Genomic DNA, 56,334 nt, shown 5'->3' with positions numbered 1-56,334 from the left:
GGAGGCAACGTTGAAATACCACCCTGAACGTTCTGATATTCTAACTCGGTTCTGTTATCCAGAACGAAGACAGTGTCTGGCGGGTAGTTTGACTGGGGCGGTCGCCTCCCAAAAGGTAACGGAGGCGTTCAAAGGTTCCCTCAGGCTGGTCGGTAATCAGCCGTCGAGTGCAAAGGCATAAGGGAGCTTGACTGCGAGAGTGACAGCTCGAGCAGAGACGAAAGTCGGACTTAGTGATCCGGTGGTTCTGCGTGGAAGGGCCATCGCTCAACGGATAAAAGGTACGCCGGGGATAACAGGCTGATCTCCCCCAAGAGTTCACATCGACGGGGAGGTTTGGCACCTCGATGTCGACTCATCGCATCCTGGGGCTGAAGCTGGTCCCAAGGGTTAGGCTGTTCGCCTATTAAAGCGGTACGAGAGTTGGGTTCAGAACGTCGTGAGACAGTTCGGTCCCTATCTGTTGTGGGCGGAGGAGAATTGAGAGGGGCTTTCACTAGTACGAGAGGACTGTGAAGGACGGACCTCTAGTGTGCCGGTTGTCGCGCCAGCGGCAGCGCCGGGTAGCTATGTCCGGTGTCGATAATCGCTGAAAGCATCTAAGCGAGAAGCGTGCCTCAAGATGAGTTCTCCCGTAGCAATATGCTACCTAAAGACCACTTGTAGACTACGAGTTTGATAGGCTGGGTGTGGAAGGCCAGTGATGGCTGTAGCTAACCAGTACTAATCGGTCGTGCGGTTTAACATCCTTTGCTCCTGATAGACATGGTCTTCGCGCATCGCACAGTGCGCATCGTGAAACGAACGTGTGAGATGTGAATAGATATCATCTGTTCATCTTTTACGCCGAGTAAATCGCGAGACATATCAAGACGTATTCAATATTCCCGGTGGCCTTGCCGGAGGGGCCACACCCGTTCCCATACCGAACACGGAAGTTAAGCCCTCCAAGGCCGATGATACTGCTGCCGTGAGGCAGTGGGAAAGTAGGACGCTGCCGGGTTTCAAAAGAGCCTGCTAGAGCAATCTAGCAGGCTTTTTTATTTTGTGGTGATTGGTGCAGCGACTAGGAATAAATTCGTGGGGAGATCATCTAGCATCCACGATTGTCCGGCCAGCACGCAAGCTTACCGTGCTGGAAGATGTTCCAGACAATCGCATTCTTGAATGTGCGGTGACCGTTGATGCGGATCTGCTCGTCACGGGCGATCAGCATCTTCTTAAGCTGAAGAAGTTTGAAGCGGTCCCCATTGTGCGCTTTGCTGATTTTCTCCGGTCGGTGCCATCTGAAGAGGGGGCTGAATAACACTCGGTTCTTGTCATGGTGAGAAGTTATTTCCCGTAGAACGCCATTATCCATGATGGCGATGGCGGACAGACCATTGAGGATCTACGCGGGGCTCTGAAGGGTGGCCGGATTCAGCGGAATACGCTTCGCCATTCATTGATACTCAAGCCGGGCCACCTGATGAATCTTTTCCCTCGTCCCCAAACACATCATGCGGAGCCAAAGATTTGCTTATCCAGCCCTCCCGAATTCGGGTTGGTGAGCCTATCGGGATATTCTTGTCTAACAAGCTTGTGGTTATTTGCTCCCTCTGTACCAGTGCGTCTATCAACCTTTCTCTTCTCCGCCTGCTTGCTTGTGCTTGTTGTTCTGTCCGAATTTCATGGAGCAAAGAAACAATTTCGACCAGGGTAGCATCAACAGGCTTCGTGCTACTTCGTAGCGCACTGAGATCAAGGGCGATTGAAACAGGGCTATCCACCTGGGTTGGGTCTTTCTCGACATTCAGAATCTGTTTGGACAACTCTACCTTCGCCACCGCCACACTATCTAAGTCTTTGTGGTCCACCTGAATGGTCCTCTGTGCTGCGACATCAAAGGGAAGCCCTTCACCCTGTTGAATAAGTTGCACAACGGGTTTTCTAACGACGTGTCTGATCGCAAGTTCATACAACACATTTGCGTTGTGTCCAGTGAGGTCCGCCACAACTAGTGGAGCCGAGAGTATTTGGTCAACGATTTGGGTTGTAATTGAACCGGGTTGTGACATGTGATCGGCTCTTATTGCCTTGTAGCCACATTCCTTAGCCACTGGCTCAATGACATGCTTGAATATTTGGTCGGAGCGCTTACGTATGTCGGAATCGTCAAGTCCGATAGGGGCAATTACAAAACACACCTTATTTTCAGACATGTTCTCTGCCTCTTGTGAATATTATGTCATCTTGAACATTTGAAAGAGTAAAGAGTATGCAAGACAAAGGCAACCAGTCGAGTATAAAAGGCGCGGAGGTTTGATGACTAGGCAGTTGTTCTGTGTGCGCAGCGCATTCTCGGCCCCCAGCAGAAACTTCTCCCGCCAGTCCTCCACCTCCGCGACAGTCAGCCCATGGGTCCGAGCAGCTTCGGCGACGGACGCCTCGCCCTTCAAGGTACTGACCACCAACGCCATGCGCCGCTTGGCCGTCCACCGCTCAATCGGTTCGATTGCTTCTGCTGCCATCTCCCCACCTCCTCGGTCCGCTCAGGACCATGTCTTGAAGGTGGTCTCAATTTCAAGGGGAGCAGGATACACCTTCATTAAGAATCAACAGGATCTGCCTTTTGATGAACTCCGACTGACGCGTGGGAGCATTCTGGCTAGGTTGGTTATTGAATCGAAAGGTTTTCCTTTCGTACCGTCTCAGATTGGGGGGAGCTTACGAATGAATCGATCTGGAAAAACCTACTTCTCTCGGTTGAGCGGTGCTAGGCCTAGGGGAGGTTCCTGGTATGCGTGCAGCCATTGTCCGTTGCCATGATCCAAAGCGAAAGAATTCAGCAATATGATCCGCGGCAAGAGCTGTTGGTTCACTCTGTGAGTGCCCCCAATAATCACCATGTCCCGCGTCTTCGATATTGACCGGGTCGACTCGACCGGCAACATCTGGCGGTGGGCGATACAGCCCCAGCGCGTTCGGAAAAAAACCTTCGTCGCCAGAAGCCAGAGTTTGCCCCGGGGGAAATGCATATTTGAGGACTGCATCATCGTCAGAATGAAGAATGCGCACTTCTCTGGCATGTTCCATGGCCCCGGCAAGTTCTCCGCCGAACCGAACTTTAAACACCGGAACTGCTGCTGCCATCAGGCAGACTTTCCCCACGACTGGCCCGCCATTTCGCTGGAGATCGTCAATTGTTTCTAGTACGATCCGGCACCCGAGCGAATGCCCTATGAAGTGAGTAATCCGCAGGACTGGCATGGAACGGAGATATCGGGCTAAACGCGGGGCTGCCTCTTTCGCCGTACCGACGGCGGTTGGATAGACGAGAAAATCCATCAGGTCGAAGAGGCCCCATGCCGCATCGCCTGGCCAGAACAGATCGGCAAGGATTTCCTCTAATCTAGGAGGTATCATCCGGGGAGTTACACGCTGGTACTGGCGAAGACGGAAACCTTGGTAGGCGACTCCAGCCTCTCCGTAGTGGTTGTTGAAACCATGAATGAGAATGATCGCTTCACTGCGAGCGAAGGGGGCTGGTAGGGGTATCTGGCGGACATCGGGCAGCAGGTCTCCGCCCTCCAGCCGCTCACGCAGTTGGAGAATAAGACCCGGTTTGTAGTCCTGAGGGGGATCGAAGTACTTAGCCACCGCTCCTCATCCGTTTAAGAGCAACCACCAAATCTTTGGCCACTGGCGCCATAATCCCTCCGATCAATGACACTAAAACGAGACCAATCCAACTCAGCAGGTCTTGAGGGGGTGTGTTGCGGGCGCTGAACACAAGGCTGGCGAACAGCAGTGCAGCACCCAACGCCACAGAAGTAACTTGGTTGCCCGTTTGCCATCGGTAGCCCGCTGTGAGCTGGAACGCATCGAGCCGACGGCGAATAAATTGGCGCAAGCGCGCGTATGTATCCGCTTGTCTCTTCGCGAGCGAAGCATCTTCCGTCGTCCGAGCCGGCGGTTGTTGCGCCCACTCGAACCAGTTGGCGATGTCTTTGGGATCGGAGCCTGAACTCAAAAATAGATACAGCTCGGGATAGACATGGGGGTTGCCCAGTACCGTGTCGGCCGCATCTTGAATCTGGCCCATCATCTTCTCCAGCTCAAGAGCGAACAGTGCATTGCTGGGGGAAATATCCCAGGGTGTCCATTCAATAGGCTCCGTCATGGCTGATGGGCTAATCGACTCTCCCGTCGTAAGTCGAATTAGTTGAGCGTAGAGTTTCTTGTGAAATTCTTCCCTGGAGATTCTGATGCCGCCCAGAACTTGCTCGGGGGGGCGCACATTCTGCACCCAATCGAGGATCAGTCGTTTATGGAACCGATCGCGCCAGCTGAGCAGCCCCTTGAACATCTCGATCAGAGCCATCGAGAGCGTGCCGATCGCCGCCAATGTTCCTGCATAGCGCGCGATAAAACTCGCGATTTGACTAATTGCATCAGAGACATTTTCTGGACTCATTTGCACGCTCTCCTCTATGCCTACCTTGTTTGCGTCAAGTTGGAAGGGCTATTAATCTAAATGTCTGCAAAGTAAGCAGATAATGGAGCTAGTTTAAAATGAGAATGAAGATAAAATTAAGATTCCATACTGTGCAGTATCTCGATAGCGAATTTGTGTTTCCCCAGATGGTAGTGCCTGATTTTTTGTGATTCCCTCTCCTAATACTTGAACCTTCGGATCCACCACAAAACCAACTCCTAAATTGAAACTGCTGTTTTTTGTTATGTCACTTGAATCGCCATCGGCTCTCCGAAATCCGATCATCCACCCGATTGCTACAGCTTCCACAATATTCTGCGATCCTGGCTGGAGCGCCACGAAAGGGCCATGTCCCCATTCTTTTGCTTTTACCCCCCAGAATAGGTCTGCTTCTGGCTTAAAGAAATAATGAGTTTCCAGCATAATTCGAGGGAGGGCATTGCCATCCTCTGTCACGCGAACAACGCCATTAACAACCTGTGCATTCTTTACGCGGTCATGTCTCCCAAGGTCTTGCGTATAGGTCAATGCCACTCCAAACCCATAATTTCTCCAGTCTGTGGGCGGGGCTGCTGGGGGCTGGGCTGCTGCCCCTCCCCCTCCCCCTCCAGCGGCTCCTACTTCTGCGTTGGAAGAATCGTTGATGAAAACTGTAGTTCCTAAAAAAAAGACTGTAATTAGCAAACGCATTGTTATTGTCATTACGAAATCCTCCTTAGTTATAAAGTGGTCTATAATGTTTGTGCCTTATTGATGTGCTCTTATTGTTAAAGGGCTTAAAAAGGTGGGAAGGCTTTTGCGGGAGCCCTATGGAAATCTCCCAAATAAGGCCAAGCGCCTTAGGTGTGAATTCTCTCCTCATTGTAGAGTAGACGCAACGTTGTTTAAGGTCTGTCATTTGCCTATATGTATTTATGTCTGCTCCGTAGTTGGCGAGAAATTACCACGTCAGTCAATTATGTCATCCCCCTCTTTGGTGTTATGTAAATGGATGCAATTGAAGTAGTGTTACGTATATGTCCAAATGGCCATGGCCTTGTGTCTCTATGGTGTAATGGTTGTAATATGTGCGGTGTGTGAGCGGTGGGCGTCTGGCGGCGTGGTGTTTATTGGGAGGCTTTCCGCTGCTTGACTCTGGCCATCGGCCGGCGTAGGCTAAATCATCATTCTTAACCGCCTCATTCTGTAGGTGGTGTCATGGTCCTCCGTGGAGTTCAGATTCAACGGAACGGACCTGCCGGGTGTGTTTCTCACATCAGACGGGCTCAATTTTCTAGTACTGCGATTCTTTCCTCATTAAGCGCTACATCGAGCCTTGTGCTCTGTGCTGCAACCGACTTCATTCCAATCTGACTGGGAGGTATCGAACATGGCCATTGTTGCGTCTCACTCACGCGTTGCTCTGACTTGTGCGCCCGATCGCCTGGCGGCGTTGCCGCGGGCCGGGTTGCCCGATTCGGAAAGGAGGTTGTTATGTCCTATCGATACAACAGCATCGACATTGTGGTGGGCGTCGGGATGTGTGCCATCGTCTTCGGAGCGATCCTCCTTGTGTTCGCCACCAGTGGGACGTTCCTAGTCGCTTCTCCTCAGCCTCTTGCCGTCGAACAATCCTCAGTCATGACCGCCGGCATGACCTGGCTGCAGCCAGCTTTAGGCCAGGCCATCGTAGACCGAACCCTGCTCCAGCATCAGAGCGATCGCATGACCGCATCGGCCTTGTCGGAATGGAATCAGGCCATGCTGGCGCATCGCAGTTTGCAATCCACTGCAGGCGGGCCGTTCGGGTTCATCATGCAGCGCGCTGCGACCGTTCCCGCTGATCACGCGGCGCGTGTTCAGGCCGTGATGGGCCGGTCCATCGTGAATTTCACCAAGCGTGGCGTGCGCAGCGGCATCTTGTCGGCCGATCTGTACCTGTCGGATTACAACCGCGACATGATCGGGATCGCCGAAAGAACGGGGCAGCGGCTCGATCGCGATTTCACTGCGACGTGGCAGGCCACCCTCGGCCGATGGATTGTTGACGCCAGCCGCGACTATGCCGCGCGGTCTGCCCTGGTTCAGGAGCGGCTCGGTGCGTCCGTTGTGCATCTGGCGCAGGCCAAGACCGGATTGGAAGAGGCCTGGGCTGCGAACCAATATCAATTGGCCAGCCTGATCGCTGCAGTCGATCGCACTACTGCGACAACGGATCGGTTCACGCAGCTGGCGGCAGCGGATCGCGCACTGTCGGGAGCGCCATCTGTCGCCACAGCCAGGACCGTGACGTGGCCGGAGATTCCCATGGGCTTCATGATTGCTGCGGCCATGGTGTTAATGGCCGTGTTCTTCGGAGGGCTCATCGCCTCCGCGGCGAGGCGGGAAGCGAGAGCGATGGCCGAGCGGAATCGCGATGCGGCCCGGTGGGTCTATCGCACGGCGGCCTAACTGTGCCGAATAAGCCGTGTGCAACAGGGACTCGTGTCATCCGATACGAGCAGGTGATGTATGTCATGGGGATATTGGGGCATCGTGACAGGTCTCGTGGTACTCGTGGCCAATTTCTTCCTCTGTCTGAGCCTGGTGTCCGGCGGGTCCAAGGAGACCCGCCAGGCATCGAGTCGGATGCTCGAGCATCCAGGCAAAGCGGAGAAGCCGATGCCGGCCACGACTCGACGAGCCGCATAGGGACAGAGACGCGCGGGTGGAACCTCACCGATTGAGAATTGCGAGGTGCCGTATGGTCGAGATCATTGGGCTTATCACCATCAGTTCGTTGGTCTGGCTCCTGGCCTGGTTCATGGCGGGAGAGAGTGATGCGGAGCGGAGAAAATCATTGAAAGGGTACGAGCATCCGCTTGCGCTCATGGATCGTGAAGGCCGGAAGGAGAAGCCCTTCAAGCTCGCCGCGTGATGTGGGGGGGGGGGAGGGAAAGGCCGTAGGCCTCGTGCGGAGGTGTTGAGCAGGGTCAGGCGATGGCAACGGTGCCTTCAATGCTGAACCCTGTGTTCGAGACCGTCACCGGCGAGGCGCCGGCTTCCTTCAGCTTGTCTCCCAGGCCGGAGTCGAGGAGCGTTTGTTGAAGGCTTTCGGCTGTTTGGCTCAGGAGGAAATCGAGGCCGAGGACGGCGTAATGCAGCGGACGCCCTTGCGGCGCATCCACCCGGAAGACCTGTGCGCGGCTGGTGCCTTCCTGAAAATCGGCAATGTGATGCTTGGGAAACTGCTGCCGCAGATAGAGGCGGATCACGTCAAATTTGGCTGCATTGCTCACGGGTGTTCTTCTGCCTTTCGCGAGAGATCTGTTCCTGCCGGGCCAGCAAGGCTGTTTCCCGTGGGACCATCAGGAGAGGACAGTATACGCCCTTGAACGGTCCAAAGTCAGGGTGGGGAAATGCCGTGGCCTGGGTGGTCTTCTCTGTTTCAAGGAGGGTATCTCGTCTCCCAATTCCCTGCTTGACCTTCGTTTCTGCCGGCTTCTATAATCACCGATCGGCGCAGTCGTAACCAGCTGATTCATCGAGGAAAATGGCTGACTTCACCCATTTTAACGAGTCGGGCCGCGCGCGGATGGTCGATGTCAGCGCGAAGCATTCGACCGAGCGTGTTGCGACGGCGCAGGCGACGGTCTTCATGCTGCCGCTCACGCTGGAGAAGATTCAGCAGGGCAAGATCGCCAAGGGCGATGTGCTCGCCGTGGCGCAGGTCGCCGGGGTGATGGGGGCGAAAAAGACCCCGGACCTCATTCCCATGTGCCACCCCCTCCTCATTACCAGCGTCGATATTTCCTTCAAAGAAGAAGCCCAACCGAACCGTGACGGGCAATGTGCCGTCCATATTTTTGCGACCGCGAAGACGACCGGCCAGACCGGCGTCGAGATGGAGGCGATGACGGCGGCGACGGTCGCGGCGCTCACCATCTATGACATGTGCAAGGCCATCGACAAGGGCATGAGCTTCAGCAATGTCTGGTTGCTCTCGAAGTCTGGCGGCAAGTCTGGGACCTATACGAGGTAGGATGCTGAAACAGGCCCCCAACTTTGTTCTCGGTCACTCGGACCCCTCAACGTACTCACACGGTACGCCTCGGGGTCCTCGTTCCGCTGCGGCCTCGTTGGGATGCCTGTTTGAGCATCCTCAGGGATGGTGTTCGTGATGGTCACGATCAAGCTGTTCGGCATGACCAAGTCGCTGGCTGGGAATCAGGGCTCCCTCTCTCTGGCATTGGCGAATGGCCGGCGAGTGAAAGATTTGGTTGAGCTTCTCAATGCCCAATATCCGATGATCGGGGAGCTGATTGAGAAGAAGAAAGTGCTCGTGTCGGTCAATCATGAGATTGCCCACGAAGAAACGGACATCAAAGACGGCGACGAGATCGCCTTGCTTCCTCCTTTTGCAGGTGGTTCAGGTATGGAACAGATCGATGACAGCCAGTTCGTCCGGGTGCAGCGTGAGAATTTCTCCATCGATCAGGAGTTGGATCGGGTTAAGAGCCGGTCAAAACGGATCGGCGGGATTGCGACGTTTCTGGGCATTGCCCGGGATCGCTCCAAGGGGCGTGACGTCGATAGCATCACCTTTGAATATTACGAAGGGATGGCGCAAAAGAAGCTGCGCGAAATCCGCGAGCGGGCGCTGAAGGATTTCGACATTCTTGAATTGCTGATCATCCATCGCTACGGCGAAATCACGATCGGCGAAAATATCGTCCTCATCATCGCGGGCGCCGAGCATCGCGCGGAGGCGTTTCGCGCCTGCAAGTGGGCGATCGATGAATTGAAGCAGATCACCCCGATCTGGAAGTTGGAGCACACGACAGAAGGGGAAGTGTGGGTCGAAGAACATCCGTGATGAGCGTGAGGCGTGAAACGTAAGGCGTCAAACGTGAAGCGTCTGGAAGATCGCCGGAAACTATCATGAGCGAATCAACGGTGAGCACGGCTATTCCTGTGGTGGTTGATACGCATCATCGTCCCCTGCGGAGTTTGCGGCTGTCTGTGACGGATCGCTGCAATCTGCGCTGCCAGTACTGCATGCCGGAGGAAGAGTACGTCTGGCTGCCGCGGGAAGACGTGCTCAGTTTCGAGGAGATGCAGCAGCTGGCCGGCTACTTTGCGGACCTGGGCGTGGACAAAGTGCGGCTGACGGGCGGGGAGCCCTTGTTGCGGCGGGATCTGTCCCGGCTGGTGCGCTTGCTGCTGCAAGACCGGCGCATTACGGAAATTGCACTGACGACCAACGGGATTCTGCTTGCCGATCACATTCACGATCTGTACGAAGCCGGACTGCACCGGGTGACCGTGAGTCTGGATACGCTGCGGCCTGAGCGGTTTCGCCAGCTGACCCGCCGCGATGAGTTTGCCCGTGTCATTGAAGGGATTGAATCGGTCGGGAAAACCGGGTTCACGGGGTTGAAGCTCGATACGGTCGCGATTCGCGGATTCAACGACGATGAGTTGGTCGGGCTGATCGAATTTGCCAAGCACTATCGGGCCGAGGTGCGGTTCATCGAATATATGGATGTCGGCGGGGCCAACGATTGGTCGATGGCCAAGGTGCTCTCCAGGGCGGCGATTCTGGAGCAGCTCACGCAGCATTATGGGCCGATCGCCGCCTTGCCGGCGCGCGATGCCGCTCCGGCCCAGCGTTTTCAACTGCCGGATGGCACGACCTTCGGCATTATTCCCTCCACGACGACGCCGTTCTGTTCGACCTGCGACCGCAGCCGGGTGACGGCCGATGGCATGTGGTACTTGTGCCTGTATGCCTCACAGGGGCAAGATCTGCGTCAGCCGTTGCGCGCCGGCGCCAGTCCCGATCACATGCGTGGGCTCATTCGCGCAGGGTGGCAGGCGCGGCGGGATCGCGGTGCCGAGGAGCGCAAAGCGTTGGAGCGGACGGGGCTGCGTACCGGCAAACTCATCGGCATCGATCAACTGCGCGAAGATCCGCACCTGGAAATGCATGCCCGTGGCGGGTGAGCAGGCTGTTGCCCTCGGAGATGCGCAGAGGTGTTTCTCCGTTCGCCAAGATCATTACGATGGGCGAACGGATCGCACGAAGTGCGGTGTGTACCTCATCGCCTCTTCTCTTGCTGCGGCCTTGCTGGCCGGCCTTTCTGAACAGCCTCCGGCGATGTCTTTTCTTTTCTGTGGCGGCTCTCATGCTTGAGACAAATCTCCTGACATTTCTCGGCGTCGGCTTTGTGCTCGGGCTGCGGCACGCCCTGGACGCGGACCATCTGGCCGCGGTCTCGACGGTGCTGGCGGAACGGCCGTCGGTGCGGGCGTCCGGGCTGGTGGGTTTGTGGTGGGGGCTGGGTCATACGCTCACCCTCATGCTGGTCGGGGCGGCGGTGCTGGTGTCGGGCGTGCAGGTGCCAGAGCCCTTGGCGGTCTTGGCTGAGTGTGGTGTCGGTGTCTTGCTGGTGTTTCTGGGCGGGGCACTGGCGCTCAAGCTCTATCGGGAACGCTGGCATGTGCATAGCCATCTCCATGATGGCGAGCCGCATGTGCATTTGCACAGCCATCAGCGGCAGGACGATCATGGGCATGCGCATTGGAGCGCCCGCTCGCTCAGGCCGCTGTTGATCGGCATGGCCCATGGCATCGCGGGATCGGCGGCCTTGATGCTGGTGATTCTCTCGAATACCAGCGGGATCGGGCAGGGGCTGCTCTACATCGCCGTGTTTGGAATCGGATCCATTCTCGGCATGGTCGCGATCGGCGTGACGCTGAGTCTCCCGGTGCTGTGGTCGCTGGCGGCGGGGCGGCGGGCGTTTGTGGCCGTGCAAGGTTTGGCGAGTCTCGGGAGCGTGGGGCTCGGATTGTGGATGTTGTATACGCTGGTTCTTTCCCCCGGTCATTTGTAACAGAATCCTTGCCGGTATGCGGATAGCGCGTGCGTCATTCTGACGGCTGTGTTATTCTCCGTTGGTGTCATCCGATGTCCGTTGTGTGAGATAGAAATTTGATCTAGAGGATACGAGTATGGCCTGGTTCAAGAAGCAGAAACCGACCGGTTCCGAGGTGCCCCCCCGTTCGAAATCCTCCGAAGGGATGTGGCTCAAGTGCAACCATTGCCGGGAGATCGTCTATCGCAAAGAGGTGGACCGGAACAATAAGGTCTGCCCGAAGTGCGATTATCATTTTCCGATTTCCGTGATGGAGCGGATCGCGCTGCTCGTGGATCTCGGGACATTTAAGGAATGGGACACGGAGCTGTCGGCGCAGGACCCGCTGAATTTTCACGATACCAAGTCGTACAAGGACCGTGTGAAGGCGCAGCAGGACAAGACCGGGCGGAAGGACGCGCTCGTCATCGGCGAGGGGCTGCTGGACGGCCGCCGCGTGGTTTTTTGCGTCTTCGATTTCAGCTTTATGGGCGGGAGCATGGGCTCGGTGGTCGGAGAGAAGTTCTGCCGCGCGGTCGATCGTGCGCTGGAGAGCAAGTTGCCGGTGGTCTTGGTCACGGCGTCCGGCGGCGCGCGCATGCAGGAAGGCATTCTCTCGCTGATGCAGATGGCTAAGACCTCGACCGCGGTCGCCAAGCTGGGGGAGGCCAAGCTGCCGTTCATTTCGATTCTGGCGGATCCGACGTTCGGCGGGGTGACGGCCAGTATTGCGATGCTCGGTGATGTGATTATCGCGGAGCCCAAGGCGCTCATCGGGTTTGCCGGCCCCCGCGTCATCGAACAGACGATTAAGCAGCAGTTGCCCGATCAGTTTCAGCGGGCGGAGTTCCTGTTGGAGCACGGCATGATCGATATGATCGTCGAACGGAAGCAACTGAAGGATACGCTCAGCACGCTCGTCAACCACTTCTAGTTCGGCACGTCCTGCCTGGTTCAGCGCATGACCTATTCGGCTGCCATTGCCTACCTCTACAGTCTCCAGAAACATGGGATCAAGCTGGGGCTCGACAACATGCGGGCGCTCATGGAGCGGTTGGGGCATCCGGAGCGCAAGGTGCGGAGTCTGCACATCGGCGGGACGAACGGCAAGGGCTCGACGGCGGCCATGACGGCGGCGATGCTGCAAGCGGCAGGCTATCGTACCGGCCTCTACACCTCGCCGCATCTCGTGGATTTTCGAGAGCGCATCCGCATCAATGGGGCCATGATTCCGGAGCAGCAGGTGGCTGATTTGACTGCACGCCTGCAGGCCGTTCTGTCCCCCGATCTGGTTCCCACTTTCTTTGAGTTGACCACCGCCATGGCCTTCCTCTACTTTGCGGAGGCGGCGGTCGATGTGGCCGTGCTGGAAGTCGGACTCGGGGGGCGCTTCGATGCCACGAATGTGGTCGAGCCGATGGCCTGCGCCATCACCACGATCGCCTTGGATCATCAGGAGTATCTCGGCGGAACCGAGCGCTCGATTGGCTTTGAAAAGGCCGGCATCATCAAACCGGGTGTGCCGGTGGTGCTTGGACGGGTGGCGGGGGAGGCGTTGACGGTGATTCGAGAGATCGCGCAGGAACGCGCCGCGCCCATGATGGAATTGGACCGGGATTTTTCCGCCGTCGGGCCTGGGCCGGAGCAGTTTGCGTATCGGGGGCGAGCCCGTGCGGTGCACAACCTGGCTTGCGCGCTGGCCGGGCGGCATCAATTGGACAATGCGGCCTGTGCCCTTGCGCTGATCGAGGCGGCTGAGGGGCAGGGGATCACGGTTAGCGATGCGGCGGCGCGGCAAGGCTTGCAAGAGGTCTTGTGGGAGGGCCGATTGGAATGGGCGGAGCGTCATCCTGCTCTGCTCCTCGACGGGGCGCATAATCCCGCCGCGGCGCAGGAGCTGGCGCGGTATCTCGGCGGCTGGTTGGCCTCGCGGCCGGAGTCGCGGCTGATCCTGGTCTGGGGCATGATGCGCGACAAGGAGCACCGCGGGTTTTTTGAGCCGCTGCAGCCGCTTATCTCCGAGCTGGTCTTGACGCAGGCGGATATGGCCCGTTCTGCAACGGTGCGGGAACTGCGGGCCGCCGCCGGCGACCGTCTGCCGCGCTGTCATGACTCGCCGGTTGCCGCCGATGCCTTGGCGCTGGCCAAAGCCCAGGCTTCCAAGCACGATCTCATTTGTGTGACCGGCTCGCTCATGCTCGTGGGCGAGGTGAAGGCCCTTCTGCGTGGCTGTGGGCTCTCACCGCTCAGGGGCTAGCATGGTGGATGGTCTGTCGCGGATATCTCAGGGCATTCTTCTGCTGTTGACGGCAGTCCTGTTGCTGCTCCCTTTCCCCGCTTGGGGCAAGGGCAAGCCGGGCAGCCAAGGCGGAGCCTCGTCCGGCTCGCTCCCGCTCAATGTGAATGCTGACCGGATCGATTATCTCCAAGATCAGGATGTGTACGAGGCCGATGGATCGGTCGTCATCCAGCAGGGGACGATGCGTCTCACGGCGGACCATGTGACGATCGCGGCTCTGCCCGGCATCGTGACGGCGACGGGGCATGTGCGTCTCATCGACCCGCAGGCGGATGTCACGACCGAGCGGCTGGAGTTCAACGTCAATACGGAGGCCGGTGTGGTGACGCATGGCCGGTTGTATGTGCCGCAGACGAATTCGCTCGTTTCCGGACGGCAGATGCAGCGTTTCTCCGAGTACCACTACCGGGTCAAAGAGGGCGAGTTTACCAATTGCGATGCGCAAGATGGCGAGGTGCCGGCCTGGCGGATTCGGTTCGAGGATCTCGATCTGAATGTCGGGGACAGCATTGCCTTTAAGGGGGCCTGGCTGTGTGTGGCCGATGTTCCTGTGGTGCCCTTGCCGACGCTCACCTATCCGCTCTCCAACCGGCGGAGCGGGTTTTTGGTGCCGTTCGTGGGCTATGACAACCGGTTTGGGATGCACGCGCAGACCAGTTATTACTGGGCGATCAATCCCAGCCAAGATCTCACGATCTCGCCGTCGTACTACAGCAAATTAGGGTATGGCAGCGATTTGGACTACCGATACGTGCTGGACCGAAAATCACGCGGCCAGTGGTATCTCAGCTATCTTCAGCAAACGCAATTGCCGAATGTGACGGGGGTGGATCAGTCCAGCTCGGATGTCAAACGGGCGCGGGCGCTGATTGCCGGGACGCATACCCAGCAGTTTACCGACACGCTCCTGCTTCGTGCGAATGCGAGCTTTGTCACGGATCCCAACTATCTCCAGCAATTAAGCAATTCGGGTACGCAACGCGCGCTGCCCAGCAATGAGTCCAATCTCTTGCTGAACCAGCAGCTGGCCTATGGCAATCTCTATTTCCTCGGGCAATATCTGCAGCCGTTGCAGGCCGGCGGAACGGATACGTTCCAGCGGCTGCCCGAAGTGGGCTATACGCTGCCGAATACGCCTCTTTTTGCATCGCCGTTGCTGTTCGGCATGGAAGGGGACGCGGTCAATTTTTATCGCGAGCAGGGGTTCACGCTGAATCGCATGAATATCGTGCCGGGGATTTCCACGGATGTCATCGATTTGGGCCACATGGTCGGCATTACCCCGCAAGCGAAGTTCCGCGAGGTGTATTACACGCGCGGGGTGCAGTCGAGTACGGCGATCAACCGTGAAACCTTTTGGGCCGGGGTCGATGCCACCTCCAAGCTGTCCCGCCGGTTCGGATTAGACGGGGGCGGCACCTTGCTGCACACCATCGAACCGACGGTGATGTATGAGTATGTACCGGGGACCGATCAGAGCCAGATTGCGCAGATCGATCAGGTGGATGATTTGCCCAAGAAGAATCTCCTGACCTATGCCTTGCGCAGCCGTGTGCTGGAGAATGACGGCAAGACGATCTTCAATTGGCTGGATCTCACGCTGGCTCAGAGCTACCATGCCGGCGCTGTTCAGACCAGGGCCCGCGATTTCGGCCCCGGGGTCACTCCGGTGCTGGGCTCGATCACACAGCCCTTGCAGCCGGCGACAGTGGCCATCGACGGGCGAAAATTCTCCGATGTCTGGATGCGGGCGGTCATCGGCAATACGGCGCCTCAGGTCACGCAGGCGCAGATGAGTACACCGGCTTTTGGCCGCGGGGCCGGCAGTGCCGGGTCTCAGCGCCCGGCCATCAATCAATATCTGACGTTGGATGCTTTCTTCGATCCCTACCGCGGCGAATTGAGTCAGTGGAATACGGACCTGCGGGTTCAAGAAGAGAGCAATTGGTATCTCGAAGTGGGACAGCGGTATTCCCGCGAGGGCAATCGTGTGCGGCGGGGTGATCTGTGGAATCCGATTTCGTTCAATGAGGTCTATGCGCCTACGCCGGAAATCCAATTTGTGACCGCCGGCGGCGGATTCCGGACGCCCTGGGGCTGGACGGTCGGGGCGAAGGGCTACTATGACGTGAAGAACGGGAAGAGTCCCGAATATGATGTGGTGGCGCTGTATCAGAATCCGTGCAAATGCTGGTCGTTGGGCCTCTTCTATCTCCAGTTCCCGGATCGGGCGCAATACAACTTCATGCTGAACTTGACCGGCATTGGATGGACGGAAAATCTTGGCACGCAGGTGATGCGGTCGATTCTGAGTCCGTTGTTGTGGGGGGAGCGGGGATTGCCGTGGGCCTCGCCAACTGGGCCTTACGGGCGATCGCAAGCGGGTGCATCTACCGGTGGGATCGGGGGCATGTAGGATTCTCCTGCATAATAAACCCAGGGAGGCTCTTATTTGACACCCTAAATGAGGGTGGGGTACGATACTTCTCTCATGGGCGAGTCGGTTTTGTGGTTTTTCTGAAGGAGGTTCCTGACGTGGCTGGTGATGCGTTGAAGGTGGAAGATTCTTCTTGGGATACAGAAGTGATGAAGGCGTCCGAGTTGGTCATGGTCGATTTCTGGGCCGTCTGGTGCGGCCCGTGCCAAATGGTGGCCCCGATCATCGATGAGCTCGCCAAAGAATATGCCGGGAAGGTGAAGGTCCGGAAGCTGAATACGGACGAAAATCCTGAAGTGGCCGGCCGGTACCAGGTCATGAGCATTCCCACGATTCTCTTTTTCAAGAACGGGCAGCTGGTTGAAAAGTTGGTCGGGGCCAGGCCGAAGCGGCAGTTTAAGGAAATGATCGATTCCCTGCTGGCCCAGCACGCCGGGACTGCCTAGGGTCTCCAATTCCGCAGCCATGCTCACTGAGCTGCGCATTCTCAACTTTGCCATTCTCGAAGAACTCAGCCTCCAGTTCGAGGCTGGGTTCACGATCCTGACCGGCGAGACCGGCGCGGGCAAGTCGTTGCTGATCGATGCGATCGCACTGCTTGTCGGCGGCCGTGCCTCCGCCGAACACATTCGCCACGGACAAGACGAAGCCTCTCTTGAAGCGGCGTTTCAGATTCACGACCGCCATCCCCTTCTGAGCCGCCTCCGCGGCCAGGGCGTTCTCGGAGCCGCCGATTCCCAGCTCATTGTCCGGCGAGTCATTTCCCGATCGGGACGGAACCGGGTCTATCTGAACGGGTCGATGTGTTCCTTGCATGCGCTGGAAGAGCTCGGAGGGACGCTGGTCGACATCCATGGGCAGCACGATCAGCAGTCGCTGCTCTCTCCCTCGACGCAGCTGGAGGTTGTCGATGCGTTTGGCGGTCTCCAGGAGCTTCGAGGCCGGTATCGCCAGGCCTACGATGCGTGGAAATCGCTCTGTGAGGAACGGGATGGCGTGTCGGCCCTGATGCAGGAGCGCGCCGGCCGCGAGGAGTTTCTCCGGTTTCAACATGCGGAGCTGGAAGAGGCGGCGTTGCAGGCGGGGGAAGATGAGGCGCTTCAGCAGGAACGCCGCCGGTTGGGCGCGTCACAGCGCATCGGCGCGCTCACGGCCGAGGTGCTCGATCGGCTGCATGCCGATGGCCAGGGGGTCCTGGTGAATCTGGGGCTGATGGAGCGGGCGCTGGGCGAATTGACGGAGATCGATGCGGAGATGGGCGATGCCAGCCGATTGGCCATTGAAGCCCGAGTGATTCTGAAAGAGGTGGCCGGGCAGGTGCGCGATTACGCCGAGCGGCTCGATGCGGATCCTGCGCGCCTGGCGGCCATCGAAGATCGCCTCAGCCTCATTCAAAAGCTCAAAAAGAAATATGGCGGAACGATCGAGGCGGCGTTGGAGCTGCACCAGCGGATCAAGCGCGAGCTGGAGGGGCTGGAAGGTTCGGACGCGCGATTGGAGCAGCTTGGCCGGCGAATCGAGCAGCAGAACGCCGAACTGCGCATGCTGGCGGAACAGTTGTCGCAGAAGCGGACCGACGTAGCCAAGCGAATGACCAAGGTCGTCCGTCATGAGCTGGGAGAATTGCGGATGGGGCAGACGGTCTTCGAGGTTCAGGTGCATTCGGAGGACGGCCAAGGGAGCCTCGGGCCCGATGGCATCGATCAGGTGGAGTTTCTGTTGTCTGCGAATGCCGGGGAGCCGCCCAAGGCGTTATCGAAAGTGGCCTCGGGGGGAGAGCTGTCGCGCGTGATGCTGGCCCTCAAGACCGTATTGGCTGAGCGCGATCATGTGCCCGTCTTGATCTTTGATGAAATCGACACGGGGGTGGGCGGGGCTGTGGCCGCGGCCATCGGGAAACGATTGCGGGGATTGGGCCGGTATCACCAGGTGTTTTGTATCACGCATTTGCCGCAGGTGGCGTCGGCGGCCCATCACCATCTCTGCGTCGAGAAGGCGCCGCGCGCAGGGCGGACGGTGACGACGGTGAGGGCGCTAGAGGGAAGTGACCGGGAGCATGAAATCGCCCGCATGTTGGGGGGCGCCACGATTACGAAGAAAGTTCGCGAGACGGCGGCTGAACTGATCGCCGGCGCGCGTGACGAAGCCTGACGCCATGGCGAACGGAGGGCGGGCAGGGGGCCGAAAAGGGCTGAGTTTCCTGTTTTCTGCTAATGGGTGTTGCTGGGGGTGGTAGCCATGGCAGGGAGGGCAGTCTTGCATTCGCTGACCACGCGGGCGAAGAGTTCGGCCAGTTGCGGGTCGAAGTGGGTGTTGGCGTGGAGTGTGATCTGCCGGATGGCCTGATCGACTGAAAGCGGACTGCGCGCGGGGCCTTCCGCCGTCAAGTGGTCGAACATCTGGGCGATGCTGACGATTCTGGCCAAGCGTGGAATGCCTTCCCCTTGAAGCCCATGCGGGTATCCTGTTCCGTCCCAATGCTCATGATGGTAGGAAATGATTTGGCCCACCTCTGCGGGAAAACCCAAGGGAAGAATCATCCGCGCGCCGATTTCCGCATGGTCTTTGGAGTAGGGATTCTCGATAGCGGGCAGGCCGCCATTGTTGGCCGCAGGGGCCGGTGCGGGGCCTATTTCGCCGATGTCGTGGAGAAACGCGCCCAGCGCGAGAGATCGTTGTTCGGCCCCTGTCAGGTTCAAGCGATTCGCCAGCAGGGTGGCGTAGAAGCTGACGCGGCTTGAGTGGTTCAGCAGTTGGCGGTCCTTGGCTTCCAGGAGATCGGACAAGAGGGGAAGCAAATCCTGGGGAGCCGTGCCTCCGTGCGCCGATTCCTGCTCTTTATTCCCGATCGCGAAGTACGCAGTCTTGAGAAATCCCCAAGCTCTGGCGCAATCCTGCTCGGATCCCCACAAGGGTGATGAGGGGTCATGAAGGATAGTTCGGATGAGGTCCAGGCGCTGTTTCTTTTCGATCGTCTGGCTGATGAGAGAAATCAGTTCGGTGACGTTAAACGGTTTCAGCAGGTATCCCGCAGCCCCGTATCGCAGGCCGTCCATCGCCGACTTCAAGCTTCCATAGCCGGTGATGATGATGATTTCGATTTCGGCGTGCGTCTGTTTGATTTCCTGGAGGAGATCGATGCCGTGGCGATCAGGCAGTTTTTGGTCGAGGGTGATCAGATCGATTGGTTCTTCTTTGAGAATCGTGAGCGCCGTGTGAGCATTCTCGGCTAGGCGGATATTGAAGAAGGGGCGGAGAATGACTTTGAGCGCATCGCGAGGGCCGGCTTCGTCGTCGACAACGAGGACGGTGGGCTTCGTGTGGGTTGAATTGTAGGATGCCGATAAACTCATCAGAGGCTATCTTCCCCAGATCATTGAATTTATAAGCAAATCCCGTTCCTTTCTACGTACGTATTGTCTTGGTGACAACGGGAAGTAGTGAGGCTACGTAATGTGTCCATATGTAGTTGTCTTGGTCGTCGTATGTGTCACTGTTCAGGCAATGGTGTCAAAAATGTGTCTCGAAAATCGCTCAATTGAAAGAATCAGTGTGTTATTCCTGCACGGCTGCCCCTGATTCTTGAGGCTCCGCCTGATCCGCCCGGCCAATTCCAAGCGTGTCCATGCGGTATTTCAACATGCGCCGGCTGATACCCAGCAGGTTGGCGGCATGGGTTTGCACGTAATTTGTGCGTTTGAGCGCGTCGAGAATAATTTCCCGTTCAAATTCCATGACCGCTTTTTCGAGGGACATGCGTCCTGCCAGGGTGTCGTCGCGCAACGAGGAGGACCGTGAATCGCTCTTGAGGATCGTCGGCAGGTGCTCAGGCGTAATCTGGGGCGAGTTCTGCGACCAGATGAAGGCCTGCTCCACGATATTTTCCATTTCTCGCACATTGCCCGGCCAGGGGTAGCGGGTCAATAATTCCAGGGCGTCCTTGCCGAACTCGATGGGCTGGCGCTTTTCTTCCTCCATCCGCTTGGCGAGGAAGTGTTTGGCCAGCAACGGAATATCTTCTCCCCGCTCGCGCAATGGCGGGAGATAGAGCGAGATGACATTGATGCGGTAATACAGGTCTTCACGGAATTGGCCTTTGCGGACCATGTCTTCGAGGTTTCTGTTTGTCGCGGCTACGATTCTGACGTCAACCTTGATCGGCTGCACCCCGCCGATTCTGGTGAATTCCCGTTCCTGCAGCACTCTGAGGAGTTTTGCCTGCGTCATGGCGCTGAGATCGCCGATTTCGTCAAGGAACAGCGTTCCGGTATTCGCGAGCTCGAATTGTCCGACCCGCCTGGCCGTCGCATCGGTAAAGGATCCCTTTTCATGGCCGAACAACTCGCTCTCAATCAATGTTTCCGGGAGCGCGGCGCAATTCAGCGCAATGAACGGGCGGTCTCGCCGCCCGCTATTGTAATGGAGGGCCTTGGCGACCAGCTCTTTTCCGGTGCCGCTTTCTCCGGTGATGAGGACTGTGGTGCGGCTGTCGGCGACTTGCTCGATTTTGGCGTAGATTTCCTGCATCCCCGGGCTTTTCCCGATCAGGTTGTGAAACGCATAGCGTTGCACCACCTGGGCCCGCAGGTGTTTGACTTCGCGTTCGAGTTCCTGGGAATTGATGGCGCGGTCTAGGACGATGCGGAGTTCCTCCACATCGAAGGGCTTCGAGAGATAGTCGGCGGCTCCCAGTTTCATGGCATCGACGGCGGTTTTGACCGATTTGGTCCCGGTCAGCATGATCACCGGGGTCATGCGGTTCTCGGTCCGCAGCGTTTGCAGGACGGCCAGTCCATCAGTGCCGGGAAGGATCACATCGAGCAACACGAGATCGGGGCCTTCCTTGCGAAAGGCGTCGATTCCCTCCTGTGCGTCCGCCGCCTGAAAGATTTCATAATTGGGCTCCAGCACCATCTTCAGGGAGGTGCGGACGCGTGCTTCGTCGTCGATCAAGAGGACGCGTTTTTTTATCGTTGAATGTTCCACAGGGCTCCTACTCTGCCGGGATCGCGGGCAAATTCACGAAAAACGTGGTGCCGACGCCCTCGGTGCTTTCCACCTGAATGTGGCCGTCATGTTCCTGCACGATCTGATGCACGATCGTCAGCCCCAGGCCCGTGCCGGCATGTTCTCCACTCGTGTGTTTCGTGGTGAAGAACGGGTCAAAGATGTGAGCCAGATGGTCCGGTGAAATCCCCACGCCGGTATCTCGAATTTCAATCTGTGCCCACATCTGATTCCCCGGTTTTGTCAGCCGGTGCGTGCGAACCGTCAGCTGGCCGTCCTGGGTGCCCATGGCATCGATCGCGTTCAGCAAGAGGTTCAGCAGCACCTGTTGCACCTGTTGACGATCCAGCATGACATGAGGCAGGTCAGGTGCCAACTCTTTTTCAATCTTGATCCGCTTGCTGGCGGCTTTCACTTCGACGAAATACAGACAGGACGAGATGACCTCGTTCAGGTCTTCGTCCGTCAACGTCGGTTCCATGTATCGGGCGTAATCCAGAATTTCTTGAATCAGGCGTTCGATCCGATACACGTCTTCCAGGACGATACGGCTGAAATCTCTAATGAATTCTGAATCTTCCCTGCGCTCCGGGGCCAGTTGGATAAAGGTTTTGATCGAAGTCAGCGGGTTCCTGATTTCGTGGGCAAAGCCACCGGCAATAATTTCAAGGGATCGGAGCCGGTCGGTCCGCCGCATCAGGGTGTGCGATTGGCGGAGGTCGTCATGGACCAGTATGGAGTCGAGGGCGTTGGCGGCTATTTGCGCCAGGGCGGTGAGCAGGTCCCTTGCCCCGGGAGAAAGCGGCCGGGAAGGCAGGGATGGGTCGAGGAGTGCCAACGCCAGCAGCCGCCCTTTGTTCAACAGGGGGATGGCGACCGTCATCTGGGGCGCGTCCCAGGCTGTGGCGGCTGTATCTTCATCGGCCGGGATCAGGGAGGATGGATCAGTCAGCGCCAAGACCGTCGCCCGGTGCGACAAGCCGGTCACGAGAGGATGGGTCGATGGCAAACTCGCGACGCTGGCCGAAGGGCCTTCTGCGCCGAATGCCGCCAGGCGGCTATATCGCTGCCGCTCATGGTTCAACAAATAGAGGCTGCCGTGTGGACGGGCGGTGACCTCGCAGAGTTCTGTCAAAATGCGCCGGGCGATGAGGGTGCGGTCAGTGTGCGCGCCCAAGTCCTGTGCAAAACGGGCCAGCCGTTGCAGGGCGGTGAGGGGCGGTTGAGGTATGTGGGAAGACTGGGGCGAGCCGTCTGTCATGTGAATCTCGATGCGGTTGCGCTTCTCCGGCCGCAGAGATTGCGGCCGATCCATTGGGAACGCAGTGAGCAAACATAGGTGGTTCTATGGGGTGAGTATACACGCGGAAGAGGGGGTCAGCCAGATGATTTCCCTTTGCGGGCAGTGGCCAGCAGCAATTGGCCGTTGAGGATCGGTGCGATATGCACCGGCTGGGCTCCGGCATGGCGGAGGAGCGCGGCCAATTGTTCGCGCTCGAAGGTGTGGAGGAGTCCGTGGCGCAGGGCTTCGTGCAGGCGTCCAAGATAGTGGAGCAGGATGAGATCGGAAGGATCGGTTTCCGGCTGACCGGCGGTGACGATGTGTTCACGATAGAGCCTGGTGAGGTCGGAGTGCGGTTGGAAGCACATGAGGATCAGCAGGCCGTTCGGGCGCAAGGCGGCGATGGCTTGCTGTAAGGATGCTTGCGGGGATGCGACGAATGAGAGCGACAGATTATAGACGAGCCGGTCGACTGACTGGTCGGTGAAGGGAATTCCGCTTTGCCAATCGGCAAGAATCCAGCCGGCGGTCATGGCGGCCTCTGCTGCGGAAAGCGGAGAAGCCGTGCGGTGCAGATCCTGCCGGAAGGCGGCAAAGGAACGTTCGGCGGACGACACGGCACTGGTGAAACGCTCGATGCCGATATAGCGCAGAGGAGTGTGGGGATGGCCCGGCCTGTGCGCCAGCCGGTACATATGATTGATCCAGGTGATACGGGCCAGGTCGCTGGATCCGCATCCGACTTCGAGAATCGTTGTGCCGGGTGGCAGGGGAAGGCATTGTTGATAGAGTTCCTGCAACAGCCAGGAATAGGGGTGAAGCTGGTTGAGCTGAGGCACCTGTGCCATGTGGGCAATCCAAAGGGCCTCCCGCGTCGCGTGCGACACATGCGCGTGAATGCGGAGGCGCTCTTCTTCCAGGCGGCGCTGGCGTTCAATGTGGCGTTTCGTTGGCGGAAGAATTTCCACGCGCGTCTCCCGCGGGAAGAGCGCCAGGGCAATTTGCTGAAGGATTGTGGCGTGGGCGGCCTGATGCCGGTCATCTAACGCCAGGGAGGGGATGGCGAGCGGCGCGGGAAGCGGCACGACGGTGGGTGGCGTGCCGAATGCGCGGAGCGAGGGGGCGAGGGGGGGGAACCGGTGCGCCGGTGTCCGGTCTGTCTCGGGTGTGGTCAGCATTACGACCGGGGTGCTGAGCGCGGCGATATCGGCGATCGCCGTGGACAGCGTGTCGTACTGTCCCGCGATGAGGTCGCCGAGCAGTTGATCGACATGAAGGTTGAGGCCCCAGACGTTGGCGGTCCCTTTCCGGAGCCCTTGCTGGTAGTCCGTGACCAGGTCGCGGTGGTGTTCCGCCGACAGGGCCGCCTGGACATCGAGGACCGGATCGACGAGCAGCAGCAGTTTCGCACCTGGGACTTGCGCGCAGGCTTTCAGCGCGACCCGCGCGGCCAGATCTTCGGCCAGGAGGGCAATGGGCGCGGTGGGCCAGGTGGCTTGGGCAAACTCAAGGACGGCCTGAAGGTCGGCTTGCATGCTGCGCAGCGTGAGCTGGAGAAGATGGCCGTCGCTCTGTCCCACGTGATTGCTGTGGTCATACCGCAGCACGCGCAGGCGATTGAGGGCGAGAAACTCGGCGAGACCGACATAGTCTGTCTGGGTGCATCCGAACCCCGGCGAGAGAATGACGATCGGGGTGGTGGGAGAAAGTTGCCGCCGGGCATGATCGTCCCTGATGGCGATGAGCTGGCCGCGCAGGTTGCGGCATTCCCGCGGGGTGCTGACGACGGGAGACGGTTCCGTAATGCCATCCAGATCCATCGGTGAGTGGAGATGCTGCGCCACGACGCGATTGATCTCACGCTCTGTAAAGGGCATCAGGTGGACGAAGCAGACGCCGACCCGCGATCCCGGCTCTGCCTGGCCCGGCCGGTTCGCCGATGGCGGGGTGGTGGCTGCCGTGATCCAGACAATGCGGGCGGGAAGCACGGCTTCGGGGGCGGCCGGTTCATGCGTGCGTGGTTGTCCCAGGATTCCGGTTTGCGGGAAATGCAGCAGGATCGTCTCTCCGATCCGGCCTGGAGCCTGTTTCATCTGCAGGCAGGCTCCTCCGCGGCTGAAGTTCACTGCGGATCCGAACCCTCTGGCCTTGGACGCTCCGTCCAATTCAGCCTCAATGTGCACGGGCAGTGCGACACGAACGCGGAGCGCTTCACGGTGATTGCTCTCGTAATAAGGGGGACCAGCTGAGGGCGGAGATTGTTCGTCGACATCTTCCGGAATCACGACCAACGCTTCAAAGGTAAAGGGGAGGGCGCGTTCATGGGCTGCTTCGACAAAGGAGACCAAGATTTTACGTTCGGTCTCGCTGGCAGGGGAAAAGTGAAAGGCGAGCAACGAGTGGCCCAGCCGGACGGGCATCTGGCTTGAGGCGGCTCCCCGAGTGCGGACCGTGGCGTGAAGCTCTAGGATGCCCACGTCGGTCTTGAAGATCAGATAGGCTGGTTGATGGTCCAGATGCGGGAATAGGCCGTCGATTTCCACGGCGGCTCCTGTTGCACTGAGCGTCGAGACCGTGCCCCCACGGGTCGTATTGCCGACGGTGACCTCCGCAGGAAGATGGACGGCCGCTCGCACGGCTGTCCGGCGATCGGGGAGCGCAGGGATCGCGGGCGTGAACGGCTGTGGCTGCGGGACTGGCAGTGGAACAATCAAAGGAGCCGGTGATGTCGGCGGCGTGGATGGCGCAGGAGCGGCGGTGGCTATCGGCGCCGGTTCCGGCGCGATCTGCAGGGCGAGCGGCAACCGGAGACGAATGGACAGCGCGCCTTCCGCGGGGGCCAGAAAATCAAGACGGGCTTCCAGGGGCCGGAGGAGGTCGTAGACGCGCACGAGATCGGGGGAAATAGCCAAGCTGTCGATATTGAGGGCCGCTTGGCGAGATGTTTCCTGTATCAGAATTTCCACGGAGGTTGTCGCCGGATCGACGGATGGCAAAGGGGCCGGTTCGATGCGGGCTCCGGTGCGATCGAGGGCGGCGGTGCTGAGGTGCAGGCCATGGATGGTCCCAGCGGATGCCATGTGGCGCAGGGCCTGGGCGAGCAGGAGTTGGACGGCGTGCACACAAGTCTCGCGCGGGCCTGAAAACGGGGGCAAGTTCGGGGCGTATTGCCGCTCGATGAGGCCGGTGTCGAGCAGGGGGGGCGTGAAGGTGGCAAGTGCGTCGTCGAGGACCGTATTCACGGTGGCTCTGCGCCATGCGGCCTGTTGCACCGTCTGGGCGATGGCTTCTCCCTGTTGCGCGGCTTCAGTGGCATGGAGCGCCAGGGTTTCGATCCGGGTATCGAGTTGCGCGTCGCGGATCGTCTGTAAGAGCTGTTGCGATTGCGTCAGAATCGCGGTGAGCGGGGTCTGGATGTCATGGGAGAGGCCGGTCAAATGATTGGCCATGTCCAGCAGCTGCCCGGTTTCACGGAGTGCGGCTTCAAGCGACTGAATCTTTTTGGCTTGCGTGGCCTGCCCGGAGACATTGCGCAGGAGGCCCAGAGATCCGACGAAGCGCCGCTGGGCGTCGTAGAGGCCGGTGGCGCTGATTTCCGTCAGGACTCGCGCGCCCGGTGGCACGCCCGGCTGCGGCTTGGGCAGCAATTCGAGCAGCACCCGGCGGGCTGCCCGCGCTCCGGAACGGCGGTCGTTGATGCGATATTGGGCGCGGTCGAGTTGATCGGGCGGGATCAGTGTGGTGCAGAGTGTGCCGGTCAGCTCCTCCGGTCGATGGCCTAAGAGCTCGGTAACCGACGGGCTGAGGTAGACGAATCGTCCTTCCGCATCCAATTCGTAGACGACATCGGTGAGCGTCTCCATGAGCCGGTTATGCCGTTCTTGTATCCGTTCCAAGGCGGTCCGCAGGGCGCGTTTTTCGACGGCATCTTTCGTGTACAGCACGAGTTCCGTGAGAAAGGCGGGAGAGTGCGTGTGCAGCAGAAAGTCGGCGCCGGATTGGAGGGCATTCACGGCTGCGGTTGAATCGCTTGTTCCTGTTTGGAGGACGAAGGCTGTGGAGGGGAGCCGGTGTTTCAATTCCGCGACGAGCGTGGGATGGCCGTGCAGGCCCAGGCGTTCGTCGATCAGCATCAGGTGCCAGTCGGCGCGGCCGGCCCATTGCCGGGCTTCGTCGGCGGAATAGACCGAATCGACACGGCAATCGGGGAAAAACCCGCGCAGGCTCATCGTGACGAGTTTGATGTCGTCCGCCTGCTCACTGACGATCAGGATGGTGACGGGCTCGCTTTTCGGCATGTACCAATTCCGTGTTTCTGGGCAAGCCGAGTCAGCCGAGTCCCAGAGACATGCTGTGTGCTCCGACTCCATTATGCACGGGTGCCGTCGCTGCGTGTTCGCATGCGCATGATCGGCGGCGCACCCTGGTTCCGTGCCGGCTCCGCGTCTTGAATACCATATCGCCGCATCAGAATCACAGCGTCAACACAGGGGAATCAGCGCTTCTTTCGTAGGGGGGACGGGGCGGCTGTACGTTCTTGAACGGACAAATTTGGACGATGTGTGAATGCGAATGTCTGGAATCCAGCGGCCAGCACCCATGATCGGGCGCTGGCCGCCGGGGAATCATTCGTTACTGGGGAGCCATGGCGGTCTTCGGGGCCTGGCAGGCCCCCGGCGTCATGTAGAGCAGATAGTTGCCCATGCCGTGCTGGAGTTCCGCTTTGTGCAAGGGGTGATGGTGCACCATCACCATTTCATAGTCGTTCGACTGCAAGACGGTAAACCCGCCGCCGTTTTTGTAGACTTGGTGCGCCTGGAACTCACGGAAGGTGCCGTCGAGATCCACGTCTGGCACCGTCCGCAATAACGTCCGTTTGTTCGTGTTGTCTTCGAGCGAAATCATCAAGAGTTCGTCATGGCCGTGAGGATAGGCAAACTTGACGCAGCCGTCCATGAGGAACTTGAGCGGCGCACGGTGCACCTGAACGCCCGGCTTGATTTCGATGCCTTCATCGGTTTGGTCGGCGCCGCGCTGGTTGAATTTGCTGTAGCAGACGACATTGACGCCGACTTGGTAGACATCCAATTCCTTCACCGGCTTATCGGCCGGCGCCATATACATGGTGAAGGTGGCCATCACATCCTTGGTCGGCGGCGCTTTGTGGTAAAAGGCCACGATCGACATCAGGTGTTCGCCCTTCGCGAGTTTGACCCCGTAGCCGTCGGGGAAATGGGTCTCCGTCATTTCCAGTCCCGCGCCGGCGAAGAAGAGTGGCTCGCCCGGGCAAGAGACGCTGGGCTTGTCGTTGTTCATCATCAGGATGTGGTGGAGATAATTTCTCGGCAATTCCTGGCCGGCCTTGGTAAACACGGCGGATTTGTAGCCGACCATGTACATATCCTTCGGCAGTTGAAAGTGATGTTTCGGCATGGAGGCCGCCAATTCGCCATCGTGGCTGGTTGGGAGGTCGATCGGGCCGAAGGTCAGCGTGATCATGTTGTCGGTGATGGTGACGCTTGTCATTGTTTGGTTTTTGAGCGTGGGGACGGCATGATGTTGGTGACCGCCATCGGCCAGCGCCGCTGAGCCCCATCCGAGCGAAAGCAAACAGGTGAGAATCCAGAACATAGTGCCTCCAAGGTCAAGGTAAGGTGAAGTGTCGATGCGGGAGTAGCGGGAATGCGCAGGGACGGTCGAGTCGAAAGGATGGAGTCTGGGGGTCATTGAGCCTGCGGCACGGGAGTCAGGCGTTTCCATTGGTACGAGCCGCCATGCTCACGCGGAGGAATGTTTTTGTGGGTACCCACGCGCGTGTACCACCACACGCCTTTGGCCTGGGTTCCGTCTTCGGACAGCAACAATTCAAACCCGCCTTCACGGTCATTGCCGGGCTGTTGCCAGGTGCCTTGCCAGAGGCGATCCGCAAAGGACGTCGTTGTAAAGCGACCGCCATGCTGGGTGTAGGGGCCATTGCCAGATTTATCGAGCGTGGTTTTGTAGCGTTTATCGTCTTCGACTTCCAGAACTTCCCATTCTCCGCTCAGATTGGGCGCCGGTATTATCGATGGAGCAGTCATGGGCGGACGGGCTGATGGCGGCGATTGCGCGGGTGCGGGTGAAGGTGTGACGACGGCGAGCCCACAGCTCAAGAGACTTGCCCCTATCACGATGGGCCATGGCCTGTCTGGCATGAAAGTCCTTCTTTTGATGAATGACCGGGCACACCTGCTCCGTGAGCACCTTTGGCAGGCTACACGCGCTCTTGAATGTTGTCAACGGTGTGTATTCTGAGATTGGGCAATGACAACGACCGTCACATTGTCGAGGCCGCCGCGCGCGAGGGCTGCCTCGATCAGTGTATCGCCGGCACGAACCGGATCCTTGCCGGAGTGTTTCATGATCAGCGCAATATCCTGGTCTTCCAGCATTTTGGTGAGCCCGTCGGAGCAGAGGAGAATCAGGTCGTCCGGTTGCAGCGGATGTGAGGCGATATCCGGTGTGGCCGTGGCCGAAATCCCGACGGCTTTCGTCAAAACATGCCGGTCCGGGTGAGTCTTGGCCGATTCCGGCGTGAGGATGCCGTGCGCCAAGTACTTCTCGATCATCGTGTGATCGCGGGTGAGCGGAGTCAGGGTGCCGCCCCGGTAGAGATAGGCCCGGCTGTCTCCCAGATGGGCGATGTGAGCGACCGCCGTCGGTTGGGGCGTCAGCAACAGGGCGACGAGCGTGGTCCCCATATGGCTGAGCGCCGGGTCACGCTTGGCGCGGTCGCGTACGGTCTGGTGAGCCGCCGTCATCAGCGTCTGGAGGATGTCGTGAGGGGAATCGAGCCCGTGGCCAACCGTCTGTTCGATGTGCGCGCTGGCCACCGCCATCGCGGTGTGTGCCGCCACGTCGCCTCCGGCATGTCCGCCCATGCCATCGGCGACGGCCCAGAAGCCGAGCTGATCGAGGGCCAGGAAGCAGTCCTGATTCATCGCACGCACGAGGCCGATATCGGTCCGCCCTATGCCGGTCCAGGCGGTCATAGCGGGGCCCCCTGCTCGCGGGCGGTGGCTGGCCCGAGTCCGCCGGCGGAGGGCGGGCCAAATCGTGTGAGCAGCTCGTCATACAGCAGGCGGGCCAGCGGGGCGAGATTGGCCGTGTCGGCGGCATTGTAGTCCCGGAGCAACTCAAGGGCCGCGGCATCTCCGGCACACCAGTCGGTCCACAAGCGCACGGCGTCCCAGCCGTCGAGTCCCTGCAGTGCCGAGGCCCGCTCGATCCCGATGTCGTGTTCGATCTGTTTTAACCCGCCCCGGCGGCCGACGCGGCGGGCGGCGAAACAGAGATCGAAATGGGGCATGGAGAACGTGAGGCGGGGGAATTTCGCCCGCAGGTAGGGGACGTCGAATGTCGAGCCGAAGAATGTCACGAGCAGATCGCATTGATCCAGCTCGGCTTGGAGCCGGTCGGAGGTGAGGTTTTCGCCCCGGATCAGGCTGAGCGTTTCGCCGTTGCGATGCAGGCCGACGAGCGTGACCTCGCCCTCATGCGGCGCCGTGCCGGTGGTTTCAATGTCGAGATAGAGTGTCCGTGACGGATTGACCGGGAAAAACCGCCAGTGTTCCCGGCTGGGAAGGCGGGAGGCAAAATAGGGCAGGTGGCCGGCGTCAAATTGGGCCTGTGCCAGAGCGAGTTCTCCGTCGTACCATTGTTTCCGATGGGGTGAGAGGCCGGAGATCCGTGGTTGCTTGAGGAAGTGCTCCCAGGTAAGGAGGCCCTCTTGCCAAAAGCGGCGTTCGGTCGCCGGGCCGACACCTGAGAGGAGCACAAAGGTAGAGGTCAACATCTGGTCTCGATTCTAGCAGGATGCCGAATCCCGCTGCCACCCCGTTGCCTTGATTTCAGAAGAGGAGACCGGTTAGAGTCCGCAGTCACCGGCGGTTTCCACCGCGATTGCCTTACTTTCCATGGGGATCAGCGCACGTCATGACAGAACCAGCCAAGCGGATTCGCATCACGGTCGGGGGGATTCAACTCGAAGCGGAGCTCAAGCCGTCGAAAACGGCCGGCGAGGTCTACGCCGCGCTGCCGATCGACGCGCCGATCAATACGTGGGGGGAGGAGTTCTATTTCAAGCTGCCCGGCGTGAAGGATTATCGCGAGACGGCGACGAATCAGGTCAAGGTCGGCGATGTGGCTTTTTGGGGAGCCGGACAAGTGCTGGCTATTTTCTTCGGCCGGACGCCCATGAGCATGGGGCCTGATCCTGTGCCCGCCGATCGCGTCAATGTGATCGGCAAGATCGTCGGCGATGCGTCGCAATTGCGCCGGGTCATGGAAGCGCCGACCATTCGCGTGGAGCGCGTGTAACCCGATGCGGCTGTCGAAAGAACGTGTCCGGCACATGGCCGAATCGCTCGCCACCCGCTTGCAACAGGATGGGCATCTGGAGATCACGGGAGATCGCAAGGCCTTTGTCGAGGCGATTGATCAGGCGATCACCGGTGAGCTGTCGATCGAAGACAAGCTGAATGCGGAAGTGCGGCAGATGCTCAAGGCCTACGAAAAGCAAATCGAACAGGGCCAGGTCGATTACCAGAAGATGTTCACGATGGTGAAGACGAAGCTGGTGCGCGAGCGGGGGATCATCCTGTAATGCGTGAAATGTGAAAGGTAAAACGTGAAACGCGGCATGATTGAGCGTGTTCTTGAAGCTCCTTTCACCTTTTACGTCTCACGTTTCACGGATTTGATATGTTGAGTGAAGATAAAGTCAGCCATCTCTCCCACATCATCCTGCAGGCGGTGAAGAAGAGCCCGCTGGTCAAGATGACGGGCGAGGACGGGCCGGTGCTGAAGGATATTAAGAAGGTCCTGGCGGCGGAGCTGGCGCAGGAAGAAGACATCGACCGGAAGGTCAGAGCCAAGCTCTCCTCCTATTCGCGGGGGATTGTCGAAGGCAGCTCCGAGTGGGAGGTGCTGTATCGGAAGACCTTTGAGGAAGAGCTTCGCAGGCATAGCAGAGGGTGATGGCATGATGCATCGGCGGGTGACAACTGCTCTGGCGCTGCTGGGCGTTGTGCTGTTGCTGGTCAGCGCGGCGGCCTGTTCCAAAAACAAGGCCAAGCCGTTGGTGCCGCTGGCCTTGGAGGCCGGAGCCTCCCCGCTGGCCTTGAGCCTGAATGAGCAGGGGACGCAAGCTTACCGGGCACGGGATTTTGACGCGGCGAAGGGGTATTTCTCCCAGACAGTAACGGCGGCGCCCCAGTCGGGTCCGGCCCATTACAATTATGCCTTGGCCCTCAATGCGCTGGGCGAGACGGAGGCGGCGCGGAAGCAGTTTATCGAGGCGGCCAATTTTGCGCCGGGGGATAAAATTATTTGGGATTCACCGGCGCTGTCGCCCTACGGCAATCCTGAGACGGAAGAAAAGAAAGTCGCCGCGCCGCAGAATCCCAATCGGCGGAGTGGCATGGGTGGGCGATAGCCAGCGGGGTGTGGGGGCGGATCGTCGAGATTGGGAGCGCGAAGCGGAGCAGAGGAGCGGAGCATGAGCAAGGAATTGGCCATCGGAGAGAAGGCGCCGGAATTGGGGCTGCCGGATCAGGACGGCAATAGGGTGTCCTTGAAGGATTTCAAGGGGAAGCAGGTGGTGGTGTATTTCTATCCGAAGGACGATACGCCGGGGTGCACGCAGGAGTCCTGCGATTTTCGCGATTCGATGGCGCCGATCAAGAAAGCCGGGGCCGTGGTCGTGGGCGTGAGTTTCGACGGGCAGGCCTCCCATCAGAAGTTCATCAAGAAGTTCAGTTTGCCGTTTACGCTGCTCAGTGACACAGAGAAGACAGCCGCCAATGCCTATGGGGTCTATAAAGAGAAGAGCATGTACGGCAAGAAGTATTGGGGCATCGAGCGCAGCACGTTTGTCATCGATCAACAAGGCCTGCTCAAGGCGATCTTCCGCAAGGTCAAGGTGACGGGGCATGTCGAGGAAGTCCTCGAGGCATTGAAAGCCTGATTCGTTCTGTTTCTCTCCACCGTGATGTCTATGGTGATGCGGCCCATGATGTTTTTCTTCCGCGGGGCCTGCCTTCTCTCGTGCCTTGCGCTCTCATTCTCTACGCACAATAGCCTGGCGGCCGACAAGGCCGCCGCGATTCTGTGGGTGAAGGACGGTCTGACCTCGCCCAATCAGCCCGTGACCATCGAAGCCAAGCTGGTGTCAAAAGGGCTTGTGGCGAACGCAGGGCTGGGGGGGGAACCGCTTGAGCTGGTCGTCAACGGCCAGGTGGTTGGCACGGCGATGACCGGAGGAGATGGACGGGCCTTTCTCTCCTATACTCCGAAGGCGCAGGGCGTTTTACCGGTGCAGGTTCGAGTCGGCGACAGTCCGCGAGTCGGCCCGGCAGAAGGCCAGGCCAACCTGGTGGTCTGGGAACGGCGCAATCCGATCGTCGTGATCGAGTGGCCGGCGCTGGTGGATGACTCGCAGGTGAATAATCCATTGCCCGGCCTCGGCCTCCAGCTGGAATTTGACCGGACGCCGATGCCCGATGCGGCGGATGAACTCGCCAAGCTGACGCAGTTCTACTATCGCGTGATCTATGTGGTTCCTTCGGCGACTGGGGAGGATGGGTTTCACAAACAGGCCATGGTCAGGGCATGGCTGAAGGCGCACACGTTTCCGCCCGGCTATGTCGCATTGCTTCCTCCCGGCGAGCAGGCATTGGGGGCGCAAATCGATGCGTGGCATGAAGCCGGGTGGAGAACGGTCAAGACTGGGATCGGCCGCACCAAAGCATTTGCCGAGGCCTTCTTGCAGCGGCGGCTTGAGGCGGTCATGGTGCCTGAGCCGGCCAAAGGCGAAGCCCCGCGCAAAGCGAAAATCGCCAAAGAGTGGAAAGAGATCCGGAAGAAGCTGTAGCCGATCCCGTGGTCGCTGTTTCTTTGCCCTCTTCTTTCGATTAGTATGAAGCCTGTTCCTTCTCTGTTGTGAGGCTCTTCCGATGAAAGCCAAAACCAGTTTTTCCTGCCAGGCCTGCGGCCATCAATCGCCTCGCTGGATCGGCCGGTGCCCGGATTGCGGCGGCTGGAACACGATGAAGGAAGAGCGGCAGGCGCCGACCGGCAAGGGGCGTCCGGCGGCCATGAAAACCGCGCAGGCGAAGGCGACTCCCATTGCGGAGATTGAAGTGGTCGGAGAAGACCGGCGGCTGACCGGCATCGGGGAGTTCGACCGGGTGCTGGGCGGAGGGGTGATTCCCGGCGCCGTGATTCTGATCGGCGGAGATCCCGGCATCGGCAAGACCACGCTGCTCTTGCAGGCCTTGCCTCGCCTGGCCTCGAAGGAGGCGCCGGTGCTCTATGTGTCCGGGGAAGAATCCCCTCGCCAGATCAAGATGCGCGGGCAGCGGTTGGGCATCGAACATCCGAATCTCTTGATCCTGGCCGAGACCTCCCTCGAACAAATGCTAAAAGCGATTCAAGAGATCCAGCCGGCGGCGATTGTCGTCGATTCGATCCAGACCGTGTATACCGAACAGATTACGTCGGCGCCCGGCAGCATCAGCCAGGTGCAGGAAGTGGCCGGACAGTTGATGTGGTTTGCCAAGCGGGCGGGCGTCCCGGTGTTCATCATCGGCCACGTCACGAAGGAAGGCGCGATTGCGGGCCCGCGCTTGCTGGAACATATCGTGGATACCGTCTTGTATTTTGAAGGTGACAAGGGACACAGCTATCGCATTCTGCGGGCGGTGAAAAACCGGTTTGGCTCCACGAACGAAATCGGTGTGTTCGAGATGAAGGATGGCGGACTGGAAGAGGTCAGCAATCCCTCCGAATTGTTCTTGGCCGAGCGGCCGCAACGGAGCACCGGCTCGGTGGTGGTGTCGAGCCTCGAAGGGAGCCGGCCGATTCTCGTGGAATTACAGGCGCTGGTGTCTTCGACCAGCTACGCGATGCCCAAGCGGATGGCGAATGGCGTGGAATTGAACCGGGTCTCGCTGTTGCTGGCGGTCATGGAGAAGCGGCTGGGCATGCATCTCTCCGGGCAGGATGTCTATGTCAACGTGGTCGGCGGGATGCATATCGATGAGCCGGCCATCGATCTGGGGATCGTCGCTGCGGTCACATCGAGTTTGCGCGAAGTGCCGATTGAGCCCGGTTTGCTCGTCCTGGGCGAAGTGGGATTGGGAGGAGAAGTGCGCGCGGTGAGCCAGGCGGAGCTGCGCATCCGCGAAGCGGCGAAGATGGGATTCAAACGGTGCCTGTTGCCGGAGCGGAACATCGCCAAGATCGAGCCGGTGGACGGCATAGAGTTGATCGGAATTACGGAAGTGGGAGAGGCGCTCGATGTGGTCCTGGCTTAAAAAGGGCGTACGGTTCACGCTTCACGTGTCACGTTTCACAGTATTCTGTCTGCTCGTGGCCGGCTGTGCGACGGCGCCTGTTCGTGAAGAACCGGCGCTCAAGCAGGCGACGGCCGAAGAATTGACCACGCTCTTGCGCCAGCGCGAGTCCGCGATTCAGACGATGAAGGGGCTCTTCAGTGCCAAGGTGCGAGGCGGCCTCATTCCGATTACGACCAGGGTCGAGGGGGCCGTCTATTATCGGCGGCCCAACAGCATGCGGTTGCGCGGCTTTACTCCGGTCGGAGGAGAGCTGTTTGAATTCGTGCAGGCGGAGGATCTGTACATGCTGCGGCTGCCGACGATGGGACGGGTCTTGACCGGCCGCCAGTCGGAGATGAACGAGATGGGCAAGATGGCTCGGCCGTTTCAGCTCAGCGTCTGGGCGATGGCTGGCGTGCTGGGTACGAGCGCGATTGGAAAAGACGAGTCTATAAAACTGGCCGAAGACGGCGACCGGTACCGGCTGGATGTGTACGGCGTACGGCAGGATGCTGTGCAGGCCGGGCCGCAGCTACTTCGGCGCATGTGGTTCGACCGGCGGACGTTGTTGGTTGTGCAGGAAGACCGGCTGAATGGAAATGGCGAGGTCGATGCGTCGATTCGGTACGAGGACTTCCGGCCCATCGGCGAGGCGGTGCTGCCGGTCAATGGCAAGGCCGATACACGCTTGCTTCGTCCGTTCAAAGTGTCTCTGGAAGATGGCCGGGGTCAGGGGAGCGTGCAGGTGCTGTTTCATGAAATCCTGCCCAATCAGGAACTCAAGAGCGGAGATCTCGGTCAGGTATCCTCCAGCCCTGTTTCCACTGGATCAGTTTCATGAACGTGTTGGCGGTTGATACAGCCACCTCCTGGCAGAGCGTGGCGCTCCTTGATGGCGCGGCTGTGGTGGCGCGGCAGGATCAAGAGGCGGCCGGTTCTCATGGGGCGTTGCTGTTGCCGGCGATCGAGCGAGTATTGGCCGAGGCGGGGATGACGCTGGCGCAGCTGGATGGGCTGGCCTGCTCCATCGGCCCCGGGTCCTTTACCGGCCTGCGGGTCGGCGCGGCGACGCTGCTCGGCTTGCGGGCGGCCACCGATTTGCCGCTGGCCCTCGTTCCGACGCTTGAGGCCATGGCGTGGAATCTACAAGGCCACGAGTCTCCATTGTGCCCCGTCCTCACGAGCCGCAAGGGGGAGCTGTATTGGGCGGTATTTCAGTGGCGCAACGGCACGACGCTCGACCGGATTCTCCCTGAGCAGGTGGGCGCACCTCAGGCCTGCGCCCAGAGTCTCACCGGCGCCACCGTCCTTTTCGGAGAGGGCTGGACGTCGATGGAGGCGGAGATTCGTGCCGCGCTGCGTCCGGCGGCATCCGTTATCACGGTGCCGTCCGGCCTCTCCAAACCCTCGGCGGTCAGTGTCGGGTTGGCGGGGATCGAACGATTGCGCCGCGGGGAAATAGCCGGCGAGGAGGTGGCGCCGGTCTATGTCCAGCGGGCCGAGGCGGAAGTGAAATTTGAACAATCGGGCGGGCTCTCGCCGGTCGCCCGCCGGCAGGCCCGTGTGGCCATCAAAACCACAGCCCGCGCGGGTCGCCAGCGTCCGCCGGCCAGGAAGTCGCATGGCTAGCCCCATCCAGATCGTTCCCGCCACGCTTGACGACCTGCCGGATTTGGTGCGGCTGGAAGAAGCTTGCTTCTCGGCCCCCTGGACGCGCAAAATGTTGACTGCCGAATTGACGGGGAATCAGTTCGCCCATTTTCTGGTTGCCCGTGACGCCGGGGGCATTCTTGGCTATCTCTGCTATTGGATCGTGTTTGAAGAAGTACGATTGATGAATCTGGCCGTGGTCGACAGCATGCGCCGCCGGGGGATTGCCGCCAGGCTTGTCGAAGAGGCGTTGCGAACCGGCCTTGCCCAGGCCGCCACCCGCGCGGTGCTGGAAGTTCGTGCGTCGAATCAGGCCGCGCTGGCGCTGTATCGGCGGTTCGGGTTTGTGGAGGTTTCGACGCGCCGCCAGTATTACACCAATCCCATTGAAGATGCCGTGCTCATGGAGCTGGAACCGATTGTTTCCAGGACCGGTGCAGGGCACGGCCGTGCGTCAGCCATCGAAGGAGGATCCATTTCCGCTCACTAATCTGACCAGGAGGTGTGGCATGCAGACGGAGCAGGGAATCGCCGAGCAACTTCGCCGGTCGAGCCATGAATTCCGGACCATCGAAGAAACCCACCATCGGCTGGACGGCGAATTGACGGAATTGCAGAAACGGCATGTGCTGACGCCGCAGGAAGAACTCGCGAAGAAGCAGTTGCAGAAAGAAAAGCTGGCGATGAAGGACAAGATGGCGGAATTGATCCGCCTGTTTCAGACAAAGCGGTAACCCGCCGCTGATGAAGGAATCACCCCGGGCCGCCGGTTCAGCCGCCGGCCCGGTCTACGCACCATGGCCCAACTCATCAATCCGCTGGCCGCCCATATTCAGACCGTCAAGCGGCGATTGATCGTCATCGGGGCCACGATCCTGACCGCGCTGATTGTCACCTTTTCGTTTTCCGCCGAGATGGTCGCGTGGCTCAACCGGCCGTTTCCCAATCAGCTGGTGTTCTACGGACCGACCGAGGCGCTGTTTGCATCCATCAAAGTGTCGTTTCTCTCGGCCATCATTCTGAGCCTGCCGGTGATCTTCTATCAGTGCTGGAAGTTCGTCGAGCCGGCCTTGCTGCCGAAGGAACAGCGGTGGGCCATTCCGTTGTTCATGCTGGCGGGGGGGCTATTCGGGCTGGGGCTCGTGTTCTGTAATCTCGTGATTCTGCCGCTGGTCATCGACTTTTTTGTGAGCTTCGGCATGGACCGGGATATCACCCCGCAGCTGAGCGTCGGCACCTATATCGATTTCAATGTGAAGTTTTTGCTCATCTTCGGCTGTGCCTTCGAGCTGCCGCTGGCGATGACGCTGCTGGCGCGCGCGGGCGTGGTCACGGGCAAGGTCTTCGCCCAGTATCGCAGGCATGCGATCCTGACCACGCTGATCATTTCCGCGATCGTCACGCCGGACGCGACGCTCTTCACGATGCTCCTGATGGCGGTGCCGATGATGGTGCTGTATGAGATCGGCATTCTGGGCGCCAGACTGTTCGGCAAGGGGCAGGACAGCGGAGGGGTGGATCTGCCGTTGGATCCGGATTTGCCGATTGGCACGGCGGGAACCAGGGTGCGATAAGGATGGGACGGCGATGAACGCGCTTATTCGGTTTATTCTGGCCGGCTCCGTGCTGTGCGCCCAGCTAGACGGCATGGCGTGGGCGGAGCCTTCTGCGCCACAATCGGGCGTGCCGTCCCCTCATGGCGACGTGCCGGCGGCCGGAGCGTTTGGCCCAGACGGGCCATTCGGCCAGACCATTGCGAGTGTGCAGGCCCTGACCCTCTCCGGCAAAGAGATCGTCTATGCCGGATCATTTGGCAACGGGATTTTTCGCAGCGGCGATCGGGGCGGCACCTGGGCGCCGGTCGGCGCCGGCGTCACCGATCCCTTTATCCTGAGCCTGGCGACCGGACGGGATGGCGTGGTCTACGCCGGCACGTTTCGCGGCGGGGTGTTCCGATCGAAGGACGAGGGCAAGACCTGGCAAGCCATCAATGCCGGATTCAAGCGGCTGGAGATCAAGGCCCTGCTCGTTACGCACGAGGGCGTGTATGCGGGCACGAGCGACGGGGTCTACGGGCTGAATCAAGCCGGCGACCGCTGGACTATCGTGACGGCGGGACTCACCGATATTCTCGTCCATGCGCTGGCCCGTTCGGCTGACGGCACGCTCTATGCCGGCACTTCGGGCAAGGGGGTGCTCCGGTTCAAACAGAACGCCAGCGGATGGGACCGGGTGCGGCATGGCCTCAAAGATCATGAGGGCATGATCGAAAACTATATCCGGGTGCTGGCCATCGATCGGGATCAGGGTATTTTAGCCGGCACGTTCGACGGCGGGGTGTTCCGCAGCGCCGACGGCGGCACGACCTGGCGCTCGATCAGCCGCGCCTTGCCCAACGATTCCATTCGCGGTCTCGTGATCCTCGACGAGGGCCTGGTCGTGGCGACGGGGAACGGGATCTTTAAGACGATCGACAAGGGGCGTCAGTGGATCCCGGTGAATAAGGGCCTCACCAACCTCTCCATCCAGGCGATGGTCGGCGGGAGTGACGGCGCCTTGTATGCCGGGACGAGTTCAGGCGTGTTTCGCAGCGACGATCATGCCACGTGGGTGGCGATCAACCAAGGCATGGAGGCAGGGCTCGTCCCGCCGCCGTTCCGCTTCCGATAACTCATGGAAAGGATCTAGGAATATGGCTGATGCAAGCGCGAAGACCAGGGCCACGATTGCGGTGGCGAGCAAGGGGCAGCCGTTGGGCGAGATCGTGCTGCAGTTTTTTCCCGATGTCGCCCCCGGGCATGTGGAAAACTTCACGAAGCTGGCGAGAGAGGGCTTCTACAACGGGACGACGTTTCATCGCGTCATTCCCGGCTTCATGATCCAGGGCGGCGATCCCAACAGCAAGAACCCGGATCGTTCCATGCACGGCATGGGTGGGCCCGGCTACAAGATCAAGGCCGAGTTCAACAGCAAGCCGCACAAGCGGGGCATCGTCTCCATGGCGCGCTCCAACGATCCGAACAGCGCGGGCTCGCAGTTCTTCATCTGCGTGGCGGATGCCAACTTTCTCGACTGGCAATACACCGTGTTTGCCGAAGTTGTGAGCGGGATGGACGTGGCCGACAAAGTGGTGGCCATGAAGCGCGACGGCAACGACAATCCCCTCGAGCGTGTCGAGATGACGGTCACGATCAGCGAGTAACGTGAAACGTGAAAGGTGAAACGTAACAGGTGAGTGCCACGATCCGGACCGTCTCACGTCTCACGTCTTACGTTTTACGAGGCGCACTCGTGTGCGCCGTCCTCGCCGGCTGCCCCATTCCCCAGGTGCCCTCGCGGACGATCTACGAAGATCCCGTGAACTATGTGCGGCTGGAGCAGGAGGAGCATTTTCTGCCGGAGTGGCCGCCGAGCCAGCACAGCCATCCGGCGATCATTGGGCCAGAGACGCTGCGCGGGATTTTTCAGGGGCTGATGATCCAGGAGCGCCGGATCTGGCTGCAGAACTGGCTGCAAGGGGAGGCCCCCTTTACGCCGGCGTTTCAGGAGGAGGAGCTGGCCATCTTGTCGGTCCATGTGGCCGACGCGCTGGCCAAAGCCCAGCCCAATGAGCGGGTGACCTTCTATCTCAGCCTGCCGCAGACCTCCACAAAACGGGTGATTACCTCCGGCGGGCTCTACGTCAAGGACGATGAGCTGCATCTGATCTTGGGGAATTGGCAGATTGTGTACGGCATTCCCACGTACGGGATGATCTATGACCGCCGGTATCCCATGCGGCCCACCGCCGCCAAGGGATTCGATCTCTTCTTCCAGCCGCATGAAGCGATGCGGCGCACCGAGAGTAGCTGGATCGACGGTGTGCTGGCCAACGGGGCGGACGAGGTGGTCATCAACCTTGCGAAGCTGGCCGCGCTGAAGGCCGAGACTCCCACGAAGCCTACCGACTAGCCGGATCGATCTCCAGCTGGGCCTGCCCTCCCGAGGCATAGGCCAGCGTGACCTCGGCAATCTTGTAATCGTACTGGGCTTCAGCCAATTTCGTCTGGGCCGCCGTGAGGCCCACTTCCGATTGGGTCACCTCCACGATCGAGCCGAGGCCGAGTTTGTAGCGCTGCTTGGCCAGGCTTAAGGCCTCCTGTGCCGTTTTGACCAGTTCTTCCGCCAGCTTGATCTGTTGGGTGAACGTCACCGTGTCGAGGTAGGCGTTTGTCACCTGCTGCGTGAGCGCCTGTTCGATATTGTTGCTCTGGGCCAGCGCGGCAGCCTCCTGAGCGCTCGCTTCCTTCACCTGATTTTCGATCAGCCCGCCCGTAAACAGCGGCATGGAGACCATCCCGCCCGCCGCCCACCAGCCGCCCGTCGCCACGTTGCGGTTGGGATCGAACGTGTCGTAGTAGCCGCCGCTTGCAATCGCGGAGACAGTCGGCAGGTACTGGCTTTTCATGGCCCGCTTCTTCGCTTCGGCCGAAGCCGTCTGTTCTTTGGCCCGTTTGAGTTCCGGATGCGCCAGGCTATCCGCGATCAGGTCGCTCAGCGCGCGCGGAATTTTCACGTCGGTGGTGACGTCTTCCAGCGTATAGTCGTCCGACCCGGCGATGCCCATGGTGCGGTTGAGGTCGGCGAAACTGGCCTTAAGGTCGTTGCGGCTGCGGACCAGCAGCGATTCCGCGTTCACCAGCTCCACCTTGACCAGATCCAGATCCAGTTTGGACTTGAGCTGCTGCCGGTAGAGCGTCTCGATCTGTCCGGTGATGATGCCGCGCTCCCGCACGGTTTCTTCCGCGATGCGCACGAGCCGTTGCCGCTTCAGGCTGTTCAGATAGCTGCGTTGAATGGAAACGATCACCAGCGCGCGCCGGGCGTGGACGTCCTGCTCCTGGGCCCGCTCGCCGTACTGGGATGACTCCACCAGATTCTTGGTGAAGCCGAAATCGTAGATCCGCTGGCTGGCCAGGACGCCGGCGGTATAGGTGCTCAAGTTGGGCTGGAGCAAGCCGCCGCCGACAAGGAAGCGGGGATTCAGGCGGCCGGACCCGGCTGTGCCGTCGGCGTTCGCAAATACTTGAGGATAATAGAGCGATTTGGTTTGATCCGTCCTGGCGCTGGAGGCGGCGAGGCCGGCGTTGGCCTCCTGCACGATCGGATGGTTCTGCAGGCCGGTTTCAATCGCCTGCTGCAATCCGAGAAAGCGCCCTTTGGCCGCCGAGTCGGCCGGACCGGATGGCTGCGCCTGGGTGGGTGCTGCCATCGGCAGTGCGAGCACGAGCATCAAGAAAAACAGGGTCGGCATCATGGTTTGGCTCCTTGCGTCGTGGGAGGGGGGCTCTGAGGCTGAGGCGGCACTCCCGCCGACTTCCGCTCAAACTTTTGTTGCGAGGGTTTTGCCTCTGGCAGTTTGAAGGGCGAGACCTGGACAGGGCTGCCTTCCAGCAGCTTTCTCTTGCCGACCACGACGACCTCTTCATCGCCGCTGAGGCCGGTCGTGACCTCCATCCACTTGCCGTCCGTGATGCCGGTTTGCACCGGGACCGACTTCGCCTTGCCCTGCTCGACAATAAAGACCGATTTTCCCTTCGTGCCGCTGATGATGGCCTGTGGCGGGAGCACCAGCGCATTCGGGATCTCGCGCAGGCCCAGCGACACTTCGGCAAAGGTGCCGGGGCGCAGCGCGTGGCCGGGATTGGGCAAGTCGATTTCCACCAGCAGGCTGCGCGTGGAGGGGTCGAGCGCCAGCGTGGACCGGGTGACGGTGCCTGTAAAGGCCCGATCCGGCAGTTCCTTCACTTTCACGGTGGCGTTGGTCTTGCCAGGGACAATCCAGGGAGAATCGTCCTGCGGCACGTTCGTGTACACGCGCACAGTGTCCAAATCCATGATGGTGAAGAGAGGAATCGCATTCGTGGCGGAGGAGGTCGCCACTTGGATCAAGGCGCCGGGATCGGCGAACCGCGCCGTCACGATGCCGTCGTAGGGGGCGCGCACCTTCGTGTATTCGCGCATGGCGGCCCGCTGCTGCATGAGATTCTTGGCCCCATGGTAGGTGGCTTCGGCCACGTCCACGTCCTGCTTCGCGATCACGTCCGGCGATTCCTTCCAGACCTTGTCGAGCCGCTCGAACGTGATCTTCTTGATTTTGTAGTCGGCGACGGCCTGCTGATACTGCTCTTCGACTTCAGGGGCGTCGATGATGGCGACGACTTCGTCCTTCTTCACATGGTCGCCTTTGTCCGGGCCGATCCATTTCAAATAGCCGGAGACCTTCGCATAGAGCGTGGTCTGGTAGCGCGGCGAGACATTAGCCGGGAGCGCGATGGTATAGACCAGCGGTTGCCGCGCCGGCTTTGTGACCTGTACATCGACGGGGTGAGTGGGATCGATCTCCACGGGCGCGCCGTTGGCGGAGCCGTTCTCAGCCGGGGCCGGCTTGGGGGGGCTGTCCTGTTTCGCCTGCGGCGGAGGCTGCTCCCGTTGACAGCCAGCGGCGGCTAGCAGAAGAGCGAGCAGGATGGTGAGAGACGAGTGCATCATAGTATTAGAGATCCTCTCCGGTCGCTGACGGGGTCACTGGTTCAATGATAGGCACCCGGCGTCCCAGTACGAGAGCATGCATCACAGGCACGACCAGCAGGGTCATCATCGTGGACACTGCAAGTCCGCCGACGACCGCGCGGGCGAGGGGCACCATGGTTTCATTGCCTTCGCCGAATCCCAAGGCGAGCGGCAAGAGCCCGAGGATCGTGGCCAGGGCGGTCATGAGGATGGGCCGGATGCGGCGCTTGCCCGCTTCCAACACCGCCTGTTCCGCCGACGCGCCGGCGTCCACCATCCGGTTGGCAAAGTCCACGAGCAAGATGCTGTTCGACACCACGATGCCCATCATCATGAGGGTGCCGATCATCGACTCCACGTTCACCGACGTATTCGTGAAATGGAGCATGAGCACGGTGCCGATCCAGCCGAGCGGCACCGCGACCAGAATGATCAACGGATCGATGAAGGAGCGGAACAGCCCGACCATCACGAGATAGATCAGCAGCACGGCCAGCGGCAGGGCCAGGGCGAAATTGCTGAAGGCGGAACGCATGTTGGCCACTTCGCCTTTGAGCTGGATCGTCACGTCTTTCGGCAGGGGCACGGTGGCGAGCGCCTGTTCGATGTCTTTGGCGACGTGGCCCAGATCGTTGCCGACCGGCGTCACCAGCACATCGATGAGCCGGGAGAGGTCGTAGTGATCGACCGAGTCCGGCCCGGTTTTCATGTTCAGGGAGGCCACATCACGCAGCAGCACGGGCGGGCCGCGCCGTTCGTCGCCGGAGGCGTAGAAGCCGTTGGAGAGGTCGAGATTGCGTCCCGCGAAGGGTGTGTTCTGAAGCGCGATGGTCGAGCCGGTCGTGCCACCCGTGGTGAGGGACGAAGTTGGTCCCAGCGCCGTGCGCGCCCCGATGATCGGGATGTTCAGCAGGTCTTCCGTCTTCGTCAGGGACTGTTCAGGAAATTGGGCCAGCAGGAAATAGCCGTTGGCGGTTTTGGGATCGAGCCAAAAGTTCGGGCTCAAGGCGATGTTCGAGCTGATGCCGGTGATCACGTCCACGATCACGCGATCCTGGGTGATGCCGTAGTAGGCGGCTTTCGTCCGGTCCACGTCGATGTGCAGTTCGGGATAGCTCTTGCCCTGCTTGATGCGCACATCCACCGTGTTCGGCACCTGGGCGACTTTCTGCTGGATAGCTTCCGCCACCGGGCGAATGAGATCCAGCGACGGGCCCTTCACCTGAATATCGATCGGCGCGCGCAGGCCGAAGTTCAGCACGTCGCTGATGATGCCGCCGGTTTGAAAGGAGACTTCTACACCGGGGAGGGACTCGCGCAACTTGGTTCGCAGGGTTGAGACATAGTCGTCGGTCTTTCCTTCGTGGCCGGTGACGAGATTCACCAGCACGAAGGCGGTGTGGTTGCCGGTGTTGGGGGCGAATCTGGCCGCGTCGCCGAAATAGAGGCCGGTGTTGGAGATCACCTCTTCCAGGTCCTGCTTCGGGATCGTCTCCTGCACCAGCTTTTCGATGTCGGCCACAATCGCCGTCGTCTTTTCGATGCGCGAGCCTTCCGGCGCGCTCACAAGCATGGTGAAGTTGCCGGCATCGACCTTGGGGAAGAACTCGCTGTGGAGGCGCGGCAGCAGCAAGGCGCCGGTCCCAATGAGGGCGAGCAGGGCCAAGCCGATCACGACCGGCTTGAAGCGCACGCCCGCCCTGAGCACCGGTTCGTAGATGGCCAGCACGAAGCGGAACCAATCTTTGTCCTCGTGCCCCTTGCCGCCCGCCTCGCCGCCATGTCCTCCGTGATAGAGCCGCGACAAGACCACCGGCGTCACCGTCATCGAGACGGCATAGTCCGCCAGCATGGCGAAGGCCACGGTCATGGCTAGTGGGACGAAGAGGTACTTAATGATGCCGGAGAAGAACATGATCGGCAGGTAGACGATCAAAATGCAGATCGTCGCCACGAGGATGGGCAACGTCAGTTCGACGGCACTGTCCTCCGCCGCCGTGCGGCCGTCCTTTCCCATTTCCAGATGACGGTGCAGGTTCTCCTGCACGACGATGTTGTTATCCAGCAGGGTGCCGATCACCAGGGCCAAGCCGCCCAACGTCATGATGTTCACCGACTGGCCGGTCAGGTAGAGCGCGACCAGCGCGGCGGTGAGCGAGAGGGGAATGGCCAGGCCGACGACGAGCGCCGCCTTGATGCTCCGCAGGAACAGGAAGATCATCAATCCCGCGAGCCCTGCGCCCAGCAACCCTTCCTTTTGGAGGTTGGTGATGGCCTGCCGGATATAGAGCGACTGGTCGTAGAGAAACTTCACCGTGGCGCCGGCGGGAATCTCGGTCAGCTTCGGCAGTTTCGCGCGAATCCCATCCGTGACTTCCAGCGTATTGGCGCCTTCCTGCCGGGTGATGGGGATGTACGTCGCCTCACGGCCGTTCACCCGTACGATGGACGTCTGAATCGCCGCACTGTCCGCCGCCGTGCCGATATCGCGCACCAGGATCGGCGTGCCGTTCACCACTTTGATGGGAATGTCGTTGATCTTGTCCACCGCGTCGATGAGGCTGTTGGAATAGACGTAGTAGTCCAGATCGCCGATCTTGATATCGCCCGCCGGGATGATCGCGCTCTGCGAGTTGATCGCCTTCACGACGTCCGAGGGGGAGATGCCGCGCGCGAGCATGCGCGATTGGTCCATGAACACGGTGATCTGCCGGACTTTGCCGCCCAGCGGAGGGCCGAACGAAATGCCGGGGATTGTGGCGATCTGCTGGCGCACGGTGAAATAGGCCAGGTCGCGGATGTCCTTCGGTCCGAGCGTTTCGCTGCTCACGGAGAGCAGCCCCACCGGCAGGCTCGATACGCCGAACTTATAGACGGAAGGCGGATAGACGCCCGGCGGCAGGAGCCGGATGATGCTGTAGGCCAGGCTGGTCAGCTCCGACTGGGCCGAATCGATGCTGTATTCCGGCTGGAAGAAGACTTTGATGTAGCTCATCCCGGCGAGCGACTGCGACTCGATGTGCTCCACGTAGCTGGCTTCGACGAAGCGCTGCTCCATCTTGAGCGTGATGGCCCCTTCCATCTCGCTGGGACTCATGCCGCGGTAGAAGGTGGTGACAAGGATCGTGGGGATTTTGATTTCCGGGAAGATGTCCACCCGCATCTTCTGGTACGACACGCCGCCCAGCACCAGCGCGATCATGCAGATGGCAAAGACAGCGTAGGGATTTTTCAGCGCCGCTTTGGTCAGCATGGGGTTCCAATCATTGACGGTACTCTGTTTCGATCCAGCCAAAAGCGGCAGAGATCGCCGCTGCATTGAATGAGTTCCGCAAAGGTGCCGGGTTTTACGACATAGCCATTGGCTCCGCCGGCATAACAGCGAGCGACATCCTGCTGGTCATCCGACGTGGTGAAGATGACGATGGGGATCGCGGCAAACCGCGCATCAGACCTGAGCCGTTTCAACAACTCGCAGCCGTCCTCACCGCGAAGGTGGAGGTCCAACAGAATGAGGGAAGGGAGGGAGTGCGAGACGGCTGGCATGGTCTCTGTGCTCGCGGAACGCGCGGTCGAAGACTCCCCTCGTTCGACGCGCGCAGTGGAGACCACGCCAGCCGTCTCGCTAGAGGAGTATTGGATAGGTGATTGGTGATAACGGTCCTCAAGAAAATGAAACGCCGCCTCGGCATCCTGCTCGGTAAAGAGGGCGACATCGAGCCCGGTCTGCTTCAGCGCCAGGCGAAACAGTTCGCACTCGCCGGGGCTGTCGTCGATCAAGAGTATGGAAGAATGAGTCGGCATCGGTGAAATGTATCAGCAGGGACCGTGCCGAGGACGATAGGGGATGGAGTGATGGCGGAATGCTGCGGAATAACAGTGAGTTAATCGGTAAAAGTCATGCGAACGACGAACGACGAGATACGAGAAACGATCTAAGAGTTGGGGAGAAATTCCAGAGGGGGATGGAGAAATTCCAGAGGGAGGATTGCCTGGAGGAAAATGCGGGGTTAGAAGAAGAGGCTAGCTGGCCTTCTTCATCTCTCCCGCCAACAGGTCGTTGATGAGTGATTGGTAGGGAACTTCCCGCTCGGCTGCGAGGGATTTCAGCCAGCGGAGCACATTAGAATCTAGCCGGATGGCAATGAGTTGCCGCCGCTCCTCGCCCAAAGGAGGTCGTCCTATTCGACGCATAGAGGCAAGTTGCCGGTCGGAGAGTGGAGGGATGTCCGAATAATCAATCTTTCGCTTCTTGGTAGCGCTTTTTTTCTTTCCGGTTCGCCCGTCGCGCACTGATGACTCTGATAGTTTTTTCATGGCCGTGGCTCCTGAGCGTATACGCGATGACGAGAATGTGACCGGCTGCCGATTGTGCCAGCCGGAATCGTCTCGTTTCCGTGGTCGAGTGGGCGACGTCCTCACCGTCAAGGCCGGCTGAGTCAAAGAAGGCCGTACCGGCTTCTTCAAAGGAGACCCCATGCTTGGTCTTGTTGCTGGTGGCCTTCCTGGGGTCCCATTCGAACACCAGTTATGTATATACGAAACTGGTGCTGTAGGCAACACTGGCGGACTTCCGGCATCGCGAATCCTGCTGCCACGATCTCGCAAGTCTTTAGGCGAGAGACAAGAAGGTCATCGCTGCGTGCTTGTTCGATTTGTAGCGTATATGCTATGTTTCCGAAAGAGGGAGAATGCACGTCTATCGAGCAAGGTGCCGGTACGCCGCCTGGTCCATGACGGCGCGGTGTTTCGGATCGAGTTCTACATCGCTCCGGGCGGGGCTGCTCCGGCAGAAGCCTGCAAGAAAGACTGTGAGGGGAGAGGGAAACATGAAAGCTAAAGCAGCAAGAACGGGCAAGGGGTGGCTGGATAGAAAACTGGCAGATTCGAAGTTTCGCAAAGGGTTCGAGGCGGAAATGCAGAAGCTAGCCATTGGTGAGCAGCTTTCCCGGCTGCGTCAAGAGGCCGGACTGACTCAGGCGCAAGTGGCGCAGCGAGCGAAAACCACGGCCTCGGCCATCAGCCGGTACGAAAACGCGGAGTACGATCGCTATGAACTTCGCACGCTGCAGAGGATTGTCCTGGCCTGCGGCGGGCGGCTCGATATTACGCTGGTGCCTGGGCCTCACACCCACCGGGCCGCGTAAGCGTGGCCATCGCGCACAGTGAGACGGGGATGGCCTGGACTGCATCGCGTCGCGCAGTCGGAAAAAGGCTCACGACCACGTTGGTTTCTCCCGAATGCGTGATTGCAAGACCTGACCCTCGTTCTTTGACAGATAAGGAGGAAATATGGCTGAGAATACCTATGTGATAGTGGCCGTGGTTCTAGTGTGCACATTGGGCACCTGGATGGCATACAACGCCCATCTTATTATTCAGAGGCTTGCGGCTATCGAAGTCCTGCTAGGTAGAATTATTGAGCTTTTAGATCGGACGGAACGGAGGCTCTAGCCAATGACTGGTGATGGAGTTGTAACCAACGGTGATGACGTTGGTGGAGTGAAGCGCATCGCTCTTGATACGGATGCTATCAATTCGCTCGTGAGCACAAAATTGTTGGATGAAATCAGTGCAGCCGCCAAGCAACGTGGCATCGTTTTCGTACTCATCCACGTAGTCAGGGATCAGCTTGCCCAGACGAGTGATGCGGGGCGCCGCGCACAGCTTCTGGAGGTATATGATGTGCTCCCGATCATTGAACTCCCTACTTCCGGCTTCGTGCTTGGGATCTCTAGGTTGGGCCACGCCGAGATAAAGGATTCCGCCGCTGAGCTAGAAGTGTTCACCACTAGTGGGCGCGGCAAAATGCAGGATGCGCTAATCGGTGCCACTGCTGCAGCCAAGGCTGACGTGTTGGTCACTGATGATCGTACACTCACGAAGCGAGTCATGGCTCATACCATGCGATGCGAGATCTGGACATTTGAACGACTCGTCCGTTTCCTGCTCGAAAAGGAGGAATGAAATATGAAGTTAGCAATGATCGTTGTCCTCACGGCCTTAATAACCGCTACGTCTACGATCGTCCTTGCCGACTGTGCTTGGATTCTCTGGCATGACTTGCAAGTAATTTTACCAGGGGATAGTAGTTCAAAAGAATGGACCGTAGTCGGAACTGCGAAGACTTTTGAAGAGTGTGTAGAACTACAAGAGAAGGCACTCGCAGACCACTTCACGAGGCTTAAGAATAAGAATGATAATATTTCAGGCGCCGAGGAAACCATTTTACGAGGTGGTCCCAGGATTGTCACCTCTAATAAGAATGGGAAGATTGAAATCAGATACTCCTGTTGGCCTGAAAGTCGTGATCCGCGACACTAAAGAAGTGCCTCGCCGGACGAATAAGCGGGTCGGAAACAAAGGGGTCGGGAATCTTTTTCTGAATGTCCAGCTCCGCCATCCGAGTTCGGCGTTACCGTGTTTCGTAATAATCGATCAGCCGCTCTTGCAGCATCTGGCTTGGCGCTGATTCGGTAGCTGATGGAGTACTCGGTTCCTGCCGCGTGAGTTCTTTAATCCAGTTGCCTGCGCCGTCGTATTCATAGGTGGTGATCCATCGGCTCGTCCCACCGTGCTGAAGGGTCTCGGTCGTCGTCCGGATCCGTTTCCCCACCTCGTCGTACTCGTGCGTAACTCTTCCTGCGACTACTCCACCGGGGCTGTAACTGGTCACCGCGATCAATCTGCCTTGGCTGTCATAGGTGCGGCCTGACTCGCCCAGCAATTGCCCTTCTCTGTATTGCCCTGAATAGAGGAGGCGTCCGAGGACATCGAACAGATTTCGGCTCGTCCCTGCTCTGTCGGCACGGATCGTTTCGGACAGGGTTCCGTGCCGGTCGTAGCGTGAAAATTCCACATGGTGAAACTCGCCTTCTTGCGAGGCGGCGGCCACGGCTGTTTCCAGGCCGTCTGGGTCGTGCGCGTAGGCGAAGAGTTTGCGGTAGCTGAGCGTCCCGTCGGTCTCATAGGCGTTCTCTTCTTGCAGCTCGCCTCGCTGGCCATAGGTAAAGACATACCGGACTGAGGTGTGTTCGTCCCGTTGATAGATGAGTGCCTCGGTCAGATTGCCCGCGCGATCATAGGTGTCAGCGAAGGACGAGTCTGGTGTCATGGTGACGACGGATCGAACCGGACCGATCAGATCATTCTTTTCTCTGGCCGTCTTGCCTGAGGCGGCGGAAGCAGATGCGAAAAGGAATGAGGCCAGCAGCCCTATGGCGGCACATCGGAGTCGCACGTTGTCCCTCCCTATATAAAAGTATTCTAGGCCTGCGGAAGGACAAGAAGAAAGAAGGCGCGGTTCTTTTAATGGCACATCTGGGTCTGTGCGTCCGGCCTGGCTGCTCCTCCCGCATGGACAGGCTGCTGTTTCACGATTGCCGCGAGCCGGTTCATTGAGCCGGCAAATACGAGGAATTCGTCGCGGTCGAAATGGAGCGTGACGGCGCCGCAGGTCACGTGCAGCCGTCCGCATTCGCACAGCACCAACTTCGTCGGTCCAAGGATCTGTAAATTCTTCTCCCTCACGGCAGTCTCCTTTCGGCTTGGCAGGCAATGGGTACTGGACAGTGGTCAGATAAAGTCATGGTTCACGCGCAACCGCAGGATGCCCATCCGGTCGATTACGAATGTGTGGCATCGCTGGGCCTCCTCCGCGACGGCGACGCCGAATGACCGGCGGATGCGCCCGCAAAGATCGGCCAAGACCGGTGTGGCGAGGGTATTCCTTTGGTCCGCCCACAAGCGACGCAAGGGGTAGGCGCTGGAGCAGACGATCAGCAGGGCTGCGCCAAGCTCCTGCAGCCGGTGTGCTTGCCAATCGATCTTTTCCGCCGAAATCAGCCTGGCATCAGGCGGAAAGCACAGCGCGACAACCGTATCGGCATATTGTGCACCACGCAGATAGGTGAGACGGTCTCCAATGAGTGCCGGCCCCTGAAAATCCAACGCATACGTTCCGGTTTGTTTCACGGCGCTTCTCCTATTGTGTGAGCCGATTGCGTGAAGACCCGCGGCCTATCGATCTTCCTGCCGGGGTGAACCAGGGCTGGAGATCCCGGCGAAACCATCCGCAGTTGACGCATTTCACCCCCGCCATTGGTCCGTAGTAGTCCAGCACTCTGTCAACGACTAACAATCCACCGCATTTCTGGCATGCTCCGGTCATCGCTTCTCCTTTCGTGTAGGCAGTCATTCCTGATTGCCGACTGTGTGTAGCGTCGTGCTGATAATAAAAAAGCCCAAGGCATCGGCTGATGCCTTGGGCTCCGGTCTTTACGACCTCTGGCCTCGCGAAGACTCGTGTTGGAAGGGCAAATCGGAAAGGACGTCGCCGATTCGCTCATGATATCTATTCTCATTATCAATATATGGCGTGGTTGTCAACTGCTTTCCTGGAAAATATTTTCTGTGCGGGGACTCGTTGGCATTTTCTTGGCAAGACTCTGAAATGGTTTTCCGCCTGCCTCCGTCCACCGTCCCTCCGTATCAGGAAATCAAGAGCCAAGGGTCTTGTGAATCATGTCATGACTGCCGTGCCCCCTCCCAAGGTGGGATAGCGTTCGTTTAGTTTATCCGGGTACAATCCGCCCTTAAGAGGTCATGGAGGTGTGATGGTGCCTTCTCACTATGCTCGGACCTATCCTCGGTTTCCGCTCCACTGTCCCGTCATTATTGGCGGGACGTCATTTGTCGGCGAAGGGGTTCTGACCAACCTGTCGCTGAAGGGCTGTTCGGTCATGTGTGACCGGGAGCTGCTCCGTGGCAGCGATGTCCGCGTGAGTGTTCTGCTGCCCGATCAACCATCGGCCCTGCCGATCGACCTGGGCACGGTCAAATGGGTGGAGGGGCATCAGTTCGGAGTGGAGTTTCTTCGTCTGCCATTTGAGGCCCGGCAACGGCTCAATGGCGCATTGCGTCTAGAGCTCATTCGCACGCTGAAGTCCCGGGCGGATGAACAGAAGGGCCTGAGCGTATTTTCAGAATATCCCAGTTCTGCTGCTGCCAGTCCTCCTCGTTCCTGACTCGTCGATTGCCCCGTACAACCTGCCAGGTTTGGGTGAAGGACTTTCCTCGCTAGTGAATGGTATTGGCTACAATTTCTATAGTCTCTGTAAAATCATATACATAAAGCATTGGTCGGTGGATGGAGTGACCTCTATTCCCTTCACCTAAGTTAGCCTTTGGTAGATAGAATCCGGTGGCAGATGCCAAAATAGCCAATAATGAATGTATTGGTTCTCATGGTCACACGGTACGGTGTTTGCTCTCACCACAAGGCATGGTAGGGCGGTATCTCACCCGGTGATTGTGGAGGCCTGATCATGGAACTGCGCTCGCTTGAGGACGTGTTCTCCCAATATGCGTCGGTTGCACTGCAGGATCAGACTGGAGGAGAGACGGAGGGCGCGGCTGCGATCTCCGCAGAGAGCAGCCCTTTGTGGCGCCGTGCCGAAGCGCGTACGGCCTATCGGCAACAGTGCTCGTATGAGGTGCTTGAGGCTGCTGAAGCTGAGTCGCTTGTCATTGAGCAGGGCGAGGGCTATACGCTCAACCGGAGTGCGGACGGGATCCTGCTGTTCATGGGACGCTCCATTCAGGAAAAACAGTTAATCGAAGTGCATACGTCCCGCTCCAGATGGGGCCGGACCGCGAATGTCTATGAAGTGCGATGGAGCAAGCCGGTTCAGATGGAGTCCGGGGAGACGTTGTATTTACTGGGAGGCCGGCGGATATTCGGTCCCTGCGACTACCTGTCGTTTTAATCGGTGTGATCGTATCGGTTCCGTGAATCGGCGTTACTCGACCCGGTAGCCCTTCGCAGCCAGGCAGGTATCTCGCATCGCATTGATGGTCGAGAGTCCGTGCAGCGCGCGGGCATGGTCGGCGGGACTTTGCTGCCCAGGACCGAAGGGATAGGGCGAACGCTGGTTGTAGAATGAGTCTTGATTCGCCATTCTAGCTTTGTAGTCACATTCCATATAATCCCGCTCTACTTGGGCCTGGCTGTAGCCGGCTGGATGCCCGCCTCGTGCGTAGGGGCCTGACGCGCAGCCGTTGAGCCCCATGATGAGCATGCCAAGCAGCAAGACGGCATGTCGATATCCCCACATGAAGGTATTCCTACCATCGGGACGGATGCCGGTCAACCGACCGCCCCGGTAATGATCTCGGCGCAGCGGTGCGCGCTGACGACGGCGCTTTCGATGTGATCCGGCCAGCCGGTGTCCGTCCATCCTCCGGCGACCAGCAGATTATGCATAGGGCTGCGCTGAATCGGCCGCGACAACGCGGTGCCCGGTGTGAGTGAGAGCATGGCCTGGTCCCTTCGCTGGACGGAGATGGGGAAAAGGGCTGTGTCTGGGATGGCCGGCATGATGCTGCGCAGATCTTTCCTGGCGAGCCCAAACAGGACTTCGTCTGTTGGCGGGGCGCTGGTGTCATCAACGGTCAGCGTCAATCTGAAGGTGGAGGATTCCGATTCCGCCGCAGTGACGGTGAGCCGTTCGAATGAGGTTCCGGAGAGCAGCAGGAGCCGGGGGGCCCGCTCGTGCCGCGGCCCTCGGATCTCCACCGTCAATTCGTGGCGGTTTCGGAGTTCGCCGACCTGTGAAAAGTAGGCATAGCGGGTGAGCAGCCGATCGGGAAGGAGCGCCAGCAGGTGGCGGTGAGGGAGCGCGGAGAGGTACCACGTGGCTTGCAGGGCGGTGCCGTCGCACAGCCGCACATGAGCGATGGCGTTGCGCTCGAAGTGAAGATAGGGCAGGTCCCGCTGCGGCAGGACGGTGACGCCGCTGTGCGCCAGGGCGGCTGCGAGTGGTGCCATGATCCGGTCGTCGAGGGAGCCTTCGAGCAGCGTGAGCTGTGTGGCGCTGGATTCGCTGAGGAATGGTTGTGCGACGGCCTGAGCGAATGTGGCGGCGGAAAGCGTGGCCAGCCGGTTGCCGGTGAGGAATCGCACGAGCGGATCCCACACGGCGTCACATGCGGCTTGGCTTTGCCCGATGGCGGTCAGCCAGGCGGCGGCGGTGCGTTGTTCCAGCGAGGTCGGGACGGCCGCCTCCTGTTCCCAGACCCGTTCCAGATAGGAGAGCAACTGCCAGCGATCCTGCCAGGATAAGCCACGAAACCGGACGAGGCCGGCGATCCAATGGAGCGATCCCGGCAAGGAGGTGGACCGATATGAGACGATGCGCCCGTCAGGGAGCCGGAATTCCAGCGGGAGCGCGTGATCACGGTATGCCGATCCCTGGGGGTGAAGCGAGTGGAGGAGTGCCCATGTCCGCCGATGGCAGCCGAGCAGATAGGCGGGGGAGGGCGAGTCCGAGGTCCAGCGTGGATGTTCGACGAGGGTGACCGGATAGCCTTGCCGGGCTAAATCGGCGGCGGCGATCAAGCCCGGCAAGGTGCGGCCGAGAATGATCACGGACTCTGTGTGCGGTGTGGTCACGAGAATCGAGCGCGCACCCATATGCCTGCGGCGATGGCCAGCCGGTGGCCGGTCGAGAGACGGATACGGGGGCCAAACACCTGAAAGCCGCTGTCTTCGAGCTTCTTGAGAATCCGGGCGTACACACCGCGCATGATTTCGGCCACGGTGAGCGCGCGCCGTTCCTGTTTGGAGAGCCCGCTATAGGCGGCGCGGGCTTTGTCGTAATACTGGTGCGCGCGGGCCGCTTCGAATTCCATCAGCCGCGTGAATTCCGGCGAGTAGGTCCGGCGCCGCAGCGCTTTTTCCGAGTGCTGGCAGGCTTTCAGATCTTCCAGCGGCAGGTAGATGCGATTCTGCTCGGCGTCGGTCCCGACGTCGCGCAAGATATTGGTCAATTGAAACGCCATGCCCAGCGCCACCGCATAGTCTTGCGCGCGGGGCGAGGTGGCGCCGAAGATGTGGAGGCAAATCAAGCCGACGATGGAGGCGACGCGGTAGCAGTACAGCGACAGCTCGTCGAAGGTGAGATAGCGGTTGTTCTGCAGGTCCATTTCCACGCCCTTGATCAGCTCCTCGAAGTAGACCTTGGGAATGCCCAGCGCTTTGACATGGCGGGCCAGGCTGATCGTGATCGGCCAGGTCGGCGTGCCGTGATACGCGGCGTCCAGTTCTGCGCGCCAGCGGGCGAGCTCTTCCTGGGGCTGGCTCCCCGGCGGCGGTTCGTCCACGGCGCTATCGACGGCTTTGCAGAAGGCATAGACCGTGTACATGGCCTGGCGCCTGGCCTTGGGCAGGAACAGGAAGGAGTAGTAGAAGTTGCTGCCGCTCTGTTTCGTGAGCGCGGTGCAATAGGCTTGGGCTTCATCGGCGGTCATCATGATGGAGTCTCTGTCCTTATACCGGCGGCCATAGGCGGGTTTCGAGCTCGGCGAGCTGGATCTCGGCGAGGCTGTGGGCGATGGCGTGGGCTTCATGCAGGTCCTGGGCGGTATGGGTGTTGGCGACGGCCAGCACTCTCATGCCGGCCGATTTTGCCGCGCGGATGCCCGGAAGCGAGTCTTCGATCACGAGGCAGGAGCCGGCTTGCAACGCCAGCGCAGGGCGCTGTTGCGACAGGCCTGCCAGCGCATAATGAAACGGTTGCGGATCGGGTTTGCCTCGGCTGACATCCTCTGCGCTGGTAATGTGCAGGAAGGCGTTTCGGATGCCGGCTTGTTCGAGGATCAATTCGATCTCCGGGCGCAGCGCGCCGGAGGCGATGGCCAGCGGATAGCGGGCCGCAGCGGCGCGGACGAACTCGCGCACGCCGGGGAAAATCACCAGATGATCGTTGATCGAGTCGAGATAGGCGGCGGCTTTTTTTTGCATCAGATCGCGGACGATTTCCGGCGTGACCGGACGTCCATTGGCCTGGAGTGCCGCGAGAAAACAGCCGCGGTCGTCGAAGCCCAGATAATTAGTGTAGTAATCAGGCTCGGTGAGCGTGATGCCGATGTCCTTGAGCGTCCGGCTGAGCCCGGCATAATGGAGGGGTTCGGTGTCGGCGATGACCCCGTCGAAGTCGAAAATGATGGCGCGCAAGGTATTCATGTGTGGTCTCGATGCCATGGGTTCAACGTCTATGAGATTAACGGGGGCGCATTATAGCACAGCGGGCGGCGACACAAGGTTGTATCGCCGCCCGCCGGTGTGAAACCAGATTCGTATTGACGCTAGGGTTTGAGGCGCAAACGCTTTTCAGCCACCCACCCTTTCGCGCCGTCGTCGCTGCGGACGGAGTAGACCCAGCCGGTTGGCTGGAGATCCCCGTCAAGAATCGTGAGGAGGGTTCCGGGACGAACTGTAAATCCTGGCTTGGTTCCTGCCGCGTCTTGTGAAAACGTGAGGGTGTCGCCCGCCGTGGCTGGATCGAGGACCACCGTCACCCGTTGTCCTTCGCCAAAC

At 59.6% G+C, this 56,334-nt stretch carries 59 protein-coding genes and 2 rRNA genes (2 of these 61 only partly in view); 34 read left to right on the top strand and 27 right to left on the bottom strand.

Features of this window, described 5'->3' with window-relative positions:
* From RI101_08610 to RI101_08600, 3 genes are all read left to right on the top strand, one after another.
* Positions 1-748, top strand: a 23S ribosomal RNA gene (locus RI101_08610); it begins 2,259 nt to the left of the window's first position.
* A 138-nt stretch (positions 749-886) separates the two neighbouring features.
* Positions 887-1,003 (top strand): 5S ribosomal RNA (gene rrf, locus RI101_08605).
* A gap of 129 nt (positions 1,004-1,132) precedes the next feature.
* Complete coding sequence (locus RI101_08600) at positions 1,133-1,306, top strand: hypothetical protein (GenBank protein MEC4890108.1); 174 nt, start codon at positions 1,133-1,135, stop codon at positions 1,304-1,306.
* A gap of 145 nt (positions 1,307-1,451) precedes the next feature.
* Here the strand turns inward: RI101_08600 and RI101_08595 are convergent, their stop codons facing one another.
* From RI101_08595 to RI101_08575, 5 genes are all read right to left on the bottom strand, one after another.
* Complete coding sequence (locus tag RI101_08595; protein MEC4890107.1) at positions 1,452-2,201, bottom strand: hypothetical protein; 750 nt, start codon at positions 2,199-2,201, stop codon at positions 1,452-1,454.
* 21 nt (positions 2,202-2,222) lie between these two features.
* Positions 2,223-2,510, bottom strand: coding sequence for a transposase (locus RI101_08590; GenBank protein MEC4890106.1), 288 nt, complete (start codon positions 2,508-2,510; stop codon positions 2,223-2,225).
* Between the two features lie 196 nt (positions 2,511-2,706).
* Positions 2,707-3,639 carry an alpha/beta hydrolase gene (locus RI101_08585; GenBank protein ID MEC4890105.1) on the bottom strand — a complete coding sequence of 311 codons (933 nt, stop codon included), beginning with the start codon at positions 3,637-3,639 and terminating at the stop codon, positions 2,707-2,709.
* Positions 3,632-4,456 (bottom strand): hypothetical protein, encoded by an 825-nt coding sequence (locus tag RI101_08580; protein ID MEC4890104.1) that lies wholly within the window; start codon positions 4,454-4,456, stop codon positions 3,632-3,634. Before RI101_08580 ends, RI101_08585 begins: the two co-directional genes overlap by 8 nt.
* A gap of 93 nt (positions 4,457-4,549) precedes the next feature.
* The gene (locus RI101_08575; protein MEC4890103.1) at positions 4,550-5,179 is read right to left on the bottom strand and encodes a hypothetical protein; all 630 of its coding nucleotides are present in this window, start codon (positions 5,177-5,179) and stop codon (positions 4,550-4,552) included.
* 771 nt (positions 5,180-5,950) lie between these two features.
* Here RI101_08575 and RI101_08570 point away from each other — a divergent pair.
* Genes RI101_08570 through RI101_08560 form a run of 3 tightly spaced genes read left to right on the top strand, consistent with a single transcriptional unit; the run spans position 5,951 to position 7,373 of the window.
* Positions 5,951-6,907 carry a hypothetical protein gene (locus RI101_08570; protein MEC4890102.1) on the top strand — a complete coding sequence of 319 codons (957 nt, stop codon included), beginning with the start codon at positions 5,951-5,953 and terminating at the stop codon, positions 6,905-6,907.
* 60 nt (positions 6,908-6,967) lie between these two features.
* The gene (locus RI101_08565; protein ID MEC4890101.1) at positions 6,968-7,147 is read left to right on the top strand and encodes a hypothetical protein; all 180 of its coding nucleotides are present in this window, start codon (positions 6,968-6,970) and stop codon (positions 7,145-7,147) included.
* Positions 7,148-7,199: 52 nt separating this feature from the next.
* The gene (locus RI101_08560; GenBank protein MEC4890100.1) at positions 7,200-7,373 is read left to right on the top strand and encodes a hypothetical protein; all 174 of its coding nucleotides are present in this window, start codon (positions 7,200-7,202) and stop codon (positions 7,371-7,373) included.
* Between the two features lie 55 nt (positions 7,374-7,428).
* On the opposite strand, the gene RI101_08555 is transcribed toward RI101_08560, so the two are convergent.
* Positions 7,429-7,734 carry a hypothetical protein gene (locus RI101_08555; protein MEC4890099.1) on the bottom strand — a complete coding sequence of 102 codons (306 nt, stop codon included), beginning with the start codon at positions 7,732-7,734 and terminating at the stop codon, positions 7,429-7,431.
* A 254-nt stretch (positions 7,735-7,988) separates the two neighbouring features.
* Here RI101_08555 and moaC point away from each other — a divergent pair, with 254 nt between their 5' ends.
* The 9 genes from moaC (at position 7,989) to recN (ending at position 18,239) form a co-directional block, all read left to right on the top strand.
* Positions 7,989-8,477: a cyclic pyranopterin monophosphate synthase MoaC gene (gene moaC, locus RI101_08550; GenBank protein MEC4890098.1), complete on the top strand. Its 489-nt coding sequence runs from the start codon at positions 7,989-7,991 to the stop codon at positions 8,475-8,477.
* 138 nt (positions 8,478-8,615) lie between these two features.
* On the top strand, positions 8,616-9,311 hold the full coding sequence (locus RI101_08545; GenBank protein MEC4890097.1) for a molybdenum cofactor biosynthesis protein MoaE: 696 nt from the start codon (positions 8,616-8,618) through the stop codon (positions 9,309-9,311).
* Positions 9,312-9,376: 65 nt separating this feature from the next.
* A complete protein-coding gene (gene moaA / locus RI101_08540) occupies positions 9,377-10,441 on the top strand; it encodes a GTP 3',8-cyclase MoaA (protein ID MEC4890096.1) in 1,065 nt (354 codons plus the stop codon).
* A gap of 182 nt (positions 10,442-10,623) precedes the next feature.
* Entirely contained in the window at positions 10,624-11,331 is a 708-nt protein-coding gene (locus RI101_08535; protein ID MEC4890095.1) for a hypothetical protein, read from the top strand.
* Positions 11,332-11,449: 118 nt separating this feature from the next.
* Positions 11,450-12,286 (top strand): acetyl-CoA carboxylase, carboxyltransferase subunit beta, encoded by an 837-nt coding sequence (accD, locus tag RI101_08530; GenBank protein MEC4890094.1) that lies wholly within the window; start codon positions 11,450-11,452, stop codon positions 12,284-12,286.
* A gap of 27 nt (positions 12,287-12,313) precedes the next feature.
* Positions 12,314-13,609 carry a folylpolyglutamate synthase/dihydrofolate synthase family protein gene (locus RI101_08525; GenBank protein ID MEC4890093.1) on the top strand — a complete coding sequence of 432 codons (1,296 nt, stop codon included), beginning with the start codon at positions 12,314-12,316 and terminating at the stop codon, positions 13,607-13,609.
* A gap of 1 nt (position 13,610) precedes the next feature.
* Entirely contained in the window at positions 13,611-16,067 is a 2,457-nt protein-coding gene (gene lptD, locus RI101_08520; GenBank protein ID MEC4890092.1) for an LPS assembly protein LptD, read from the top strand.
* A 119-nt stretch (positions 16,068-16,186) separates the two neighbouring features.
* A complete protein-coding gene (trxA, locus tag RI101_08515) occupies positions 16,187-16,534 on the top strand; it encodes a thioredoxin (protein MEC4890091.1) in 348 nt (115 codons plus the stop codon).
* 19 nt (positions 16,535-16,553) lie between these two features.
* Complete coding sequence (gene recN, locus RI101_08510) at positions 16,554-18,239, top strand: DNA repair protein RecN (protein ID MEC4890090.1); 1,686 nt, start codon at positions 16,554-16,556, stop codon at positions 18,237-18,239.
* A 59-nt stretch (positions 18,240-18,298) separates the two neighbouring features.
* Here the strand turns inward: recN and RI101_08505 are convergent, their stop codons facing one another.
* From RI101_08505 to RI101_08470, 8 genes are all read right to left on the bottom strand, one after another.
* A complete protein-coding gene (locus RI101_08505) occupies positions 18,299-19,441 on the bottom strand; it encodes a response regulator (protein ID MEC4890089.1) in 1,143 nt (380 codons plus the stop codon).
* A gap of 202 nt (positions 19,442-19,643) precedes the next feature.
* Positions 19,644-21,074 carry a sigma-54 dependent transcriptional regulator gene (locus RI101_08500; protein MEC4890088.1) on the bottom strand — a complete coding sequence of 477 codons (1,431 nt, stop codon included), beginning with the start codon at positions 21,072-21,074 and terminating at the stop codon, positions 19,644-19,646.
* A gap of 7 nt (positions 21,075-21,081) precedes the next feature.
* Positions 21,082-22,356, bottom strand: coding sequence for an ATP-binding protein (locus tag RI101_08495; protein MEC4890087.1), 1,275 nt, complete (start codon positions 22,354-22,356; stop codon positions 21,082-21,084).
* Between the two features lie 116 nt (positions 22,357-22,472).
* Positions 22,473-26,675 carry a PilZ domain-containing protein gene (locus tag RI101_08490; GenBank protein MEC4890086.1) on the bottom strand — a complete coding sequence of 1,401 codons (4,203 nt, stop codon included), beginning with the start codon at positions 26,673-26,675 and terminating at the stop codon, positions 22,473-22,475.
* Between the two features lie 334 nt (positions 26,676-27,009).
* On the bottom strand, positions 27,010-28,008 hold the full coding sequence (locus RI101_08485) for a hypothetical protein (GenBank protein MEC4890085.1): 999 nt from the start codon (positions 28,006-28,008) through the stop codon (positions 27,010-27,012).
* A gap of 92 nt (positions 28,009-28,100) precedes the next feature.
* Positions 28,101-28,457, bottom strand: coding sequence for a hypothetical protein (locus RI101_08480; protein ID MEC4890084.1), 357 nt, complete (start codon positions 28,455-28,457; stop codon positions 28,101-28,103).
* A 195-nt stretch (positions 28,458-28,652) separates the two neighbouring features.
* Complete coding sequence (locus RI101_08475; GenBank protein MEC4890083.1) at positions 28,653-29,408, bottom strand: protein phosphatase 2C domain-containing protein; 756 nt, start codon at positions 29,406-29,408, stop codon at positions 28,653-28,655.
* Positions 29,405-30,211, bottom strand: coding sequence for a ribonuclease H-like domain-containing protein (locus RI101_08470; protein ID MEC4890082.1), 807 nt, complete (start codon positions 30,209-30,211; stop codon positions 29,405-29,407). Before RI101_08470 ends, RI101_08475 begins: the two co-directional genes overlap by 4 nt.
* A gap of 140 nt (positions 30,212-30,351) precedes the next feature.
* Between RI101_08470 and RI101_08465 the strand changes: the two genes are divergently transcribed.
* The 15 genes from RI101_08465 to RI101_08395 all read left to right on the top strand — a co-directional run bounded on the left by RI101_08465 (position 30,352) and on the right by RI101_08395 (position 40,355).
* Positions 30,352-30,735, top strand: a complete 384-nt coding sequence (locus RI101_08465; protein MEC4890081.1) for a cyclophilin-like fold protein — start codon at positions 30,352-30,354, stop codon at positions 30,733-30,735.
* A 4-nt stretch (positions 30,736-30,739) separates the two neighbouring features.
* Entirely contained in the window at positions 30,740-31,021 is a 282-nt protein-coding gene (locus RI101_08460; GenBank protein MEC4890080.1) for a DUF507 family protein, read from the top strand.
* Between the two features lie 98 nt (positions 31,022-31,119).
* Positions 31,120-31,395: a DUF507 family protein gene (locus tag RI101_08455; GenBank protein ID MEC4890079.1), complete on the top strand. Its 276-nt coding sequence runs from the start codon at positions 31,120-31,122 to the stop codon at positions 31,393-31,395.
* Between the two features lie 4 nt (positions 31,396-31,399).
* Positions 31,400-31,852 carry a tetratricopeptide repeat protein gene (locus tag RI101_08450; GenBank protein MEC4890078.1) on the top strand — a complete coding sequence of 151 codons (453 nt, stop codon included), beginning with the start codon at positions 31,400-31,402 and terminating at the stop codon, positions 31,850-31,852.
* Between the two features lie 63 nt (positions 31,853-31,915).
* Entirely contained in the window at positions 31,916-32,383 is a 468-nt protein-coding gene (gene bcp / locus RI101_08445; protein ID MEC4890077.1) for a thioredoxin-dependent thiol peroxidase, read from the top strand.
* Positions 32,384-32,428: 45 nt separating this feature from the next.
* Entirely contained in the window at positions 32,429-33,289 is an 861-nt protein-coding gene (locus RI101_08440) for a hypothetical protein (protein ID MEC4890076.1), read from the top strand.
* Between the two features lie 82 nt (positions 33,290-33,371).
* A complete protein-coding gene (gene radA, locus RI101_08435; GenBank protein MEC4890075.1) occupies positions 33,372-34,733 on the top strand; it encodes a DNA repair protein RadA in 1,362 nt (453 codons plus the stop codon).
* A complete protein-coding gene (locus RI101_08430) occupies positions 34,717-35,595 on the top strand; it encodes a hypothetical protein (protein MEC4890074.1) in 879 nt (292 codons plus the stop codon). The genes radA and RI101_08430 overlap by 17 nt, the downstream gene beginning before the upstream one ends.
* Complete coding sequence (gene tsaB, locus RI101_08425) at positions 35,592-36,383, top strand: tRNA (adenosine(37)-N6)-threonylcarbamoyltransferase complex dimerization subunit type 1 TsaB (GenBank protein MEC4890073.1); 792 nt, start codon at positions 35,592-35,594, stop codon at positions 36,381-36,383. Before RI101_08430 ends, tsaB begins: the two co-directional genes overlap by 4 nt.
* The gene (rimI, locus tag RI101_08420; protein ID MEC4890072.1) at positions 36,376-36,894 is read left to right on the top strand and encodes a ribosomal protein S18-alanine N-acetyltransferase; all 519 of its coding nucleotides are present in this window, start codon (positions 36,376-36,378) and stop codon (positions 36,892-36,894) included. Before tsaB ends, rimI begins: the two co-directional genes overlap by 8 nt.
* 19 nt (positions 36,895-36,913) lie before the next feature.
* A complete protein-coding gene (locus tag RI101_08415; GenBank protein MEC4890071.1) occupies positions 36,914-37,138 on the top strand; it encodes a YdcH family protein in 225 nt (74 codons plus the stop codon).
* 63 nt (positions 37,139-37,201) lie between these two features.
* Positions 37,202-37,978, top strand: coding sequence for a twin-arginine translocase subunit TatC (gene tatC / locus RI101_08410; protein ID MEC4890070.1), 777 nt, complete (start codon positions 37,202-37,204; stop codon positions 37,976-37,978).
* A gap of 13 nt (positions 37,979-37,991) precedes the next feature.
* Positions 37,992-39,074: a hypothetical protein gene (locus RI101_08405; protein MEC4890069.1), complete on the top strand. Its 1,083-nt coding sequence runs from the start codon at positions 37,992-37,994 to the stop codon at positions 39,072-39,074.
* Positions 39,075-39,096: 22 nt separating this feature from the next.
* Positions 39,097-39,606: a peptidylprolyl isomerase gene (locus RI101_08400; protein ID MEC4890068.1), complete on the top strand. Its 510-nt coding sequence runs from the start codon at positions 39,097-39,099 to the stop codon at positions 39,604-39,606.
* An 89-nt stretch (positions 39,607-39,695) separates the two neighbouring features.
* Entirely contained in the window at positions 39,696-40,355 is a 660-nt protein-coding gene (locus tag RI101_08395; GenBank protein ID MEC4890067.1) for a hypothetical protein, read from the top strand.
* Here the strand turns inward: RI101_08395 and RI101_08390 are convergent.
* The 5 genes from RI101_08390 to RI101_08370 all read right to left on the bottom strand — a co-directional run bounded on the left by RI101_08390 (position 40,345) and on the right by RI101_08370 (position 47,273).
* Positions 40,345-41,700, bottom strand: coding sequence for a TolC family protein (locus RI101_08390; GenBank protein ID MEC4890066.1), 1,356 nt, complete (start codon positions 41,698-41,700; stop codon positions 40,345-40,347). The two genes, RI101_08395 and RI101_08390, sit on opposite strands and share 11 nt — an antisense overlap.
* Positions 41,697-42,935, bottom strand: coding sequence for an efflux RND transporter periplasmic adaptor subunit (locus RI101_08385; protein ID MEC4890065.1), 1,239 nt, complete (start codon positions 42,933-42,935; stop codon positions 41,697-41,699). The genes RI101_08390 and RI101_08385 overlap by 4 nt, the downstream gene beginning before the upstream one ends.
* 4 nt (positions 42,936-42,939) lie before the next feature.
* Positions 42,940-46,209 carry an efflux RND transporter permease subunit gene (locus RI101_08380; protein MEC4890064.1) on the bottom strand — a complete coding sequence of 1,090 codons (3,270 nt, stop codon included), beginning with the start codon at positions 46,207-46,209 and terminating at the stop codon, positions 42,940-42,942.
* Positions 46,203-46,760, bottom strand: coding sequence for a response regulator (locus RI101_08375; GenBank protein MEC4890063.1), 558 nt, complete (start codon positions 46,758-46,760; stop codon positions 46,203-46,205). Before RI101_08375 ends, RI101_08380 begins: the two co-directional genes overlap by 7 nt.
* Before the next feature lie 219 nt (positions 46,761-46,979).
* Positions 46,980-47,273 (bottom strand): BrnA antitoxin family protein, encoded by a 294-nt coding sequence (locus RI101_08370; GenBank protein ID MEC4890062.1) that lies wholly within the window; start codon positions 47,271-47,273, stop codon positions 46,980-46,982.
* Between the two features lie 512 nt (positions 47,274-47,785).
* Here RI101_08370 and RI101_08365 point away from each other — a divergent pair.
* Both RI101_08365 and RI101_08360 read left to right on the top strand, forming a co-directional pair.
* Positions 47,786-48,103, top strand: a complete 318-nt coding sequence (locus RI101_08365; GenBank protein ID MEC4890061.1) for a helix-turn-helix transcriptional regulator — start codon at positions 47,786-47,788, stop codon at positions 48,101-48,103.
* A 310-nt stretch (positions 48,104-48,413) separates the two neighbouring features.
* Positions 48,414-48,923, top strand: a complete 510-nt coding sequence (locus RI101_08360) for a hypothetical protein (protein MEC4890060.1) — start codon at positions 48,414-48,416, stop codon at positions 48,921-48,923.
* Between the two features lie 448 nt (positions 48,924-49,371).
* Here RI101_08360 and RI101_08355 read toward each other — a convergent pair whose 3' ends face one another.
* The 3 genes from RI101_08355 to RI101_08345 form a co-directional block, all read right to left on the bottom strand.
* Positions 49,372-50,196: a hypothetical protein gene (locus RI101_08355; GenBank protein MEC4890059.1), complete on the bottom strand. Its 825-nt coding sequence runs from the start codon at positions 50,194-50,196 to the stop codon at positions 49,372-49,374.
* Between the two features lie 68 nt (positions 50,197-50,264).
* Positions 50,265-50,486: a hypothetical protein gene (locus tag RI101_08350; protein ID MEC4890058.1), complete on the bottom strand. Its 222-nt coding sequence runs from the start codon at positions 50,484-50,486 to the stop codon at positions 50,265-50,267.
* Positions 50,487-50,531: 45 nt separating this feature from the next.
* Positions 50,532-50,930 carry a redoxin domain-containing protein gene (locus RI101_08345; protein MEC4890057.1) on the bottom strand — a complete coding sequence of 133 codons (399 nt, stop codon included), beginning with the start codon at positions 50,928-50,930 and terminating at the stop codon, positions 50,532-50,534.
* 641 nt (positions 50,931-51,571) lie between these two features.
* Between RI101_08345 and RI101_08340 the strand changes: the two genes are divergently transcribed.
* Positions 51,572-51,982, top strand: coding sequence for a PilZ domain-containing protein (locus RI101_08340; GenBank protein MEC4890056.1), 411 nt, complete (start codon positions 51,572-51,574; stop codon positions 51,980-51,982).
* A gap of 300 nt (positions 51,983-52,282) precedes the next feature.
* Positions 52,283-52,723, top strand: coding sequence for a hypothetical protein (locus tag RI101_08335; protein MEC4890055.1), 441 nt, complete (start codon positions 52,283-52,285; stop codon positions 52,721-52,723).
* Between the two features lie 33 nt (positions 52,724-52,756).
* Here the strand turns inward: RI101_08335 and RI101_08330 are convergent, their stop codons facing one another.
* From RI101_08330 to RI101_08310, 5 genes are all read right to left on the bottom strand, one after another.
* Positions 52,757-53,071, bottom strand: coding sequence for a hypothetical protein (locus tag RI101_08330; protein ID MEC4890054.1), 315 nt, complete (start codon positions 53,069-53,071; stop codon positions 52,757-52,759).
* Between the two features lie 32 nt (positions 53,072-53,103).
* Entirely contained in the window at positions 53,104-54,429 is a 1,326-nt protein-coding gene (locus RI101_08325; protein ID MEC4890053.1) for an FAD-dependent oxidoreductase, read from the bottom strand.
* On the bottom strand, positions 54,405-55,268 hold the full coding sequence (hpnD, locus tag RI101_08320; protein MEC4890052.1) for a presqualene diphosphate synthase HpnD: 864 nt from the start codon (positions 55,266-55,268) through the stop codon (positions 54,405-54,407). The genes RI101_08325 and hpnD overlap by 25 nt, the downstream gene beginning before the upstream one ends.
* Before the next feature lie 16 nt (positions 55,269-55,284).
* Complete coding sequence (locus RI101_08315) at positions 55,285-55,980, bottom strand: HAD family phosphatase (GenBank protein ID MEC4890051.1); 696 nt, start codon at positions 55,978-55,980, stop codon at positions 55,285-55,287.
* A 122-nt stretch (positions 55,981-56,102) separates the two neighbouring features.
* Positions 56,103-56,334: the 3' portion of a hypothetical protein gene (locus tag RI101_08310; protein MEC4890050.1), read on the bottom strand. Its footprint extends 560 nt past the window's final position; the window shows 232 of its 792 coding nt (coding positions 561-792); its start codon lies off the right edge, out of view; it ends in the stop codon at positions 56,103-56,105.

It is taken from the genome of Nitrospira sp. (genome assembly GCA_035968315.1).
Lineage (GTDB): Bacteria > Nitrospirota > Nitrospiria > Nitrospirales > Nitrospiraceae > Nitrospira_D.
Note: the sequence above shows the minus strand (reverse complement) of the source record. Positions and strands in the feature narration are given on the sequence as shown.

Excerpts from the sequence above, each read along its gene's own strand:
- RI101_08595 (MEC4890107.1), bottom strand. The coding sequence starts at position 2,201 with ATGTCTGAAAATAAGGTGTGTTTTGTAATTGCCCCTATCGGACTTGAC.
- RI101_08590 (MEC4890106.1), bottom strand. The coding sequence starts at position 2,510 with ATGGCAGCAGAAGCAATCGAACCGATTGAGCGGTGGACGGCCAAGCGG.
- RI101_08580 (MEC4890104.1), bottom strand. The coding sequence starts at position 4,456 with ATGAGTCCAGAAAATGTCTCTGATGCAATTAGTCAAATCGCGAGTTTT.
- RI101_08575 (MEC4890103.1), bottom strand. The coding sequence starts at position 5,179 with ATGACAATAACAATGCGTTTGCTAATTACAGTCTTTTTTTTAGGAACT.
- RI101_08570 (MEC4890102.1), top strand. The coding sequence starts at position 5,951 with ATGTCCTATCGATACAACAGCATCGACATTGTGGTGGGCGTCGGGATG.
- RI101_08565 (MEC4890101.1), top strand. The coding sequence starts at position 6,968 with ATGTCATGGGGATATTGGGGCATCGTGACAGGTCTCGTGGTACTCGTG.
- RI101_08560 (MEC4890100.1), top strand. The coding sequence starts at position 7,200 with ATGGTCGAGATCATTGGGCTTATCACCATCAGTTCGTTGGTCTGGCTC.
- moaC (MEC4890098.1), top strand. The coding sequence starts at position 7,989 with ATGGCTGACTTCACCCATTTTAACGAGTCGGGCCGCGCGCGGATGGTC.
- RI101_08545 (MEC4890097.1), top strand. The coding sequence starts at position 8,616 with ATGGTCACGATCAAGCTGTTCGGCATGACCAAGTCGCTGGCTGGGAAT.
- moaA (MEC4890096.1), top strand. The coding sequence starts at position 9,377 with ATGAGCGAATCAACGGTGAGCACGGCTATTCCTGTGGTGGTTGATACG.
- RI101_08535 (MEC4890095.1), top strand. The coding sequence starts at position 10,624 with ATGCTTGAGACAAATCTCCTGACATTTCTCGGCGTCGGCTTTGTGCTC.
- accD (MEC4890094.1), top strand. The coding sequence starts at position 11,450 with ATGGCCTGGTTCAAGAAGCAGAAACCGACCGGTTCCGAGGTGCCCCCC.
- RI101_08525 (MEC4890093.1), top strand. The coding sequence starts at position 12,314 with ATGACCTATTCGGCTGCCATTGCCTACCTCTACAGTCTCCAGAAACAT.
- lptD (MEC4890092.1), top strand. The coding sequence starts at position 13,611 with ATGGTGGATGGTCTGTCGCGGATATCTCAGGGCATTCTTCTGCTGTTG.
- recN (MEC4890090.1), top strand. The coding sequence starts at position 16,554 with ATGCTCACTGAGCTGCGCATTCTCAACTTTGCCATTCTCGAAGAACTC.
- RI101_08505 (MEC4890089.1), bottom strand. The coding sequence starts at position 19,441 with ATGAGTTTATCGGCATCCTACAATTCAACCCACACGAAGCCCACCGTC.
- RI101_08495 (MEC4890087.1), bottom strand. The coding sequence starts at position 22,356 with ATGACAGACGGCTCGCCCCAGTCTTCCCACATACCTCAACCGCCCCTC.
- RI101_08490 (MEC4890086.1), bottom strand. The coding sequence starts at position 26,675 with ATGCCGAAAAGCGAGCCCGTCACCATCCTGATCGTCAGTGAGCAGGCG.
- RI101_08485 (MEC4890085.1), bottom strand. The coding sequence starts at position 28,008 with ATGTTCTGGATTCTCACCTGTTTGCTTTCGCTCGGATGGGGCTCAGCG.
- RI101_08480 (MEC4890084.1), bottom strand. The coding sequence starts at position 28,457 with ATGACTGCTCCATCGATAATACCGGCGCCCAATCTGAGCGGAGAATGG.
- RI101_08475 (MEC4890083.1), bottom strand. The coding sequence starts at position 29,408 with ATGACCGCCTGGACCGGCATAGGGCGGACCGATATCGGCCTCGTGCGT.
- RI101_08470 (MEC4890082.1), bottom strand. The coding sequence starts at position 30,211 with ATGTTGACCTCTACCTTTGTGCTCCTCTCAGGTGTCGGCCCGGCGACC.
- RI101_08465 (MEC4890081.1), top strand. The coding sequence starts at position 30,352 with ATGACAGAACCAGCCAAGCGGATTCGCATCACGGTCGGGGGGATTCAA.
- RI101_08460 (MEC4890080.1), top strand. The coding sequence starts at position 30,740 with ATGCGGCTGTCGAAAGAACGTGTCCGGCACATGGCCGAATCGCTCGCC.
- RI101_08455 (MEC4890079.1), top strand. The coding sequence starts at position 31,120 with ATGTTGAGTGAAGATAAAGTCAGCCATCTCTCCCACATCATCCTGCAG.
- RI101_08450 (MEC4890078.1), top strand. The coding sequence starts at position 31,400 with ATGATGCATCGGCGGGTGACAACTGCTCTGGCGCTGCTGGGCGTTGTG.
- bcp (MEC4890077.1), top strand. The coding sequence starts at position 31,916 with ATGAGCAAGGAATTGGCCATCGGAGAGAAGGCGCCGGAATTGGGGCTG.
- RI101_08440 (MEC4890076.1), top strand. The coding sequence starts at position 32,429 with ATGATGTTTTTCTTCCGCGGGGCCTGCCTTCTCTCGTGCCTTGCGCTC.
- radA (MEC4890075.1), top strand. The coding sequence starts at position 33,372 with ATGAAAGCCAAAACCAGTTTTTCCTGCCAGGCCTGCGGCCATCAATCG.
- RI101_08430 (MEC4890074.1), top strand. The coding sequence starts at position 34,717 with ATGTGGTCCTGGCTTAAAAAGGGCGTACGGTTCACGCTTCACGTGTCA.
- tsaB (MEC4890073.1), top strand. The coding sequence starts at position 35,592 with ATGAACGTGTTGGCGGTTGATACAGCCACCTCCTGGCAGAGCGTGGCG.
- rimI (MEC4890072.1), top strand. The coding sequence starts at position 36,376 with ATGGCTAGCCCCATCCAGATCGTTCCCGCCACGCTTGACGACCTGCCG.
- RI101_08415 (MEC4890071.1), top strand. The coding sequence starts at position 36,914 with ATGCAGACGGAGCAGGGAATCGCCGAGCAACTTCGCCGGTCGAGCCAT.
- tatC (MEC4890070.1), top strand. The coding sequence starts at position 37,202 with ATGGCCCAACTCATCAATCCGCTGGCCGCCCATATTCAGACCGTCAAG.
- RI101_08405 (MEC4890069.1), top strand. The coding sequence starts at position 37,992 with ATGAACGCGCTTATTCGGTTTATTCTGGCCGGCTCCGTGCTGTGCGCC.
- RI101_08400 (MEC4890068.1), top strand. The coding sequence starts at position 39,097 with ATGGCTGATGCAAGCGCGAAGACCAGGGCCACGATTGCGGTGGCGAGC.
- RI101_08390 (MEC4890066.1), bottom strand. The coding sequence starts at position 41,700 with ATGATGCCGACCCTGTTTTTCTTGATGCTCGTGCTCGCACTGCCGATG.
- RI101_08385 (MEC4890065.1), bottom strand. The coding sequence starts at position 42,935 with ATGATGCACTCGTCTCTCACCATCCTGCTCGCTCTTCTGCTAGCCGCC.
- RI101_08380 (MEC4890064.1), bottom strand. The coding sequence starts at position 46,209 with ATGCTGACCAAAGCGGCGCTGAAAAATCCCTACGCTGTCTTTGCCATC.
- RI101_08375 (MEC4890063.1), bottom strand. The coding sequence starts at position 46,760 with ATGCCGACTCATTCTTCCATACTCTTGATCGACGACAGCCCCGGCGAG.
- RI101_08370 (MEC4890062.1), bottom strand. The coding sequence starts at position 47,273 with ATGAAAAAACTATCAGAGTCATCAGTGCGCGACGGGCGAACCGGAAAG.
- RI101_08365 (MEC4890061.1), top strand. The coding sequence starts at position 47,786 with ATGAAAGCTAAAGCAGCAAGAACGGGCAAGGGGTGGCTGGATAGAAAA.
- RI101_08360 (MEC4890060.1), top strand. The coding sequence starts at position 48,414 with ATGACTGGTGATGGAGTTGTAACCAACGGTGATGACGTTGGTGGAGTG.
- RI101_08340 (MEC4890056.1), top strand. The coding sequence starts at position 51,572 with ATGGTGCCTTCTCACTATGCTCGGACCTATCCTCGGTTTCCGCTCCAC.
- RI101_08335 (MEC4890055.1), top strand. The coding sequence starts at position 52,283 with ATGGAACTGCGCTCGCTTGAGGACGTGTTCTCCCAATATGCGTCGGTT.
- RI101_08330 (MEC4890054.1), bottom strand. The coding sequence starts at position 53,071 with ATGTGGGGATATCGACATGCCGTCTTGCTGCTTGGCATGCTCATCATG.
- RI101_08325 (MEC4890053.1), bottom strand. The coding sequence starts at position 54,429 with ATGGGTGCGCGCTCGATTCTCGTGACCACACCGCACACAGAGTCCGTG.
- hpnD (MEC4890052.1), bottom strand. The coding sequence starts at position 55,268 with ATGATGACCGCCGATGAAGCCCAAGCCTATTGCACCGCGCTCACGAAA.
- RI101_08315 (MEC4890051.1), bottom strand. The coding sequence starts at position 55,980 with ATGAATACCTTGCGCGCCATCATTTTCGACTTCGACGGGGTCATCGCC.